At 63.0% G+C, this 57,267-nt stretch carries 47 protein-coding genes and 1 tRNA gene (1 of these 48 only partly in view); 23 read left to right on the top strand and 25 right to left on the bottom strand.

The features are described 5' to 3' along the window. A protein-coding gene (locus NKG95_RS28320; RefSeq protein ID WP_353043115.1) for a glutamate--cysteine ligase crosses the window boundary here: on the top strand, positions 1 to 933 show its 3' portion. The gene continues 441 nt to the left of window position 1, outside the view; only the last 933 of its 1,374 coding nucleotides appear in the window; its start codon lies beyond the left edge, outside the window; it ends in the stop codon at positions 931 to 933. Between the two features lie 102 nt (positions 934 to 1,035). Beyond that, positions 1,036 to 2,010 carry a DUF937 domain-containing protein gene (locus tag NKG95_RS28315; RefSeq protein ID WP_353043114.1) on the top strand — a complete coding sequence of 325 codons (975 nt, stop codon included), beginning with the start codon at positions 1,036 to 1,038 and terminating at the stop codon, positions 2,008 to 2,010. A gap of 194 nt (positions 2,011 to 2,204) precedes the next feature. Here the strand turns inward: NKG95_RS28315 and NKG95_RS28310 are convergent, their stop codons facing one another. Next, positions 2,205 to 2,495, bottom strand: a complete 291-nt coding sequence (locus tag NKG95_RS28310) for a DUF1127 domain-containing protein (protein ID WP_023716459.1) — start codon at positions 2,493 to 2,495, stop codon at positions 2,205 to 2,207. A 178-nt stretch (positions 2,496 to 2,673) separates the two neighbouring features. Here NKG95_RS28310 and NKG95_RS28305 point away from each other — a divergent pair, with 178 nt between their 5' ends. Next, positions 2,674 to 3,630 carry a LysR substrate-binding domain-containing protein gene (locus NKG95_RS28305; protein WP_353043113.1) on the top strand — a complete coding sequence of 319 codons (957 nt, stop codon included), beginning with the start codon at positions 2,674 to 2,676 and terminating at the stop codon, positions 3,628 to 3,630. Between the two features lie 61 nt (positions 3,631 to 3,691). On the opposite strand, the gene NKG95_RS28300 is transcribed toward NKG95_RS28305, so the two are convergent. After that, positions 3,692 to 5,119, bottom strand: a complete 1,428-nt coding sequence (locus NKG95_RS28300) for an MFS transporter (RefSeq protein WP_353043112.1) — start codon at positions 5,117 to 5,119, stop codon at positions 3,692 to 3,694. Positions 5,120 to 5,280: 161 nt separating this feature from the next. On the opposite strand from NKG95_RS28300, the gene NKG95_RS28295 reads away from it, so the two are divergent. The 3 genes from NKG95_RS28295 to NKG95_RS28285 all read left to right on the top strand — a co-directional run bounded on the left by NKG95_RS28295 (position 5,281) and on the right by NKG95_RS28285 (position 8,957). Continuing rightward, the gene (locus tag NKG95_RS28295) at positions 5,281 to 6,183 is read left to right on the top strand and encodes a LysR substrate-binding domain-containing protein (protein ID WP_353043111.1); all 903 of its coding nucleotides are present in this window, start codon (positions 5,281 to 5,283) and stop codon (positions 6,181 to 6,183) included. A gap of 73 nt (positions 6,184 to 6,256) precedes the next feature. Next, entirely contained in the window at positions 6,257 to 7,822 is a 1,566-nt protein-coding gene (xseA, locus tag NKG95_RS28290; RefSeq protein ID WP_353043110.1) for an exodeoxyribonuclease VII large subunit, read from the top strand. A gap of 7 nt (positions 7,823 to 7,829) precedes the next feature. Then, a complete protein-coding gene (locus NKG95_RS28285; RefSeq protein WP_353043109.1) occupies positions 7,830 to 8,957 on the top strand; it encodes a DmpA family aminopeptidase in 1,128 nt (375 codons plus the stop codon). 61 nt (positions 8,958 to 9,018) lie between these two features. On the opposite strand, the gene NKG95_RS28280 is transcribed toward NKG95_RS28285, so the two are convergent. The 4 genes from NKG95_RS28280 to NKG95_RS28265 all read right to left on the bottom strand — a co-directional run bounded on the left by NKG95_RS28280 (position 9,019) and on the right by NKG95_RS28265 (position 11,691). Further along, entirely contained in the window at positions 9,019 to 9,273 is a 255-nt protein-coding gene (locus NKG95_RS28280) for a DUF768 domain-containing protein (RefSeq protein ID WP_023719384.1), read from the bottom strand. Positions 9,274 to 9,783: 510 nt separating this feature from the next. Beyond that, positions 9,784 to 10,128 carry an Atu4866 domain-containing protein gene (locus NKG95_RS28275; RefSeq protein ID WP_502913991.1) on the bottom strand — a complete coding sequence of 115 codons (345 nt, stop codon included), beginning with the start codon at positions 10,126 to 10,128 and terminating at the stop codon, positions 9,784 to 9,786. Beyond that, positions 10,128 to 10,856: an SDR family oxidoreductase gene (locus NKG95_RS28270; RefSeq protein WP_352482372.1), complete on the bottom strand. Its 729-nt coding sequence runs from the start codon at positions 10,854 to 10,856 to the stop codon at positions 10,128 to 10,130. Before NKG95_RS28270 ends, NKG95_RS28275 begins: the two co-directional genes overlap by 1 nt. Before the next feature lie 82 nt (positions 10,857 to 10,938). Next, positions 10,939 to 11,691, bottom strand: a complete 753-nt coding sequence (locus tag NKG95_RS28265) for an SDR family NAD(P)-dependent oxidoreductase (protein WP_023719387.1) — start codon at positions 11,689 to 11,691, stop codon at positions 10,939 to 10,941. Between the two features lie 137 nt (positions 11,692 to 11,828). Here NKG95_RS28265 and NKG95_RS28260 point away from each other — a divergent pair, with 137 nt between their 5' ends. Next, positions 11,829 to 12,752 carry a LysR family transcriptional regulator gene (locus tag NKG95_RS28260; RefSeq protein WP_352547841.1) on the top strand — a complete coding sequence of 308 codons (924 nt, stop codon included), beginning with the start codon at positions 11,829 to 11,831 and terminating at the stop codon, positions 12,750 to 12,752. Positions 12,753 to 12,796: 44 nt separating this feature from the next. Here NKG95_RS28260 and NKG95_RS28255 read toward each other — a convergent pair. Beyond that, positions 12,797 to 12,873, bottom strand: a tRNA-His gene (locus NKG95_RS28255). Between the two features lie 345 nt (positions 12,874 to 13,218). Next, complete coding sequence (locus tag NKG95_RS28250) at positions 13,219 to 13,677, bottom strand: phasin (RefSeq protein WP_352482378.1); 459 nt, start codon at positions 13,675 to 13,677, stop codon at positions 13,219 to 13,221. A 253-nt stretch (positions 13,678 to 13,930) separates the two neighbouring features. On the opposite strand from NKG95_RS28250, the gene NKG95_RS28245 reads away from it, so the two are divergent. Further along, a complete protein-coding gene (locus NKG95_RS28245; protein ID WP_353043108.1) occupies positions 13,931 to 17,731 on the top strand; it encodes a PAS domain S-box protein in 3,801 nt (1,266 codons plus the stop codon). 272 nt (positions 17,732 to 18,003) lie between these two features. Here NKG95_RS28245 and NKG95_RS28240 read toward each other — a convergent pair whose 3' ends face one another. After that, complete coding sequence (locus NKG95_RS28240; RefSeq protein WP_353043107.1) at positions 18,004 to 19,962, bottom strand: acetoacetate--CoA ligase; 1,959 nt, start codon at positions 19,960 to 19,962, stop codon at positions 18,004 to 18,006. A gap of 182 nt (positions 19,963 to 20,144) precedes the next feature. Between NKG95_RS28240 and NKG95_RS28235 the strand changes: the two genes are divergently transcribed. Beyond that, positions 20,145 to 21,995 (top strand): AsmA family protein, encoded by a 1,851-nt coding sequence (locus NKG95_RS28235; protein ID WP_353043106.1) that lies wholly within the window; start codon positions 20,145 to 20,147, stop codon positions 21,993 to 21,995. A gap of 11 nt (positions 21,996 to 22,006) precedes the next feature. On the opposite strand, the gene NKG95_RS28230 is transcribed toward NKG95_RS28235, so the two are convergent. The 5 genes from NKG95_RS28230 to NKG95_RS28210 form a co-directional block, all read right to left on the bottom strand. Next, positions 22,007 to 22,825 (bottom strand): ABC transporter permease, encoded by an 819-nt coding sequence (locus NKG95_RS28230; RefSeq protein WP_353043105.1) that lies wholly within the window; start codon positions 22,823 to 22,825, stop codon positions 22,007 to 22,009. Beyond that, positions 22,822 to 23,790, bottom strand: coding sequence for an ABC transporter permease subunit (locus NKG95_RS28225; protein WP_352547847.1), 969 nt, complete (start codon positions 23,788 to 23,790; stop codon positions 22,822 to 22,824). Before NKG95_RS28225 ends, NKG95_RS28230 begins: the two co-directional genes overlap by 4 nt. Positions 23,791 to 23,799: 9 nt before the next feature. After that, complete coding sequence (locus NKG95_RS28220) at positions 23,800 to 24,939, bottom strand: ABC transporter ATP-binding protein (protein ID WP_353043104.1); 1,140 nt, start codon at positions 24,937 to 24,939, stop codon at positions 23,800 to 23,802. Positions 24,940 to 25,011: 72 nt separating this feature from the next. Beyond that, positions 25,012 to 26,112, bottom strand: coding sequence for a polyamine ABC transporter substrate-binding protein (locus NKG95_RS28215; RefSeq protein WP_353006862.1), 1,101 nt, complete (start codon positions 26,110 to 26,112; stop codon positions 25,012 to 25,014). A gap of 352 nt (positions 26,113 to 26,464) precedes the next feature. Next, on the bottom strand, positions 26,465 to 27,412 hold the full coding sequence (locus NKG95_RS28210; RefSeq protein WP_353043103.1) for a DMT family transporter: 948 nt from the start codon (positions 27,410 to 27,412) through the stop codon (positions 26,465 to 26,467). 200 nt (positions 27,413 to 27,612) lie between these two features. On the opposite strand from NKG95_RS28210, the gene NKG95_RS28205 reads away from it, so the two are divergent. Continuing rightward, a complete protein-coding gene (locus NKG95_RS28205; protein WP_353043102.1) occupies positions 27,613 to 28,404 on the top strand; it encodes a class I SAM-dependent methyltransferase in 792 nt (263 codons plus the stop codon). A 43-nt stretch (positions 28,405 to 28,447) separates the two neighbouring features. Here the strand turns inward: NKG95_RS28205 and NKG95_RS28200 are convergent, their stop codons facing one another. Continuing rightward, a complete protein-coding gene (locus tag NKG95_RS28200; RefSeq protein ID WP_352482384.1) occupies positions 28,448 to 29,899 on the bottom strand; it encodes a helix-turn-helix domain-containing protein in 1,452 nt (483 codons plus the stop codon). 238 nt (positions 29,900 to 30,137) lie between these two features. Here NKG95_RS28200 and aceA point away from each other — a divergent pair, with 238 nt between their 5' ends. Together aceA and NKG95_RS28190 are read left to right on the top strand one after the other, a co-directional pair. Beyond that, a complete protein-coding gene (aceA, locus tag NKG95_RS28195; RefSeq protein WP_023719401.1) occupies positions 30,138 to 31,427 on the top strand; it encodes an isocitrate lyase in 1,290 nt (429 codons plus the stop codon). Between the two features lie 61 nt (positions 31,428 to 31,488). After that, a complete protein-coding gene (locus NKG95_RS28190; protein ID WP_023719402.1) occupies positions 31,489 to 31,731 on the top strand; it encodes an SMc00767 family acetate metabolism repressor in 243 nt (80 codons plus the stop codon). A gap of 58 nt (positions 31,732 to 31,789) precedes the next feature. On the opposite strand, the gene NKG95_RS28185 is transcribed toward NKG95_RS28190, so the two are convergent. Next, on the bottom strand, positions 31,790 to 32,209 hold the full coding sequence (locus NKG95_RS28185; protein WP_353043101.1) for a RidA family protein: 420 nt from the start codon (positions 32,207 to 32,209) through the stop codon (positions 31,790 to 31,792). 474 nt (positions 32,210 to 32,683) lie between these two features. On the opposite strand from NKG95_RS28185, the gene NKG95_RS28180 reads away from it, so the two are divergent. Continuing rightward, positions 32,684 to 33,073, top strand: a complete 390-nt coding sequence (locus NKG95_RS28180) for an ANTAR domain-containing protein (RefSeq protein WP_156948085.1) — start codon at positions 32,684 to 32,686, stop codon at positions 33,071 to 33,073. A gap of 32 nt (positions 33,074 to 33,105) precedes the next feature. Here NKG95_RS28180 and NKG95_RS28175 read toward each other — a convergent pair whose 3' ends face one another. Further along, positions 33,106 to 33,822 carry an HAD family hydrolase gene (locus NKG95_RS28175; RefSeq protein ID WP_352493833.1) on the bottom strand — a complete coding sequence of 239 codons (717 nt, stop codon included), beginning with the start codon at positions 33,820 to 33,822 and terminating at the stop codon, positions 33,106 to 33,108. Between the two features lie 168 nt (positions 33,823 to 33,990). Here NKG95_RS28175 and NKG95_RS28170 point away from each other — a divergent pair, with 168 nt between their 5' ends. From NKG95_RS28170 to NKG95_RS28155, 4 genes are all read left to right on the top strand, one after another. Then, entirely contained in the window at positions 33,991 to 35,424 is a 1,434-nt protein-coding gene (locus NKG95_RS28170) for a glutamine synthetase family protein (RefSeq protein WP_023719406.1), read from the top strand. Positions 35,425 to 35,475: 51 nt separating this feature from the next. Next, complete coding sequence (locus tag NKG95_RS28165; protein ID WP_023719407.1) at positions 35,476 to 35,844, top strand: four helix bundle protein; 369 nt, start codon at positions 35,476 to 35,478, stop codon at positions 35,842 to 35,844. A 65-nt stretch (positions 35,845 to 35,909) separates the two neighbouring features. Beyond that, positions 35,910 to 37,196 carry an NAD(P)/FAD-dependent oxidoreductase gene (locus NKG95_RS28160; protein ID WP_353043100.1) on the top strand — a complete coding sequence of 429 codons (1,287 nt, stop codon included), beginning with the start codon at positions 35,910 to 35,912 and terminating at the stop codon, positions 37,194 to 37,196. A gap of 259 nt (positions 37,197 to 37,455) precedes the next feature. Next, a complete protein-coding gene (locus NKG95_RS28155) occupies positions 37,456 to 38,256 on the top strand; it encodes an SH3 domain-containing protein (RefSeq protein ID WP_245278604.1) in 801 nt (266 codons plus the stop codon). 67 nt (positions 38,257 to 38,323) lie between these two features. Here NKG95_RS28155 and NKG95_RS28150 read toward each other — a convergent pair whose 3' ends face one another. Further along, positions 38,324 to 39,070, bottom strand: coding sequence for an SDR family oxidoreductase (locus tag NKG95_RS28150; RefSeq protein WP_023719410.1), 747 nt, complete (start codon positions 39,068 to 39,070; stop codon positions 38,324 to 38,326). Positions 39,071 to 39,344: 274 nt separating this feature from the next. Between NKG95_RS28150 and zwf the strand changes: the two genes are divergently transcribed. The 3 genes from zwf to edd all read left to right on the top strand — a co-directional run bounded on the left by zwf (position 39,345) and on the right by edd (position 43,406). Then, positions 39,345 to 40,814: a glucose-6-phosphate dehydrogenase gene (gene zwf / locus NKG95_RS28145; RefSeq protein WP_352482393.1), complete on the top strand. Its 1,470-nt coding sequence runs from the start codon at positions 39,345 to 39,347 to the stop codon at positions 40,812 to 40,814. Then, positions 40,796 to 41,509, top strand: a complete 714-nt coding sequence (gene pgl / locus NKG95_RS28140) for a 6-phosphogluconolactonase (RefSeq protein ID WP_352482394.1) — start codon at positions 40,796 to 40,798, stop codon at positions 41,507 to 41,509. Before zwf ends, pgl begins: the two co-directional genes overlap by 19 nt. A gap of 73 nt (positions 41,510 to 41,582) precedes the next feature. Then, positions 41,583 to 43,406 (top strand): phosphogluconate dehydratase, encoded by a 1,824-nt coding sequence (gene edd / locus NKG95_RS28135; RefSeq protein WP_352482395.1) that lies wholly within the window; start codon positions 41,583 to 41,585, stop codon positions 43,404 to 43,406. Positions 43,407 to 43,454: 48 nt separating this feature from the next. Here edd and NKG95_RS28130 read toward each other — a convergent pair whose 3' ends face one another. From NKG95_RS28130 to NKG95_RS28115, 4 genes are all read right to left on the bottom strand, one after another. Beyond that, positions 43,455 to 45,122 carry a vWA domain-containing protein gene (locus NKG95_RS28130; protein ID WP_352919755.1) on the bottom strand — a complete coding sequence of 556 codons (1,668 nt, stop codon included), beginning with the start codon at positions 45,120 to 45,122 and terminating at the stop codon, positions 43,455 to 43,457. A 111-nt stretch (positions 45,123 to 45,233) separates the two neighbouring features. Then, a complete protein-coding gene (locus NKG95_RS28125; RefSeq protein ID WP_023719415.1) occupies positions 45,234 to 46,232 on the bottom strand; it encodes a GlxA family transcriptional regulator in 999 nt (332 codons plus the stop codon). Positions 46,233 to 46,248: 16 nt separating this feature from the next. Further along, on the bottom strand, positions 46,249 to 47,148 hold the full coding sequence (folD, locus tag NKG95_RS28120) for a bifunctional methylenetetrahydrofolate dehydrogenase/methenyltetrahydrofolate cyclohydrolase FolD (RefSeq protein ID WP_352493826.1): 900 nt from the start codon (positions 47,146 to 47,148) through the stop codon (positions 46,249 to 46,251). A gap of 209 nt (positions 47,149 to 47,357) precedes the next feature. Further along, positions 47,358 to 48,008, bottom strand: a complete 651-nt coding sequence (locus tag NKG95_RS28115; protein WP_353043099.1) for a hypothetical protein — start codon at positions 48,006 to 48,008, stop codon at positions 47,358 to 47,360. Positions 48,009 to 48,769: 761 nt separating this feature from the next. Here NKG95_RS28115 and proC point away from each other — a divergent pair. Continuing rightward, the gene (proC, locus tag NKG95_RS28110; RefSeq protein WP_352939309.1) at positions 48,770 to 49,585 is read left to right on the top strand and encodes a pyrroline-5-carboxylate reductase; all 816 of its coding nucleotides are present in this window, start codon (positions 48,770 to 48,772) and stop codon (positions 49,583 to 49,585) included. A gap of 261 nt (positions 49,586 to 49,846) precedes the next feature. Here the strand turns inward: proC and NKG95_RS28105 are convergent, their stop codons facing one another. Together NKG95_RS28105 and NKG95_RS28100 are read right to left on the bottom strand one after the other, a co-directional pair. After that, complete coding sequence (locus NKG95_RS28105) at positions 49,847 to 51,163, bottom strand: NAD(P)H-dependent oxidoreductase (protein WP_352791931.1); 1,317 nt, start codon at positions 51,161 to 51,163, stop codon at positions 49,847 to 49,849. 99 nt (positions 51,164 to 51,262) lie between these two features. Then, positions 51,263 to 55,108, bottom strand: a complete 3,846-nt coding sequence (locus NKG95_RS28100) for a caspase family protein (RefSeq protein ID WP_353043098.1) — start codon at positions 55,106 to 55,108, stop codon at positions 51,263 to 51,265. 222 nt (positions 55,109 to 55,330) lie between these two features. On the opposite strand from NKG95_RS28100, the gene NKG95_RS28095 reads away from it, so the two are divergent. Both NKG95_RS28095 and NKG95_RS28090 read left to right on the top strand, forming a co-directional pair. After that, a complete protein-coding gene (locus NKG95_RS28095; RefSeq protein ID WP_023719423.1) occupies positions 55,331 to 56,212 on the top strand; it encodes a YihY/virulence factor BrkB family protein in 882 nt (293 codons plus the stop codon). Continuing rightward, the gene (locus tag NKG95_RS28090; protein WP_353043097.1) at positions 56,202 to 56,378 is read left to right on the top strand and encodes a hypothetical protein; all 177 of its coding nucleotides are present in this window, start codon (positions 56,202 to 56,204) and stop codon (positions 56,376 to 56,378) included. Before NKG95_RS28095 ends, NKG95_RS28090 begins: the two co-directional genes overlap by 11 nt. Here the strand turns inward: NKG95_RS28090 and NKG95_RS28085 are convergent. Continuing rightward, positions 56,327 to 57,088: a glutamine amidotransferase gene (locus tag NKG95_RS28085; protein ID WP_353043096.1), complete on the bottom strand. Its 762-nt coding sequence runs from the start codon at positions 57,086 to 57,088 to the stop codon at positions 56,327 to 56,329. The genes NKG95_RS28090 and NKG95_RS28085 overlap by 52 nt on opposite strands. Positions 57,089 to 57,267 lie beyond the last annotated feature (179 nt).

Below are 57,267 nucleotides of genomic sequence, written 5' to 3'. Positions count from 1 at the left end.
GAGACGCCGAAAATGCCGAAATCGCGCTACGAGATCATGACCCGCTACATGCCCAAGGTCGGTACCAAGGGCCTCGACATGATGTACCGGACCTGCACCATCCAGGTGAACCTCGACTTCGAGAGCGAAGCCGACATGCGCCGCAAGATGCAGGTGTCGCTGAAATTGCAGCCACTGTCGACGGCGCTGTTTGCCAACTCGCCCTTCACCGAAAGTCGGCCGAACGGCCTGCAGAGCTGGCGCGGCGAGATCTGGCGCGACACCGACAACCAGCGCTCCGGCCTGCTCGAATTCTGCTTCTCGCCCGATTTCGGCTTTGCCGATTATGTCGAATGGGCGCTCGACGTGCCGATGTATTTCGTCATCCGCGACGGCCAGTACCATGACATGACGCACATCACCTTCCGCCAGTTCATGGCAGGTGCTGCCCATAACGAACTGCCGGACGGGCTGCCGACGATGGGCGACTGGGCGAACCATCTGTCGACGCTGTTCCCGGACGTGCGGCTGAAGCGCTTTCTCGAAATGCGCGGCGCCGATGGCGGGCCGTGGCGGCGCATCTGCGCGCTGCCGGCCTTCTGGGTCGGGCTGCTCTACGATGCGGCTGCGCTCGACGCGGCCGAGGCGCTGACTTCGAGCTGGAGTTATGACGAAGTGCTGGCAATGCGCAACGCAGTGCCGGAACAGGGCATTTCAGCGCCCTTCCGCAACACGACGTTGCGCGAGATCGCCCGCGACGTGCTCGTCATCTCGCGCATGGGACTGAAGAACCGCGGCCGCAAGAACCGCGACGGCTATGACGAGACCTCGTTCCTCAACACGCTCGACGAAGTCGTCGCGCGCGGCACGACCAGCGCCGAAGAGATGCTGTCGGCCTACCACACACGCTGGGGCGGCTCGATCGAGCCGGTGTTCATGGAATACGCGTATTAACGCTTCGCTATCCGCATGAGCCACGGTCCGGCAAATTCGCTTCAATCAGTGATGGAAACGAACTAGGCTTCTCCAAACGAGGATTTGCCGGAGGAGAAAACAATGCCTTCCTTGTTCGATATTCTGGCACAGGCCCAGAACGGCAATGGCATGCAGGCGCTGGCCCAGCAGTTCGGGCTTTCGCAGCAGCAGACGCAGGCGGCGGTCGCGGCGCTGCTGCCGGCCTTTTCGCAGGGGCTGAAGCGCAACACAGCGGACCCTTATGGACTCGGCTCCTTCATGACGGCGATGGCCAGCGGCCAGCACGCCAAATATTTCGAGGATGCAAGCCGGGCCTTCTCGCCGCAGGGCCTCGATGAAGGCAACGGAATTCTGGGGCATTTGTTCGGCTCGAAGGATCTGTCACGCGCCGTCGCCAGCCAGGCCGCGCAGGCGAGCGGTGTCAGCCAGCAGGTGTTGCAGCAGATGCTGCCGGCAATTGCCTCGATGATGATGGGCGGGCTGTTCAAGCAGACCACCAACCAGTTAGGCGGGCAGATGCATGCGGCAGGGGGTGGGCCCGGCGGCGGCAATCCGCTCGGCGAGCTCATCGAGCAGATGATGCGGCAGGCGGGCGGCGGCAGCCAGGCGCCGGCCCCTCAGCCTGCAGGCCCGGCGGACAATCCGCTTGGCAAGGTCCTGCAGGATATGTTCGGCGGCGCACAGCAGCCGCAACAGACGCAGAGCCCTTACGGCGACAACCCGCTCGGCAAGCTGTTGCAGGACATGTTCGGCGGCGGGCAGCAGCCGCAAACCCAGCCGCAGCAGACACAGAACCCTTATGGCGACAATCCACTCGGCAAGGTGCTGCAGGACATGTTCGGCGGTGGTGCGCAACAACCGCAGCCGCAGGCGCGTCAGGCGCCCCAGCAGCCCCAGGCGCCGCAGCCGCAGGCCAATCCGAGCGGCAGGCCGAGAAATCCGTTCGACGACCTGTTCGGCAAGATGTTCGAGACTGGTGCCCAGCAGCGCGACGACTACCAGAAAGGCATGGAGTCGATCTTCGACCAGTTCAAGCAGGGTATGGGCCGGCGGTAGAACCTGTTCCATCCCCGACAAAAAATCGCGATGGGACTCTGTCAGTGCCGCCCAAAAAGAAAGCCCGGTCCTGGGAGGACCGGGCAGCGCGCAGGCTGGCCGGGGGGATCCGGCAGGGAGTGGGGAGCCTGCGTAACTTGGTGGCTTCGTGCCTCAAAAAGGTTCAATGCGACCAAAATCGCGAATTTGTGCGATCAGGCCACCTTGCGGGCAATATCCTCGATCGTTTCGGCGCGCTCGACCGCGATAACGCGAAGCCTCTCGGTCGGATCGCGGCCAAAGGGCACACCGACAGCGACGTGCAGGTCGGCTCGGGTCAGGCCGATGTCGGCGAGTTCGGCATCCGACATCTCGCCGAGGCGATAAAAGGCGCGGCGGTTTTTCCAGGCGCGGTAAACATTGGCAGCGGCATTGGCCACGCGCGTCGCAACGGCCGGACGCGAGGTGATGCGCGAGGTCTCGGTAGCGAAATCAAACGTAGCCATGTCGGTCTCCTTCACATTCGAACGAGCGAAACCAGTCGATCGGGCGCTGGCGACAGCGGCCGTTCCGGCTTCGATTCACATGCTTTCATGTGGACAGTCGGAATTTGCCACGGCGCGATTGATTAATCCAACGAATGTTTCTAATCTTTAGCATCAACATCAATGATGGATTAGACCGATGAAAGCGCCGCTCGATCTCGATCAGTTGCAGACCTTCATCTCGATTGTCGACACCGGCAGCTTTACCCGCGCGGCGGAAGCGGTGCATCGCACCCAGTCTGCGGTGTCGATGCAGATGCGGCGGCTGGAAGAGCGGATCGGCAAGCCGCTGTTCGAAAAAGACGGCCGCACCAACAGGCTGACCGAGGAAGGCGACCGGCTGCTCTCTTACGCAAGGCGGCTGCTCTATCTCAACAAGGAAACACTGGCCGCCTTCGACGACCGCCGGCTCGAAGGCACCATCCGCATCGGCACGCCGGACGACTATGCCGATCGCTTCCTGCCCGAGATCATGGCGCGGTTTGCCCGTTCCAACCCGCATGTCGAACTGACCGTTATCTGCGAACCGACGCCGGGACTGGTCGAACACATCAAGCGCGGCAATCTCGACCTGGCGCTGGTGACGCACAATGACGCGCGCGGCCAATCGGAAGTGGTGCGGCGCGAACCGCTGCTGTGGGTTACCTCGGCCAATCATGCGACGCATGAGCAGCCGATCCTGCCGATGGCCTTCGGCCGGCCGAACTGCATCTGGCGGCGGGCCGCCGCCGACGTGCTCGACCAGCAGAACCGCGACTACCGCATCCTGTTCACCAGCTTCTCGGCCACCGTCATCGCCGCGGCGGTGCTTTCCGGCCTGGCGATCTCGGTGCTGCCGGAATGCGCGCTGCGGCCCGGCATGCGGGTGCTGGGCGAGGCCGACGGTTTCGGCGCCCTGCCCGATTGCCGCATCGGCATCATGCGCGGCCAGACCTCGCGGCCGGAGATCGTCGATGCGCTCGCGCGCCACATTTCGGAAAGCCTCGACAATATTTCCGTGCCGCTCGGCGAAGAGTCGGGAACCTTCGACTTTGCCGCACTCGCCTTTTCGAAGATGAAGCGGACCAAGCCGAACCAGATCTTGCCGGGCTGGTAGGGTTTCGTGTCTCATAGCGCCATGGGGGCCCCGCCACCGCGGAGCTGAAGCAAGTTCGGCCTCAATGACGACGGAAATTCAGTGCGACGAGGATCATCGCCGCAGTACCGGCAGCGGCGAGATAGACGGCCATCCGCACACCTTCCGCGGTAGCGACGCGCAGCGCTTCTCCTGTCAAACCGCCGGTGCCGGCGTTTGCAACGGCTACCAGGATAGCCAGCCCCACCGCGCTACCAACCTGCTGACCCGTGGATGCAATGCCTGAGGCGATGCCTTGCTCATGCGCGGCAACGCCCTTGGCTGCGGCTGCGAACATTGTTGGAAAGGTGATGCCGCCGCCGAGGCTGAAGACAATCAGTCCGGGGACCAGCTCGGCATAAGTGCTGTCCGCCGACATGGCCATGCCCAGGGCCGCCGTACCAATCGCGCCGATCGCAAGGCTGATGACGAGCGTGTTTCGTGTACCCAGGCGGGTCGCCATCCGACCGCTCAGCGCATTGCCCGACAAGACGGCCAACATCGGGACCATGATGGCGAAACCAGTCTGCAGAACGCCGAAGCCCTGCACTGTCTGGAAGTAGAAAGACAGGAAATAAAGCAACGAACCGAACGTGGCGGTGAACAGGAATGTGGTGACGACGCCGGTGCTGAGGTTGCGGTTGGCCAGCAGCCGCAGCGGCAGCAACGGGTCGCGGCTATGCGCCTCTATGGCCACGAAGAGCGCCAGCAACAGGATCCCAACGGCAGCGCTGACCAGAATACCCTGTGAAGCCCAGCCGTACTCTGGACCCTGGACGAGCGTGAAAACGAGCAGGGTGGTACCGACCGTCGCCGTCAATGCGCCCGGCAGATCGAACTTGCGGCCTGACTGGTACCCGTTGTCTGCTAGAATCACCGGAAAGGCCGCCACGATCGCGATGCCGGCCAAAGGCACATTGACGAAGAACACCGCCTCCCAGCCGAATGCCTGGGTCAGCACGCCGCCAAGCAACGAGCCCAGAACCATGCCCCCGGCACCAGAGCCGGCCCATACGGACAAAGCGATATTGCGTTCGCGGCCTTCGCTGAAGGTGGTGTTGACCAGCGACAGGGTGGCCGGGAAAAGAAAAGCGCCGCCCAAGCCCTGCACGGCGCGCGCGGCAATCAGGATCTGAGGCGTCGTGGCGAAACCGCCGACCAGCGAAGACACTGCGTAGAGGACAAGCCCGAAAACGAACATTCGCCGACGCCCAAGCAGGTCGGATGCCCTGCCTCCAAGCAAGAGGAAGCCGCCAAACGCAACCGCATACGCACTCACGACCCATTGCAGGGTCTGCGCCGAGAAGCCGAGGCCCAGTCCGATCTCGGGCAAAGCGACAAAAACGATATTGTAGTCGATCGAAATAATAAGCTGGGCAAAAGCCAGCAATGTCAAAACCAGACCAAACCGTGGTCGGGCCGATACGTCAGCCACGCTCGAGTGGTGGCTCATATTCAACTGGTCGGTCATGCCTATTCCTTTTTCCAAATGGAGCCCAGCACCCGCTGATTTCCAAATGGAGCCCAGCACCCGCTGATCAGCGCGGCAATTGGCAAGGTAATATCTGGACGAAACAGCCAAAATGGCGTAGAGCTGGAAGCATCGTCCTCTATTGGCAACGATGTGCGACTGTGCTGGATCTGAACGATCTTTATTATTTTGCGAAGGTGGTCGAGAAACAGAGCTTCACTGCCGCAAGCCACGCGCTTGGACGATCAAAGTCCAACATCAGCCGGCGCATCATCGAGCTCGAGAAACAGCTGGGCGTCTGTCTTATCCAGCGAACCTCCCGCAGCTTCGCCGTCACTGATATCGGCCAGGAGGTCTATCAGTTTGCTGTGGGAATGCTGGTCGAGGCGGAATCGGCCGAAGGCGCCGCGGCGCGACGACTGGCCGAGCCCAGCGGTACGGTCCGCTTCACCTGCTCGATCGGCATGGCGCAGTCGTTCCTGGCGGAATTGCTACCCCGGTTCCTTTTAAAGTTTCCCAAGGTAAACATCATCCAGCACGCGACCAACAGGTATGTGGATCTTGTCGACGAGGGGTTTGACCTTGCGCTTCGCGGCCATGTCGAGCCGCTGCCCGATTCCAGCCTGATCCAGCGTCGGTTCGCGCCGACGCCCTGGCATCTTTTCGCCGCACCCATCTATCTTGCCGGCGCAGGCACACCGACAAGCCCACAGGACCTTGCCGACCATGGCGGCCTCGCACTGAACGGGCTGACCGGCGGGGCGGTCTGGAATCTGCGCAATATCGGCGGCGAGACTGTCCTGATGCCGCTCACGGCGCGCTTGCGCAGCGACGATCTGGGAACACTGAAACAGGCTGCCATTGCGGGCCTGGGGATCGTGGCGCTGCCGGCCTATTTCTGCCAGGCCGAAACAGGCAATGGCATATTGCAACGCATCCTGCCGCAATGGACGGCGGGAGAAGCTGGGATCACTTTGCTGTCGCCTTCGGGGCGCAGCCTGTTGCCGGCAGTTCGAGCGTTCAGCGATTATCTGGCTGCCGAATTTTTGGCCGTAGCGAGATGATGGGATCGCGTTATGACACGCGGCCGGATACAGGCGCCTTGACGGCGGCCAACAACCGTCCCCCAATCGGCCGATGAGCGACACAGCATCCGAATCACGCACCAACGCCACCGAGTATACGGTGAGCGAGATTTCCGGCGCGCTGAAGCGCACGGTCGAGGACGTCTTCGGCAATGTACGGGTGCGCGGCGAGATTTCCGGCTATCGCGGGCCGCATTCCTCCGGCCATGCCTATTTCTGCCTGAAGGACGATCGCGCGCGGCTCGACGCCGTGGTGTGGAAGACCACGATGAGCCGGCTGAAATTCCGTCCAGAGGAAGGCATGGAGGTGATCGCCACCGGCAGGCTGACCACCTATCCCGGAAAGTCCAACTACCAGATCGTCATCGACAATCTTGAGCCGGCCGGTGCCGGCGCGCTGATGGCGCTGCTGGAAGAGCGCAAGCGCCGGCTGCAGGCCGAAGGCCTGTTCGACGCCGGCCGCAAGCGCCTGCTGCCCTTCATGCCGCGCGTCATCGGGGTCGTCACCTCGCCGACAGGCGCCGTCATCCGCGACATCATCCACCGCATCAAGGACCGCTTTCCGCTGCATGTGCTCGTCTGGCCGGTGCGGGTGCAGGGCGAAATGGCGGGAGCGGAGGTGACCGCTGCCGTCAACGGCTTCAACGCACTGCCATGGGACGGCGCCATCCCGCGGCCCGACCTGTTGATCGTGGCACGCGGCGGCGGCAGCCTGGAGGATCTGTGGGGCTTCAACGACGAAGCGCTCGCCCGGGCCGTCGCCGCTTCGGCCATTCCGTTGATTTCCGCGGTCGGCCACGAGACCGACTGGACGCTGGTCGATCTGGCGGCGGATGTGCGGGCGCCGACGCCGACGGGCGCCGCCGAAATCGCCGTGCCGGTCAAGGTCGACCTCGAAGCGACGCTTGCCGGTCTCAGCGCACGGTTGAAGACCGCGGTGTCGCGCAATTTCGAACGCAAGCGGCAAGCGGCGCGCGCGGCCGCCCGTGCGCTGCCCTCGCCCGACCAGTTGCTGGCGCTGCCGCGGCGGCGCTTCGACGAGGCGACGAGCCGGCTTGGCCGGGCGCTGTCGGTCAGCGTCGAGCGCAAGCGGGCCAGGCTTCTGGGGCAGCGGCTGACGCCGGCCACCTTGTCGCGGCGCATGAACGAAGCCCGCACGCTGACCCGCCGCGACCTCGCCCGTGCGCAAGCGGCGTTCCTTGCCATCGTGCGCGAGCGTCGGGCGCGGTTTTCGCGCACGGCGGCCAGACTGTCACCGGCGCCGATCGCGAGGCGGCAGAAACTGCAAGGCGATGCCCTGCTGGCCCTGACGCGACGGCAGGACCACGCGATTTCGAGACGACTGGACCGTCTGCGTGGAAAACTGACGCAGGCCGATCGGTTGCTGGCGACGCTCTCGCACAAGGCCGTGCTGGCGCGGGGCTTCGCACTGGTCAAGGATGTGGACGGCGCGGTGGTCAAGCATGCGGCGGACGTGGTGTCGGGAATGGCGCTTTCGCTGGAGTTCGCCGACGGCACCGCGGATGCAGTCGCCATCAGTGGCACGGCGCGGCCGAAGACGGTTGCCAAGCCCGCGGCCAAGCTCAAGGCGCCGGGCGGCCAAGGTTCGCTTTTCTGAGGAAGAAATGACCGACCCTCATCTTGCGACGCCCTCGGGCAAACCGCGCGCCCGCGCCTTCGCGATCCCATTCGATGGCACGCCGGGCCGCTTCAACGCCATCACCGATGTGCCTGGCGTGAGGGTCGGCTATACCACGCTGATCTCAGGGGACGGGCCGCTCGTTGTCGGCAAGGGTCCAGTACGCACCGGCGTGACCGCGATCCTGCCACGGCCCAGGGGCGAACTGGCCGTACCGGCGTTCGCCGGCGTGTTCAGCGCCAATGGCAATGGCGAACTGACCGGCTCGCATCTGATAGAGGAACTCGGAGCGTTCAATCTTCCCATCACCATCACCAACACGCATTCCTGCGGCGTCAGCCGCGACGCAACGCTGCGCTGGATGCAGAAGGTGCTGCCGCAATCGCTCGACAGCGCCTGGGCACTGCCGGTAGCGGGCGAGACTTATGACGGCTTTCTAAACGACATCAACGGCCACCATGTGAGCTTCGAGCATGTATTTTCGGCGCTCGAGACGGCTGAAAGCGGGCCGATCGAAGAGGGCAGCGTCGGCGGCGGCACCGGCATGATCACCTTTGGCTTCAAGGCGGGATCGGGCACATCCTCGCGCAGCGTCGACTGGAACGGAGAGCGTTTCACGATCGGCTGCTTCGTCCAGTCGAATTTCGGTGCGCGGCGGAACCTTGTCGTGCGTGGCGTTAGGGCCGGCGCGGAACTCGCCGAACCGGCGATCCGGGACAACACGCCGCGAGCGGAAAAGAGCTCGATCATCGCGATCGTCGCCACCGATGCACCATTCATGCCGCATCAGTTGAAAAGACTGGCGAAACGCGTGCCGCTCGGCGTCGCGCTGACCGGCGGCTATGGATACAATTCATCCGGCGATATTTTTCTGGCCTTCAGCACGGCCAATGCCGATGCGGCGCGCGGCGCGGCCGGCAAGCTGGTCAGCGCCGGCTATATACCGGATGCCGACATCAACCCGTTCTTCGACGCCGTCGTTCAGAGCGTGGAGGAAGCCATCCTCAACGCGCTGGTCGCCAATGATGACATGACCGGGCGCGACGGCAATTTCGTGCCGGCGTTGCCGAAAGCATGGCTCGAGGAGAGATTTGGCAAGGCTGCGCGGCGATAAGACCGCGCAACTGCATCAGACAGGCAATAATCGCCCGGCAGGTTTTGCCGGGGGCGATCCGTCAGCCGGCAGGCTTGTTGGAATTCTGCTCGTCCTGATCGGCCTCGGCCGCCTCTTCGAGCCTCGAAGCAATGAGCTCCTGAATGTCGCCGACCTCTTCCTGGATATCCTCCAGGGGTATGCCGGCTTCGGCAGCTTTGGCCGCACATTCCCTGGCGAGGGTCTCGGCCTGCTTCTCGATTCTGGCTGGCGAGGGCTGGCAATGGACTTTTTCGCCAATCCACCCGCGCAAGAACTCGATCGCGTGTTCACTCATACTGCTGTTTCCCTAGCGGCTATGCCGATTGGTAATCATAAACGTCGGCATCTTCGAAAAGATGCGTGCTGCCATTCGAGCCGAGTCGGCTTCGCCCGGCAAGCCGAATTTGTCCGAGGTCCACAGAGCTGAAGGGAATGGTGGGTTCAAGGAGCACGTTCTGGTTCTTGAGGACTGATTCTCTCGACGAAACTCGTTTGACCCGCGCTATTGTTTCTATTTGCTTTTTTTCGGTTTTCAAGCCGTTTTAGATCACAATAGATAACACAATAGCTAGCACATTTACCGCGCACTCGCCGGCACCACGTAAAAGGCGAGCCGTCAAAGCCGCCGCTATATAGTGACAACCATTTGCAATGTCGACTCTGCCCGCGATCCTGCTTCTTTCCGCCGCGCTTGCTGGGAGATATGTGGTGTGGCGGGCCTTGCGGTGCAAACTGCCGAGCGCCTCATGCAAGGCATGCAATAGCGTCTTGTGGAACCCTGAATTGCTTGTCTCAGGGTGGCTCTCTACCGCTGGCGATAAAGGATCATGCCGGCATGATAGAGAACGCCTTCGACGAACTCACCGTCCGCGGTGAAGCCCGTATCGTCCCAGTATTCTATGTGGTTGCCCTGCACTTCATAGCGTCCCCGATAGGCGCTCTCGCGGTCACCGCGCGCTTCGTCATAACGGCCGTTCGGCAGGAGTTCGTGCCTGATATGGCGATCCTCGGTGATCCACATTCCGACATAGGGGTGATCTTGGCGCGTCATTGATTCCTCCGCAAGGATTGGAGTTGAAGGAAGGGTCAGGCCGGTTGGGGCTACAGCAACGGCAATACCCGTAAGCATTGCGGCCAAAGTGGATCGCATCAATGCGCCGCCTTCGTCGGACGCACGACGATCTCGTTGACATCGACATCGTCGGGCTGTTCGATTGCGTAGCGCACTGCCCTGGCGATGGCATCGGGTTGCAGGGCAATAGCACGCCAGGTTTTCATGGCGGCGGCAGCGGCTTCGTCGGAGATCGTGTTCGCCAGTTCGCTTTCCACCACGCCAGGATGAATGCAGGTTACGCGGATATCGTCACTCTCCTGGCGGAGCCCATCGGAAATCGCGCGGACAGCGTATTTCGTTGCGCAATAAACGGCAGCCGTGGGCGAGACGGCCAGTGCGCCGATGGAACCGATATTGATGATATGCCCGGAGCCGCGTGCCGTCATCTCCGGCAGCACCGCCGCGACGCCGTACAGAACACCTTTGATGTTGACGTCCACCATCAGCTCCCACTCGTCGACCTTCATGGCGGCCATGGCCGAGAGCGGCATGACGCCCGCATTGTTGACGATGACGTCGACCTGGCCCCATTCGGCCCGCGCAGCATCGGCGAATGCTGCGACATCCGCCCTTTTGGTGACGTCGAGCGCTCGTACGCGAACGATTCCACCAGCTGCCTCGATTTCGGCTGCGAGGACTTCAAGGCGGTCGGTGCGCCGTGCGCCAAGCATCAGCTTTGCACCTGCCGCGCCAAGTTCGCGGGCGATGCCAGCACCGATGCCGCTGGAGGCACCGGTGATCAGAACAACTTTGTTCATGGTCATCGAGATGATCCTTTTGGTTCTTTTCACGATGTGAAGGGATGGCGTGCGGGTGAGCTCCCGCGGGACGCCAGCCTTATTTGGGTCACTGGGCGGTGTAGCCGCCATCAACCAGAAGCAGGGCCCCGGTGATGAAGCTGGACGCCGGCGAGGCTAGGAAGGCGATGGCCTCGGCAACTTCTTGCGGCTGGCCGATCCGGCCGATCGGATGCGCATCGCCAAAGCTGCGCAGCATCTCCCGGCCATTCTCCACCACACCTTCCATGATGTCGGTTTCGATCACGCCAGGGGCAACGGCGTTGCAGCGAATGCCCATGCGCCCGTATTCGATCGCGATCACCTTGGTCAGCTGTGCGACAGCCGCCTTGGAGGAGGCATAGGCCGCCTGCGTCTCGAAGGCCGCGACGGCCGAGATCGACGAGACGTTGACGATCGCGCCGCCACCGCCGGCGGCCATCAATTCCACCGCGGCACGGGCGGTGACGAAGCTGCCGCGCGCATTGATCTGCAGGATGCGGTCATAGTCGTCGACCGAGGTCTCCGTCAGACGTTTGTTGAGCGTGCGACCGGCATTGTTCACGACGATGTCCAGTCGTCCGAAGCGCTTCGCCGCGAGTTCGACCGAGCGTCTGGCCAGAGCCTCGTCAGCGACATCACCGACCAGGGTTGCCACATCCTCGGCTTCCAATTCACGTACAGTGTCGCTGAGATCGCTTGCCACGATCCGGGCACCCCTGGCACGCAGCAGCTCCGCCGTGCAGCGGCCGATGCCGCGTGCCGCGCCCGTCACGAGGGCGACTTTTCCATCCAGGTTCCAGGAGGAAGGCAGTGATGTCATGGGTTATCTCCTTGGTCATCCGGCATCGGCTTGATCGGGAGGATCAAGCCTTTCTTGCCATTGCGACAGAGATAGAGCCATGGCATTGTCGCGATAACCCGCCCGCTGGTAACCTCGATGGTAAGTTTAGCTAACCAATGGACATCGATCTCAATGCAATTGCCGTCTTCGTCACAGTGGCCGAGGAACGCAATTTCCGCGCTGCGGCAGACCGCCTGGGCGTGACGCGCTCGGCGGTCAGCCAGAGCGTCCTCAGGCTTGAACAGCGCCTGGGGATCGCATTGCTGCAGCGCACGACACGTAGCGTAAATCTGACCGAGGCGGGCGAGCGCCTGCTGGCGAGCGTCGCACCGGCGATCGCCGACGTGAACGCGGCAATCGAAGCCACCACGGAGTTTCTGGACCGCCCACGCGGCCGGCTGCGGATCGCGGTTTCGTCGATCGCGGAGACGTTTCTGTCAGGGCCGTTGCTGGCGTCCTTTGCAGAAAGATTTCCCGAGGTGCATCTGGATATCGTGGTCACCGACGAGGAATTCGACATCGTTGCCGAAGGTTATGATGCGGGCGTGAGGCTCGGCGAAGTGATCGAGCAGGACATGATTGCCGTGCCGGTATCGGGCGATCAGCGACAGATGGCCGTCTGCGCCCCGCGCTATCTCGAAAAGTTCGGAGCACCCGCCCATCCGCGCGAGCTTGTGGCTCATCGTTGTATCGGCTGGCGGCCGGCGCCGGGAGTTTCGCCCTATCGGTGGGAGTTTGGCGAGGACGGGCGCGAGTTCGACGTGGCGGTTGCGCCCGAGATCACCACTAACGACATGTGGCTGATGATCCGGCTGGCCGTTGCAGGCGCCGGAATCACGTTCGGCATGGCGGACACATTCCGCCCCTGGATCGACCGCGGCGAGCTTGTGCCAATCCTCGACGACTATTTTCCGCCGTTTGCGGGCTTCTATCTTTATTTTCCCAGCCGACGGAATATCGCGCCGAAGCTGAGAGCCCTTGTGGATCACCTGCGCGGTGCGCGTCAGGCGGGATCGCAGGTGACCGCGCCAGGGTCGTAGAGATCGCTTGGCGCTATTGGTCAGAAACCTGGCTGAAAGCTGAATGGTACCGTTGGCTGGGATCGAACCAGCGACCTCCGGATCCACAATCCGGCGCTCTAACCATCTGAGCTACAACGGCACGCTTGCCCGAGCGATATCCAGACGGAACGTTCATTCTCCGGGACCCGCTCTGTCGTTCGGCGATGCGTCCATACGGGCTATCGGAGTTTAATTCAAGGCTTTTGGCAAAGCAAAAGATCGCTCCGGCATAGCGTCATTTTTCGCCGGACAAAGAAAAGGCCGGCGGGAGGAGGTGCCGGCCTTTTCCTGTTACGAGCCAGCGGGAGGAGGTGCTGGCTGGTTATCCCGGTGAGCAGAGGGAGGAGGTTCCACCCGCCGGGTATTCGCTTAAACCACTATATCGCACATCTATTTGTCTGACGAAATGCGACCTTTTGATGCATCGTCAAACTGTGTGCAAATATTAGGCGATCTTAATTTCTTTCACGGCCTTCTCGAAGGCGGTCTTGATCGGCTTGGATACGTCCTCAGCCGCCTTGGCAGCAACCGCCTGGAAGTCCTTGGCCTGCTCAACGGTCATTTCGACGCGCTTGCGCAGGAACGCAGTCTGCAGCTCGACGACTTCCGACAGCGACTTGGCGCCAATCAGGGCTTCGAAATGCGAGAAGCCGGCCTCGGCATTGGCGCGCAGGGCGGCGATGGTCTTGAGCGACAGGTCGCTGGAAACGGTCTTGGCGGTCTCGTAGGTCGACTCCAGAGCCTTCTGGGTCTCCTCGGCGCCGGTCTTCAGCTTGGCATAGGCCTCTTTCGACTGCTCGACGCCCTTTTCGGCGAAGGCGCGGATCTGATCGGTGGCCTTGGAAGCGTCGAAGCTTGGGAATTCAACGTTTTCGATCGTGTCGGCGGTCTTGGTCCTGGACATTTTCCATCCTTTTCAGCGGCAGCGGCTTTGACAGAAAGCCGTCTCGTTCATCTATCGTGGCAATATAAAGGCAAATTTTGTGCATTGCAACATGTTTGTTGCATCGCACCATTGATTATTTGTTTCGCGACGTTAACCACGCGCCTAGAGATTCCGCTGGTTGCACGCTATGACTTGTGGACCTTCGCGCCGTCGGCTTTTATTAACAAAGCGTTAACCGCAAATTGCCCGCTCTGTGAGGGTCGCCAAGCGCATGCCGGCTGAAAACTACTCCTTCCTCGATGTTGCCGTGCTCGACGCGGTCCGCCTGCGGTTCGCCGCCGGCGACGCGATCGCCATTCTGTCGGCAGATCTCGAGCAGGTGATATGGGCCAACGGCCCCGGCGCGGCGGTATTCGGCTATCCGGACATCGGAGCCATCATCGGCGCTTCGGCAGGATTGCCGCTGATCGCCAGGCGCCAGATCATGGCAACCAGCGGTTTTCCGCGGATCGGCCGCGACCGTGCCATCACGGTCCGCCTGGCTACCGGGCTGACCAGCCGCGCGGTTGGTTTCCTGGCCAGCGCGGTGACCATGCCCGATGGCGAGGAAGCAATCATGCTGGCGTTGCCGGCGGCGCAGACCGGCTCGCGCAGCGCGGCCGAGATCGCCGATCGCGCCATCAGCGGCTTTACCGAAGACGGCCACTACATCGCCTTTGTCGATGCCAAGGGCAATATCGACGCCGCGTCGGACGGCTTTTCGTCGCTCGGCATCCGGCCTGAGACGCTGGCCGCGCTTGTCGCCGACGTGGCGAACGACAGCGACCGCATCGTCAAGCGCCTGGTTCCGGGCGGATCCAGCTCCTATCCGGCGGGCCTTGCCCGTCTGACGGACGAGCGGCACCTGCTGGTGGTGATCGACGAGGACCGGCTTGACGGCGAGGCCCCTGTTGGCGAGCGCGCCGTCGCGGAACCCGGCAGCGAGGCAGCAGCGGCGCCGAGCGGTCTTCCCCAACCAACGGACCAGGACAACGAGCAGCCAATCGCCGAGCCGCCAATCACCACCACCGGCGCGGCGGAGATCGACCTTGCGGCGATCGAAGGCAGCTCCGCATCGGCGGAGCACGAGCCTGCCGACACAGCCAAGCAGGTTTCGGGGGCCGACAATCAGCACACGGCTGGCGAAACGCCGACGCAGCATGACCATTGGTACTTCAATGCGGGCGACGACACGCAGGTCCCGCCCGGGGCAGGTGTGTTCGGCGAAGCCGAGACACCAGCCAGCCCCGCCGCTTCGCCGGCCGGTCTGGACGCCCCGCAGGAAAGCGCCACACAAGCGATCAAAGCCGCTTCCCGGGCCCAAGGCCGCGGCCCCGCGATTGATCGTACGGCCGCGCCCATGCGTTTCGTCTGGCGTACCGACGCAGAGGGCCGGTTCAGTGCCCTGTCGCCGGAATTTGCCGAACTCGTTGGCAAGCCCGCAGCCGACGTGAGCGGCCGCCGCTTCGAGGACGTTTCAGCCGCCTACGGCCTCGATCCTTCAGGCGAGATCGCCGGCCTGCTCGAACGGCGCGACACCTGGTCCGGCCGCTCCGTGCTGTGGCCGGTCGCCGGCACCGATCTGAAGATACCCGTCGATCTGGCGGCGCTCCCGGTTTACAGCCGCAGCCGCGTTTTCGAAGGTTTTCGCGGTTTCGGCGTCGCCCGCAGCAGCGATGCGGTGATCGATCCCGACGCGGCCGGCATGGCCCTTGTCGCCGAGGAGAAGCCTGCCGCGGTCGGGCCCGAAGCCGTTGAACCTGCCCCCGAGACACCGAAAGCCGCCGATCCGTTCCGGGGCGAAGTGCCGGCGTTGACCATCGTGCCAAAGCCCGAGCGGCGCTTTGCCGACAAGGTGATCCGGCTGGCCGAGCACCGGCAGCCGGCCAACGACAAGGGCCTGTCGACGCTGGAACGCAGCGCGTTTCGCGAGATTGGCGAGCGTCTCAAGAAGGACAGCACCCCGGCCGAAAAGCCGGTAGACGAACAGCCCAGCGCCGAGAAGCCAAAGCCGGCTGCGGAGACCGCGACCAAAGTTGAGGCAGCCGGCAAGGCCGACGAACCAAAGCTGAAAAAAGCCGGTCCGACGGACAAGGGTGAAATGCCGGCGCCAAGTCCGGAAAGCGAGGCGGCCGAACCGCCCGAGGCCGATGCCGAGGACCAGAACGATCTTGCCCGGCTCGACGGCGAGCAACCCGACGAGACGGCAGCAGAGGCGCAAGCCGGCGAACCCGTCACACGCCCTGTTTCCGGATCGCTGCTCGACTATGCCGACCGCGAACCCAGCGATGAAGCGCAGGAAGGCGTTGAGCCCAGCACGAACCGTCGAACGATCGTCGCCGAAGCGCCGCAGGATGGCGACGACGACAGCATGACGGCCGAAGATTTCCGTGACGCCGAGGACAGCGAGGATTGGTCCGAGGACAGCACAGCCGCAGCCGACGTTGCCGGCCAGGTGCCGCCCATCGGGCGGCCGCTGGCACCACCGCTCAAACTCGACGGCTTCGTGCCGTCGGCGTTTGCCGGAGAGGACAACAAGGGGCCGGATACCTCGATCCTCGGCAAGCTGCCAGTGCCGGTGCTTATCCATTCCGGCGACCAGCTGCACTACGCGAACGAGGAATTCCTTGGCCTGACCGGTTATGCGACGCTCGACGCGCTGGACGAGGCCGGCGGGCTCGGCGCGCTGTTTGCCGATCCTTATGCCGACAACGGCAGTTCGGACGGTAGCGACCGCGCTCTACGGCTGAAGACGCGCGACGGTCAGGAATTTCCGATCGACGCGATTTTACGCTCCGTCCCCTGGGGGAGCGGCAAGGCGCTGATGCTGGTCGTACGCCGTTCCGGCGACGACGAAGCAGCAGCCATTCCACATGGCGCCGCCGACGATCAAACGCGGCCGGATGTTTCCGAGCTCAAGGCGCGCATCGCCGAAATGCGCACCATCATCGATACCGCCACCGACGGCGTCGTGCTGATCGGCCGTAACGGAACGATCCGTTCAATTAGCCGTCCGGCGGAAGCGCTGTTCGGCTTCGACAGCGACGAGGTGACCGGCAAACCGTTCATCTCGCTGTTTGCGATCGAAAGCCAGCGCGCGGCGCGTGACTATCTCGAGGGGCTGTCGGAGCCCGGCGTTGCAAGCGTGATGAACGATGGCCGCGAGGTGATCGGACGCGAGGCGCAGGGGCGCTTCATCCCACTGTTCATGACCATCGGCAGACTGCCCAACGACAGCGGCTTCTGCGCGGTGGTGCGCGACATTACCCAGTGGAAGCGCGCCGAAGAGGACCTGACCCAGGCGCGCGCGGTCGCCGAACGCGCCTCGTCGCAGAAGACGGATTTCCTGGCCCGCATCAGCCACGAGATCCGCACGCCGCTCAACGCCATCATCGGCTTTTCCGAGCTGATGGTGGACGAGAAATTCGGGCCGGTGGCCAATGACCGCTATCGCGACTATCTGCGCGACATCAACCGTTCGGGCAACCACGTGCTCGATCTGGTCAACGACCTGCTCGACATTTCGAAAATCGAGGCCGGTCAGCAGGAGATGGCTTATGAGGCGGTGTCGCTCAACGACACGCTGGCCGAGACCGTGGCGATGATGCAGCCGCAAGCCAACCGGGAACGCGTCATCATCCGCTCCAGCTTCGCCTCGCGACTGCCGGAAGTGGTGGCCGATCTGCGCAGCGTGCGGCAGATCGCGCTCAACATCTTGTCGAACGCCGTCCGCTACACGCAGGCCGGCGGCCAGGTGATCGTGTCGACGGCCTATGAGCTCTCCGGCGACGTCGTCATGCGCGTGCGCGATACCGGCATCGGCATGAGCCAGTCCGAGATCGAGCAGGCGCTGAAGCCGTTCAAGCAGATCAACGCGCTGAAGCGCGGCCGCGGCGACGGCACCGGTCTCGGGCTGCCGCTGACGAAGGCGATGGTCGAAGCGAACCGTGCCCGGTTCACCATCAACTCGACGCCCGGCGAGGGAACCCTGGTCGAAGTCGCCTTCCCCTCGACCCGCGTGCTGGCCGGTTAGGTCTATGGCTGCGCAAAGAAAAAAGGCGTCCAATGGGACGCCTTGAATGATAGAATTGCTGTCACAACGGGGGCTTGAGCGAATCAGATCCTCTGGGGGCTAAGAGGAACGGGATTTCTCCCTCAAGTTACGCACGACTATCGATGCCGGGCCTTAACAAATCCTTACCGGCACGCCGGAAAATTTACCAATGTGTACCACTCATGAAATCTAGGTAAATTCCGCGGAGACATTTCGTTAACCATGACCCGGTTCCAGCCCGGGCTTCATGCTCAGTCGGCAAGCTGCGGCAGATTGCGGAACAGCTCGAGCGCTTCGGGATTGGCGAGCGCTTCCTTGTTCTTGATGGCGCGGCCATGCACCATGTCGCGGACCGCGAGCTCGGTGATCTTGCCCGATTTGGTGCGCGGAATATCGCTGACGGCGACGATCTTGGCCGGCACATGGCGCGGGCTCGCCCCGGTGCGGATTTTCGCGCGGATGCGTTTTTCCAGCTCGGCATCGAGCTCAACGCCGGCAGCCAGCCGCACGAACAGCACGACACGCACGTCATTGTCGAAATCCTGGCCGATGCATAGCGCTTCGAGGATTTCCGGCATCTGCTCGACCTGATTGTAGATTTCCGCCGTGCCGATCCTGACACCGCCCGGATTGAGCGTGGCGTCGGAACGGCCATGGATGATCAGCCCGCCATGGGCGGTCCATTCGGCGAAATCGCCGTGGCACCAGACATTGTCGAAGCGCTCGAAATAGGCGGCCTCGTATTTCTTGCCGTCAGGGTCGTTCCAGAAGCCGATCGGCATTGCCGGAAACGGCTTGGTGCAGACGAGCTCCCCCTTCTCCTGGCGAAGCGGACGGCCATCATCGTCCCAGACGTCGACGGCAAGGCCGAGGCCGGGTCCCTGGATCTCGCCGGGCCATACCGGTTCGATCGGCACGCCGAGCACGAAGCAGGAGACGATATCGGTGCCGCCGGAGATCGAGGCGAGATGCACGTCCTTCTTGATGCCTTCATAGACGAAACGGAAATCTTCCGGCGACAGCGGCGAGCCGGTCGAGGAGATGGTGCGCGCACTGGAAAGATCATGCGTGTGGATCGGCTTCAGGCCGGCCTTGCGCACGGAATCGATGAATTTGGCCGAGGTGCCGAAGTAGGTCATCTTCTCGGCATCGGCGAAGTCGAACAGCGCATTGCCGTCCGGGTAGAAAGGCGAGCCGTCATAGAGCAGCAAGGTGGCGCCCGACGCCAGGCCCGACACCAGCCAGTTCCACATCATCCAGCCGCAGGTGGTGAAATAGAAGAAGCGATCGCCGTCGAGCAGGCCGGCATGCAGCCGCTCTTCCTTGACGTGCTGGATCAGCGTTCCGCCGGCTGAATGGACGATGCATTTGGGGATGCCGGTCGTGCCTGACGAAAACAGGATGTAGAGCGGATGCGAAAACGGCAGCCTTTCATAACTGACAGGCCTGGCGGCAAAGGGTGACAGCGCCTCCTCCAGCGCAGCCGCCTTGCCGATGGTTGCCGCGACGTCGGTCGACGTGCCGAGATAATCGACGATCAGGACTTTGCGCACGGTGGCGAGCTTCGCCACCACAGCCGCGATCTTGTCGGCGACTTCGATCGCCTTGCCATTGTACCAGTAGCCGTCCGGCGCGATGAAGACGACAGGCTCGATCTGGCCGAACCGGTCGAGAACACCCTGCTCGCCGAAATCGGGGGAGCAGGACGACCAGACGGCGCCGATCGAGGCGGCAGCCAGCATCGCCGCAACGGTCTCCGGCATGTTCGGCATCATCGCGGCGATGCGGTCGCCCTTCTTCACCTTGAGCGACAGGAAGAGCTGTTGCAGGCGCGAGGTCAGCGCATGCAGCTCGTTCCAGGACTGCCGCCGCTCGACCTTGTCCTCGCCGCGAAAGACGACTGCGTCGCCAAGCCCGGTTTTCTTCAGAAGATTCTCGGCGAAGTTCAGCTTCGCGTCAGGGAAGAAGGTCGCGCCGGGCATCTTGTCGCCATCGACCAGCACGCGTTCGCCCTTGTCGCCGACGATGCCGCAAAAGTCCCAGACCAGGCTCCAGAAGATCTCGCGGTCATCGATCGACCAGCGATGCAGGTCGGCATAGGAGGAGAAAGCCTTGCCGGCCCTGCTCGCCGCAGCGTTCATAAAGGCGGTCATCGGCGCTGCGTCGATCTGCTCTTGCGTCGGCATCCAGAGCGGTGCGTCGTCAGCCATCATTGTTCCTCCGCAGGCTGCATCGCTTATGCATATCGCGATGCAGCAGAGCAAGATTTTGTTGGACCGCGCCGGTCAGGGTGTGCGCAAATGCCATCGCCGGGCCATAAAGACTTGAAATGCGTCAGCCGTCGGTTACACCCGTCGGGCGATTTTGTCGGAATGGAAGCATACGGGGCGATATGCCATCACCTTTGATCCGACGCGGAATATGGGCGATCGGCGCAGCCGTCATCGTCATCGCGCTGGTTGTCGCAGCCTTGCCGTTGATCGCCTCGACCCGTATCGTGCGTGACCGCATCGCGTGGGAAATGAGCGCCTGGAGCGGTTTCAGGGTCACCATCGATGGCGCGCCGCGCATCGAGGTCTGGCCGAATTTCCGGGCGATCCTGAGCGACGTGACGCTGTCGCAATGGACAGAGACGGATGCACCGCCTGTGATCGAGGCCGAGCGGGTCGAGGTCGACCTCTCGGCCATGGCGGCGCTGCGTGGCGACGTGGTGTTTTCGACTGCGCGGCTGGTGCGACCGACGATCAGGGTTCAGCGTACCGCGAGCGGGTTTTTCCTGCCTGCGATTCCGAGCGGCGGGCGCATTACGCGTTCGATCGATGCTGCCCGCGCGGTGATCAACACAAATCCCGCCAAGCCGGATCTCGGCAAGCTGCCGGCAGATCCGTTCGGCACAGTCGAGTTCAGGGACGGCCGCGTGGTCGCCGCCATCGGCGGCAAGGACCAGGAGATATTGAGCAGCCTGAGCGGCCAGGCGAATTGGGCCGCGATGAACAGCAATGCGACGCTGTCGGCAACCGGGATATGGCGCGGCGAAAGCGTTTCCGTCGACGCCGCATCGCCGAACCCGCTTGTGCTGTTTGGCGGCGGCGCAGCACCGGTCACGCTTTCCTTCAAGGCGGCGCCGGCCAGCTTTTCCTTCGACGGGCTGGCCAGCATGTCGGAGAACGGCTATTTCGACGGCCAGGCAAAATTTGCCGCACCTTCGCTGCGACGCGTGCTCGAATGGTCGCAGGCCGGCATCGCGCCCGGTGCGGCAATCGGCTCGATCTCGGTTTCAAGCAAGATCACCGCGACGGCCGGGCGCATCAAATTCGAAAATACGGCCCTGACCCTCGACAACAACCCTGGAATGGGCGCGCTGGACTTCACCTACGGCGAGGCACTGCCGGTGATCTCCGGCACACTTGCCTTCGATACGCTCGACCTCAGATCGTTTCTCTCCGCCTTTACCCCCGTACCATCCGCCGGCGCCGCCGGTCCGGGCGAGATCGACACAAGCTTCGCCGACCGGATCAATCTCGATCTCAGGCTGTCCGCCGCGCATGCCACGGCAGGTGCAATCCAGCTTGCCGACGTCGCCGCCACCGCCCAGGTCAAGAACGGCCTCGCCGTCTTCGACATCTCCGATGCATCCGCCTTTGGCGGCAACGTCCAAAGCAGCGTCCGTTTCGACCGCAAGCCCGCCGGCACGGAAGTCGAGATCCGGCTGCTTGCTTCCGACATCGACGGCGGCGCTTTCGGCACCGCGGCCGGGATGACGCGGCTGGTGCCGATCGGCACCGGAACCGTTTCGGTCATCCTCAAGGGGCCGGGCAGAACCTGGGACTCCATTTTCGAAAACGCCAATGGCTCGCTGTCCGCGACCTTCGGCGCGGGTGCGCTGAGCCGGCTTAACCTGCCGGCGTTCCTCAAGCACACCGAACAGGGCGGATTCTTCGCGCTCGACGACGTCTCGGACGGAACGCTGCCGATCGACGGGGCCGAGCTCAAGGCGAGCGTTTCGAACGGCGTGGCGCGCATCGACAAGGCCGAGGTGAATTCCGCGCAATACAAGATCTGGCTTTCCGGCATCGCATCCTATGCCGGACGCGGGCTGGCGCTGTCCGGCGGCATCGTCCAGCCGAGCCAGGCTGCCACGCAGACGAACGGCCAAGCGCCCCAGCAGTCGTCGTTCTTCGTCGGCGGCACCTGGAGCACGCCGTTCATCTCGCCGATAAGTCGCGGTGTTTCAGGCGAGTAAGCAGCAGGAACTCAACCTCGCTGCGCCGCCTGCTCGTCGCGCTGCCGCTGCACCTCGCGGCGTTTGTTTGCGAGCGAAGCGATGATCACGCCAACTGCGACGACCGCGATCAGAATGGTGCACGCCGCGTTGATTTCCGGCGTCACGCCAAGGCGGACCTGGCTGTAGATCTTCATCGGCAGCGTCGTGGCGCCAGGCCCCGAGGTGAAGCTGGCAATAACCAGGTCGTCGAGCGAGAGCGTGAAGGCCAGCATCCAGCCAGAGACGATCGCCGGCATGATGACCGGCAGCGTGATCTGGAAGAAGGTCCTTACCGGCGGCGCACCGAGATCCATCGCGGCTTCTTCCAGCGAACGATCGAACGTGATCAGGCGCGATTGGACCACCACAGCGACGAAGCACATGGTCAGCGTGGTGTGGGCAAGCGTCACCGTGATAAAGCCGCGGTCGAAGCCGACAGCGACGAAGAGCAGCAATAGCGACAGGCCGGTGATGACTTCCGGCATGACCAGCGGCGCAAACACCATGCCGGAAAACAGCAGCCGGCCGCGAAAGCGCGTGTAGCGCGTCAGGGTGAGCGCCGCCAGAGTGCCGAGCACGGTCGCCACGGTGGCCGAGATGACGCCGACGCGCGCCGTCACCCAGGTGGCGTCCATCAGACCCTGATTGTGGAACAGCGACACGTACCATTTCGTCGAGAAGCCGCCCCAGACGGTGACCAGCTTCGACTCGTTGAAAGAGAACACGACGAGCAGGACGATCGGCAGGTAGAGAAAGGCAAAGCCGAGCACGATCGAAACGATGTTGAAGCGGCTCCAGGTAGCGTTCATAGGTCCTGCTCCTGGGCACGCGCCTGGGCTCGCTGGAAGAGCATGATCGGCACGATCAGCAGCAGCAGCAAGATGACGGCAACGGCAGACGACACCGGCCAGTCGCGGTTGCCGAAGAATTCGCTCCACAGCGTCCTGCCGATCATCAGTGTCTGCGAGCCGCCGAGCAGATCGGGGATGACAAACTCGCCGACGGCGGGAATGAACACCAGCAGGCAGCCGGCGATGACGCCGGGCAGCGACAGCGGGAAGGTGATCTTCCAGAAGGCGCTGGTCGGCGGGCAGCCGAGATCCTTGGCGGCCTCGATCAGCGAATTGTCCATCTTCTCCAATGCCGAATAGAGCGGCAGGACCATGAACGGCAGATAGGAGTAGACGATGCCAATGAAGATCGCCGTGTAGGTGTTGAGGATGATCAGCCGATGGCTGATGATGCCAGTGGCGAGCAGCAGCTCGTTGAGCAGGCCCTCGGGCTTGAGAATGCCTATCCAGGCGTAGACACGGATCAGGAACGAGGTCCAGAACGGCAGGATCACCAGCATCAGCAAGGTCGGGCGGATCGTCGCCGGAGCGCGTGCCATGCCATAGGCGATGGGATAACCGATCACCAACGTCAGGACCGTCGAGATGGCGGCGACGATGACGCTCGTCACATAGGCGTTGAAGTAGAGCGCGTCCTGCGTCAGCCAGATGTAGTTGTCAAAATTGAGCGCGCCAAACCACGCGACAACCCCGGAAACGCCGTCGCGGAAATCGAGCACCGGCGTGTAGGGCGGCATGGCTATCGCGGTCTGCGACAGCGAAATCTTAAAGACGATGATGAAGGGGACGAGAAAGAAGAACAGCAGCCAAAGGTAGGGGATGATGATGACGAGACGGCTAAGCAAAGCCGCTCCCAGCCTGGCCAAGGCGGATTTGCCGGCAGCGCTTGCCGAGGAGCTTGTTGCGGCGGTGACAGCGGACATGATCAGTCCCTACCGTGTCAGCACGACGCCGGCGTCGGGTCGGAAGGAAACCCAGGCGCGGTCGTTCCAGGTCAGCGGATCCTCGGTGATGCGTGCCGCGTTCATGGTACTTGCCCGCACCACCTGACCGTCATCCAGCCTGACGTGATAGACGGTCATGTCACCGAGATAGGCGATGTCGTAGACCTCGCCCTCGATGGCGTTGACGGCACCAGCCGGTTTCGTGGAGGAAACCTTGATCTTCTCCGGCCTGATAGCAAAGGTAACGGACGTTCCGGCGGCGGCACGGCCGGCATTTTCGGTGCGGATGGTGATGCCGTTGCCGGCGTCGATGCTTGCGCTGCCGGCCTCGCCAGCCGCGATCTTGCCGTCGAACATATTCACATTGCCGACGAAGCCGGCGACGAAGCGGGAACCCGGCGCCTCGTAGACCTCGGCCGGCGTCGCCACCTGCATCACCTCGCCCTTGTCGATGATGGCGATGCGGTCGGCCATCGTCATCGCCTCTTCCTGGTCATGGGTGACGACGACGAAGGTGAGGCCAAGGTTCTGCTGCAGGTCCATCAGCTCGAACTGGGTTTCCTCGCGCAGCTTCTTGTCCAGTGCGCCAAGCGGCTCATCGAGCAGCAGGACTTTCGGCCGCTTGGCCACCGAGCGGGCCAGTGCGACACGCTGGCGCTGGCCGCCCGACAATTGGTGCGGCTTGCGTTTGGCGAACTGCTCGAGCTTGACCAGCTTCAGCATGTCGGCGACGCGCTTGTCGATATCGGCCTTGGCCATGCCTTCCTGCTTGAGGCCGAACGCGATGTTGTTCTCGACCGTCATGTGCGGAAACAAGGCGTAGGACTGGAACATCATGTTGACCGGCCGCCGATATGGCGGGATGCCGCGCAGATCCTGGCCATCGAGCAGGATACGGCCGGCGGTCGGCTCCTCGAAGCCGGCAAGCATCCTGAGCAGCGTCGATTTCCCGCAGCCTGAGGCCCCGAGCAGGGCAAAGAATTCGCGTTCGAAGATGGTCAGCGACAGATTGTTGACGGCAGTGAAGTCGCCGAACTTCTTGGTGACGTTGTCGAACTGAATGTATGGCTTGGCATTCGGATCATTCCATGGCGCGAAATCCCTGCGGATGCTGCCAAGCGATTTCATGTCCCACTCCGTGCCTGATTCTGCCCCTGAAAAACGACCCCGGCAGCCAGCCACCGGGGTCGCGTCAGATCACTATTGTCCCGTGATGACCTTGGTCCACGACCTGGTGACGAGACGTTGCGTCTTGGGATCATATGGACCGACAGTGAACAGCTTGGCCAGCGTCGAGTCATCTGGATAAATGCCCGGGTCATCAAGGATCTCCTTGCTGACGAGCGGCTGAGAGGCCTTGTTGCCATTGGCGTAGAAGACAAAGTTGGTGGATTTGGCAATAACTTCTGGTCTCATCATGTAGTTCAGAAATTCGTGTGCCTCGGCGACATGCGGTGCATCGGCCGGGATCGCCATTTCGTCGAACCACATTTCCGCACCTTCCTTTGGAATCGTGTAGGCGATGTCGACCCCCTTTTTCGCTTCCGCCGCACGGTCGCGGGCCTGGAAGAGATCCCCCGAAAATCCGACAGCCACGCAGATGTCGCCATTGGCGAGCGCGTTGATGTATTCCGACGAATGGAATTTGCGGATAGAAGGCCGGATGCTCAGCATGAGGTCTGTGGCCTTGGCAAGGTCGTCAGGAGAGGTCGAGTCAGGCTTGAGGCCAAGATAGTTCAGCACAGTCGGAAAAATGTCTGTAGGCGAATCCAGGAAGTACACGCCACAATTGGCGAGCTTGGCGATATTCTCCGGCTTCAGGACCGCATCCCAGCTGTCGATCTTGTCGACGCCGAGGGCTTCCTTCACTTTCTCGGTGTTGTAGCCAATGCCTGTGGTCCCCCACATGTAGTTAACCGAGTATTCGTTGCCGGGGTCGAACTTCGCAACTCGCTCCATCACCACGTTCCACATATTGGAAAGGTTGGGCAGCTTCGACTTGTCCAGCTTCTGATATACCCCGGCCTGGATTTGACGGGCCAGGAACGGGCTTGCCGTCGGCACCACGACATCGTAGCCGCTACCACCGGCAAGCAGCTTGGTTTCGAGAATTTCGTTGGAATCATAGGTGTCGTAGACGACCTTGATGCCGGTTTCCTTGGTGAAGTCGTCGATGATCGAACTGTCGATATAGTCCGACCAGTTGAAGACGTTGACGACACGGTCCTCGGCATGCGCGCCCAAGGTGAAAACTGCCAGAAACGCCGAAGTCGCCGAAAGCCAGAGCGCTTTGCGGGTCATGCTATTCTCCTTTGATGAGTGTTCCGTCGCCAGCTCGTCGCGGCGTGCGCCCGGCTGGGCATTTGCTTCAGGGTATTGAGCTTGCAGGCAGGCGACAAGCGCGAATTGCCGGCGCCATTATGGTTCGGCGACGAGGCGACAGTGAAGACTTGGCGTGGCGTTGGTGGTGTTGCGGCGCCGTCAGAAGCTTTCGCTACGGCGCGCGCAGGGAGACGACGATGTTGTCCGGCCTCGATGCAGCCGGCATGGAGACTTGGCAAGATACGCCTGTCTTGTTGTTGCCGTGATCGCAGCCTGCCCGCGCGGCTGCGACATTGTCAATGGTCCATCTCGCTTTGGCGCGCGCGCTGCATCAATTAGGCGAAGGCACACCGGTGACGCCCGCCCGTTGCGGCCGCGTCTGGCGCTTGAATTCGAGCCCGATATGGACGAGGAGTGCCGTGACGACAACCGCACCGCCGACGATGGTACGCGCCGACGGCACCTCGGAATGAATGAGCCAGACCCAGATCGGGCCTAGGATCGGCTCGAACGTGCCGAGCAGCGCCGCGACGGCCGCCGGAACAAGCCGGGCGCCGGTGGCGAAGAAGGCGAGGCCGAGCCCCAGATTGACCACGCCGAAGGCAAAGAGGAAGCCCATATCGTGGCTGGAAACGCCGAGTGCCGACGCCTGGGATGCCGCAAAGGCGGCCGCCAGCATCGTGCCGAGGCAGGTCGCCGGGGTCATACGCACATGGGCAAAGCGGCGCGTGATGACGGTTGCGATCGAGAACATAACGGCAATGAGCAGCGCCAGCCCATCGCCGATCGGCGATACGGCGCCATCGAGCGATTCCGAGACCATGACGGCGACACCAGCAATGACGGCGGCGATCGCCAGCCAGGTCGCCACGGCCACCCGCTCGCGAAACAGCGCCCAGGCAAACAACGCCGCCAGAAGCGGCACACCGGCCTGCATCAACAGGATGTTGGCGACGGTGGTATAGGCAAGCGCCACGACGAAGGAGGTCGACGCCGTGGCGAAGCAGAACGCCACCGCAAGGCCGGCCAGGCCCATGTCGCGAAACAGCTTCAGCGTGCCACGCCAGCCGTCGCGCCAGACCATGAAGCAGAGCAGGAAGGCGGCGGCCCAGACCGAGCGCCAGAACACCACCGTCCAGCTGTCGGCGGCATCGATGAAACGGGCGATGGTACCGCCGAGGCTCCACATCAGCGCCGACAGGAACACCAGCAGGAAACCGATACGCTCCTCATTTCGCGGAGGCGAAACGGCGATCTGCGGTGATGATATGTCGGTCATGATTACGACTGTCGGCGGTTTCGGGGCAGCACGATGCAAAGCGGACGACAGAAACGTGCCTTAATCGCGTAACGCAAAGATGGGGATCGGGCGTGATCCAGCATCGTGTTCCATTTGGCGCACCGACAGGGTCCACGGAGACGCCCTCATCGACAGGCGCCCCATGCTCGACGTAAGTTGCAGATGTATAGGGCGCCCCCATGGATGAGCCATTCTACAAAACGGCGGCGATTGGCTATGACGAGTTGGTCGCCCGTGCGACGAACTCGTTTATCCCGTCCTTGCTGAAGGCAGCACGGATTGCGCCTGGCCATCGCGTGCTCGACGTCGCAACGGGCACCGGAGCGGCAGCGCAAGCCGCTGCCATCATTGTAGGCCCTTCCGGCGCCGTGATTGGCGGCGACATCTCGCCGGCCATGCTCGAATCCGCCAAACGCAATTTGAAAGACCAGCCAATCACCCTCGCTACGTTCGACGCTCACGCGCTTCCTTATGAGGACCGTCGGTTCGACACAGTGACCTGTCAGCTTGGGCTCATGTTCTTCTCGGACCAGCTTGGAGCGCTTTCGGGATTTCGCCGGGTTCTGCGCCCCAACGGCTGGACTGCAGTTAGCGTGACAACGACGCCAGAGCGTTCGTTGTTCGCCAGAATAGGTGCGGTAATCGCCCGCCATGCCCCTGAGAAAGCTGAAAAGCTAAATCGCTTCTTCTCCGTCCCCGACGCCACATGCTTGCATGATTTGCTCTATCGCGCCGGGTTTCGAAAGATTGACGTCCAGCTCGAAACGCGGCCCATCAAGTTCTCGTCCTTCGACGACTATTTCAGCGGCATCGCCAAGGGCGCAACATTGAGCGGTCAGGAGTATGTCCAGCTTCCTCCGGATATGAAGCACATCGTGCGCGAGGAGGTCTGGCGCGGGCTAGCTTCGCCGAGCCCTGGAGAGCCGCTGACGATTGAAATAGATGTTCTGATAGGCAGCGGTAGCCGATAGAAGAATGCGCCCGCGGCACGATCCCCGGCAACTCTGTTTGCCGTCACTGAAAATCGAACGCCGACAGTCCCGTCACCATCTCGTCGAGGCCGAGCGGGCGTGTCAGCGGTGGCTCGGCGCGGGCGAGGCAGCCGATGCGTTCACACAGCCGGCAGGCAGGGCCGACCGGCGTCGCGGACACAGTGGCGTTCTGTCCGGCCTTGCCGATGGCGGCCGGCCCCGGCAACGCTGCTCCATAGACGATCTCATCGCGAAAACCGATGTCGCAGCCGAGCAGCAGCGCGGTGCGGCGCGGTCGCTCGGCAAACGAGCCCTGCGGGCCTTCGAGCGTGCGGGCGATGCAGAGGAACGCCGCACCATCTGGCATTTCCACGGCCTCGACCAGGATCTGGCCGGGCTGGGCGAAGGTGGTATGGACCGGCAGCTTCGGACAGCCGCCGCCGAAGCGGCTTTGCGGAAAGCCGTGGCTGCCCGCCTTGCGGAAGCGATTGCCGGCACTGTCGACCTCGAGCATGAAGAATGGCACGCCCGACGCACCCGGCCGCTGCAGCGTGGTCAGCCGGTTCGCCGCTTGCTCGAAGGAAACGCCGAAGCGCGACCGCAACATGTCGATGTCATAGCGGGCGCGGACCGCAGCGGCGTGAAAAGGCTGATAGGGCATCATCAGCGCGTGCGCGGCATAGCGGCCGAGCTCGAAACGGGCGAGCCGGCGGGCTTCGTCCGTGGCCAGCTTCAGCGCCTGGATCTCGACAGCGACAGCAACGCTCATGCGGATCAGGCAGGCCTCCATAGCCACCTCGCGCAGCTGATCGAATGGCGACAGGCGCTCGGACAGGAACAGGCGCTGCGAGTGACGGTCATAGCGACGGCGCCAGTTGGGCATGGTGGCGACCGGCAGTACCTTGACGACGACGCCGAATTCACGCCGCAGCCAGGCCTTCAACGCACTGAACAGATCGTCGCCGGGATCGAGCACCGACGTGAATGCCTCGGCTTCCTCTTCGAGCGCGGTAAAATGGTTCGGCCGGCGTTCGAAAATCTCATGCACCTCGTCGATCGGCAGCCGGGCACCGGAGAGTGCGGTGGCTTTGCCCTCACGCGCGAGCAGCTCGTTGAGATCGGATAGCCGCGCGGCCTGCTCGCGATAGGCGCGAAACAGCTTTATCACAGCGGCGGAAGCGTTGGGCGCCGCCTCGGCAAGCTCGATGAGTTCCTGGTCGCCTGGCAGTTCGCCGGCCAGCAACGGATCTGAAAACACTTCCTTCAAATCGGCGACCGAACCCCTCGCCTCGCCCTGCAATTCATGTGGGTCGACCTTGTAGACGGACGCCAGTCTCAGGATCAGTTGCACCGTCAACGGCCGTTGGTTGCGCTCGATGAGATTGAGATAGGACGGCGAGATGCCGAGCCCTTCGGCCATCGCCGTCTGGGTCAGGCCCTTGGCGTTGCGGATGCGACGAATGCGCGGCCCGGCAAAGATTTTATGGTCGGCCAATCGACTGTCCTTGACAAGAATTTACATCCGCTGATGGCATGGCGGCGTTTACAATCATGACAAATTTACAGCTCTCATCAGTCAAACACAACACAGGTTTTCTCTTATGTCATGGCCAATTTCGGAGTTTGTCTCGCTTGCCTAGTGCCGACATGTAAGTGATGTCACGCACACGGCGCACATATTCCTTCTGTACGGCGTTTCCGAAACCGGCATTAAAGCCAGCCTGGAGTGACCAATGACCGATTTTTACAACCTTGTCCCGTCGGCGCCCCAAGGGCGCTTCGATGGCATCGAACGGCCGTATTCGCCAGAGGACGTGAGACGGCTGCGCGGCTCGGTGCAGATTCGGCAGAGCCTCGCCGAAATGGGGGCAAACCGGCTGTGGCAGCTCATCCATGAAGAGGATTTCGTCAACGCGCTCGGTGCCATGTCGGGCAACCAGGCAATGCAGCAGGTGCGGGCCGGGCTGAAAGCGATCTATCTGTCGGGATGGCAGGTCGCCGCCGATGCCAACACCGCTTCCGCCATGTACCCGGACCAGTCGCTTTATCCCGCAAATGCGGCGCCCGAACTGGTCAAGCGCATAAACCGCACCTTGCAGCGCGCCGACCAGATCGAGACTTCCGAAGGCAAGGGGCTGTCGGTCGACACCTGGTTCGCGCCGATCGTCGCCGATGCCGAAGCCGGCTTCGGCGGGCCGCTCAACGCCTTCGAGATCATGAAGGCATTCATCGAGGCGGGTGCGGCCGGCGTCCATTACGAGGACCAGCTGGCTTCGGAGAAGAAATGCGGCCACCTCGGCGGCAAGGTGCTGATCCCGACCGCTGCACACATCCGCAACCTCAACGCTGCGCGGCTTGCCGCCGACGTCATGGGCACGCCGACGCTGGTCGTGGCCCGCACCGATGCGGAAGCGGCACAGCTCTTGACCTCCGACATCGATGAGCGCGACCAGCCCTTCGTCGATTATGGCGCCGGCCGCACCGCGGAGGGCTTCTATCGTGTCAGCAATGGCATCGAGCCCTGCATCGCCCGCGCCGTCGCCTACGCGCCCTATGCGGACCTGATCTGGTGCGAGACTTCCAAGCCCGATCTGGCGCAGGCCAGGACGTTTGCCGAGGGTGTGCGCAAGCACCATCCCGGCAAGCTGCTTGCCTATAATTGCTCGCCGTCTTTCAACTGGAAGAAGAATCTCGACGACGCGACGATTGCGAAGTTCCAGAAGGAACTCGGCGCCATGGGTTACAAGTTCCAGTTCATTACGCTGGCCGGTTTCCACCAGCTCAACTTCGGCATGTTCGAGCTCGCCCGCGGCTACAAGGAGCGGCAGATGGCGGCCTATTCGGAACTGCAGCAGGCGGAATTCGCCGCGGAAGCCAATGGCTACACCGCCACCAAGCACCAACGCGAGGTCGGCACCGGCTATTTCGACGCCGTCTCGATGGCGATCACCGGTGGCCAGTCTTCGACCACGGCCATGCATGGATCGACCGAGCACGCCCAATTCAGGCCGGCAGCGGAATAGCGGAATAGCAGACAAACAGAGGGAACGCCCAAACGGGCATGACAACACAAGGAGAAGACCAATGGCATCGATAAGCCGCGTCAAGGAACGGGCCGAAGAGCAAGCCACCAGCATGAATGTCGACCAGCAGGCGACCATTCGCATGTTGGCGAACGATCTGCACAGGCTCAATCAGTCGGTGATGAAGGCGGTCGAGGCCGGCGTCTCGGTCGAACTGGTGCGCTCGGCACGTCACCATGGCGGCGATGGCAACTGGGGCGATCTGCTGATCCCGGTCATCGTCACACAGCGGAGCCACGACTAATGAATTCTACCGCACCGCGCCAACGCATGCTATCGCACCTCGCAGGCTGCGGCTCTGCCTAGTCCGGCAGAGCTGCTAATGCAACGATTTCAATGACAAGATCAGACTGAGCAAGCGCTGCAACTCCAATAACTTCCGAGGGCGGCGGGTTGTTGTAGCTGCAGTGCTTCGGGCAGTGCACCGCAAAGAATTCGTCCAAGACGTCCAAGCGGAAATTGGGGGAGCTCAGAACGCCGCCATCGGGAAATGGCCCCTTAACAAAGAAGGTCAGCCGGATGAGATGCTCGAGCGCGCTGCCAAGCTCCTCCAGATCTGATTTGATGTTGGTGAGAACTGCGCGCCACTGTGCTGCCGCGTCGCCAATGGCGCCGCCGCCGCTTTTGCCGATCGGATCGTAGTCCTCGGCCGTCGCGGTATTTCCGGAAAGGTAGACAAACCCCTTTGCGCCGGTAACGACCGTACCCTTTCCCCATGGCATCAACCGGCCGTTTTTAAATTTTCTTATGAGTCACGAGTTCCATTGTCATCTCCCGTCGCTCAAAGAGACGTGCTTAGCCAACGAGGAAGGATAGTCCAGCGAGGCGATGCGACAAGCTCGCGACAGACTTGCCTCGCCTTCATCCAACCTGCTTCAATCCGGCTACGGCTGCGAGTTGATGCGTTCGCGCTGCACAGCCAAACTTCGCTGAAGCCTGCCCAGTTGTAATGGCGACTTCTCCTTTCGAGCGGCGGCAAAGAAAAGCACTTAATTTTAATTTTAATGTTTCTTGCGATATTCTCCTGATATGCCATTTCAGCTTGACATGAGCAGCGATCTCACGCCAATTACCTCTCAAGTTTCAACCCTGCATTGAAACACTGAACAACGGCCTGCCCCGCCATGTGCCCAGCGAATCGCGAAATCGAGACTGCAAAGCAGGCGGCGTTCGTTAGCCGGGGCGTGGAGACGCGGATGCTCCCAGATTTCTCGCGGGTGCTGGTGGTCGGAAAATCACCGATCAACCGGGTCGTGGTTTCAAAGATCGTTGAGCGGTCCGGCCTCAAACCGATCTCGGAAACTCCCGAAACCGCGGCAAAGGCCTTGCACGCGCTGATTCCCGGCACTGTCGTTCTCGACGGCGGAGCGGAGAACGGTGACTGCGACGCCTTGCTGTCGGGCATCGATGCGCTGCGAAGGGCGTCAGGCAAATCGCTTCCGTTGGTGATCCTGCTCTCAGTCAAGACCGGCACTCCGGAGACCCTGGGCCTGTCGAGCGTCATCGATGCGGTGGTCGTCAAGCCGATCACCACCGAACGGCTGCAGCCTGTGATCGACCGGCTGGTCGGGCTCGGCCGCAACTGACCTCTGCCGCGACGCGTCGACTGCAGACCTGATCAATCAATCTCGCCGATACGCTCGATCAGGCCCGGCAGTTCACCGAGATTGGCTATCTGGCGAAAGCGCGGTGCTGAGACCGGCGGCTCGACATGCTCCAGCACCCAGGTCAGTTCATGAGGCACGTGGATGCCCCAACTGCCGGCTTCGATTGCCGGCACGACGTCCGATTTGAGCGAGTTGCCGACCATCATGCCCTTTTCCGGGCCATCGCCGTAGCGGCTGAAGATCCGGCTATAGGTGGCAGCGCTCTTGTCGCTGACGATTTCGACCGCATGGAACAGCTCGCCCAGTCCGGATTGCGCGAGCTTGCGTTCCTGGTCGAAGAGGTCGCCCTTGGTGATCAGCACCAGGCGGTAGGCGCCGGCCAGCTTTTCCACGGTCTCGCGCGCATAGGGAAGCGGCTCGATCGGATGGCTGAGCATCTCGCGGCCCGCGGCGAGAATTTCGGCAATGGTTGAGGCAGGCACGTGGCCTTCGGTGACCTCGATCGCCGTCTCGATCATTGACAGCGTAAATCCCTTGATGCCGAAGCCGTAGACCGCGAGGTTGCGCTTCTCGACCTCCAGCAATCTTGCCGAAATCCAGTCCTCCTCGGCGTGGTCGGCGAGCAGCGCGGCAAAGCGCTTCTCGGTCATGCGGAAGAACTGTTCGTTCTGCCACAGCGTGTCGTCGGCGTCGAAGCCGATCGTCGTCAGTTTGCGGCTGTGTTGCATTCGGCGTCTTCAATTGCGGCGTTGCGGGACGCCGACCCTAGACCAGGATGTTTTTATCCGGAAGTCGTTGTGTTCCCCCGGTAATCGAGGCGCACGCCAGCCGGCTCCCCTTCCCTTTCGTCGCCGGCAACGGCTATACTCCACAATCTGCAACAAATCTGGTGATTGATGCCGCCTGCAAAAAAGGAAGTCCGTCCGTCGAGCCGCGGAGGACGCGCCCGCACGCCTGCCTTCGTGAAAAACCAACGTGGCGTCAAGAACTGGAAGGAAGTCAGCGCCTGGCTGGAATGGCGCGGTATCGAAGACATCGAATGCATCACGCCCGACCAGGCCGGGGTTGCGCGCGGCAAAATGATGCCGTCGAAGAAGTTCACCTCCAACACCTCGCTTGCCCTGCCTTCGGCGGTGTTCATGACGACGATCTCGGGTGGTTATCCGGAGGACGGCAACGGCTTCCACTATCCGGAGGACGATGGCGACCTCAAGCTGATGCCTGACCTCTCGACGCTGACGGTGGTGCCGTGGGAGGAGGACCCGACGGCGGCGGTCATCTGCGACCTCGTCCACCAGGACGGCCGCTCGGTCGAGTTCACACCGCGCAACGTTCTGAAGCGCGTGCTTGCCGCCTATGACAGACGCGGGCTGAGACCTGTGGTGGCGCCCGAGATCGAGTTCTACCTGGTGCGCAAGAACCCCGATCCGGACTACCCGCTGACCCCGCCAGTCGGGCGCTCCGGACGGCCGATCGGCGGCGGCGCCGGCTATTCGATCGCCGGGGTCAACGAATTCGACGAACTGATCGACGACATCTATCATTTCTCCGAAAGCCAGGGCCTGGAGATCGACACGCTGATCCACGAAGAGGGCGCCGGCCAACTCGAAATCAATCTGCGTCACGGCGATCCGATCGAGCTCGCCGACCAGGTGTTCATGTTCAAGCGAACCATCCGCGAGGCGGCGCTGAAGCACGAGATCTATGCCACGTTCATGGCCAAGCCGATCCAGGGGCAGCCCGGTTCGGCCATGCATATCCATCAGTCGATCATCGACAAGAAGACCGGCAAGAACGTCTTTTCCGCGGAGGACGGCTCGGAGACCGAGGCCTTCTTCCACTTCATCGGCGGCATGCAGAAACATGTGCCGAACGCGCTGGTGATGTTTGCGCCCTACGTCAATTCCTACCGGCGGCTGACGCAGGCGGCCTCGGCGCCGGTCAACAACAAATGGGGCTACGACAACCGCACCACGGCCTTTCGCGTGCCACGCTCCGACCCGGCAGCGCGGCGCGTCGAAAACCGCATTCCTTCCTCCGACGCCAATCCCTATCTGGCGCTGGCCGCATCGCTCGCCTGCGGGCTGATCGGCATGACCAATAAGATCAAGGCCGATCCGCCGGTACTGACGACCGCCAATGAGGATGAGATCGACCTGCCGCGCGGCCTGCTCGAAGCCGTCGACCTGTTCGAGGCCGACGAGGAACTCTGCGCCCTACTCGGCAAATCCTTCGCAGCGACTTATGCGGCGATCAAGCGGGCGGAATTCGAGACCTTCATGGAAGTGATCAGCCCATGGGAGCGGGAGTATTTGCTGCTGAATGTGTAGTAGGAGAGTAGGGCAATATGGCAGTAGGGCAGTTAGGGCAGTAGGGCAAGGATGACGGACAAGATCGCATCGTACAGGGATCTGATCGTCTGGCAGCAAGCCATGGACCTAACGGTTGCAATCTCCCAAGTCACAAGGACCTGGCCGAAGGACGAGCTCTACGGGCTGACGGGTCAGGTGCGTCGGGCAGCAACGTCTGTGCCAGCCAACATCGCCGAGGGTTACGGCCGAGAAAGCCGAGCTTCCTACCAGCAGTTTCTCAGGATCGCCCAGGGATCACTCAAGGAACTGGAGACACACCTTCTAATCGCGCAACGGGTTGGAATTACCTCTCGCGAGGCAGTCGAATCATTGATGCCTCACAGCGAGAGCGTAGGAAAGCTCTTGCGGCTTCTCATCCGCAAGCTGTCGGCTGAATAGACACCTACTGCCCTACTGCCCTACTGCCCTACTGCCCTACTGCCCTACTCCCCTAGCCGAGCATCATGACTTACCAATCCCCAATCTCCCCCGGCCGCTCCTGGTACGAGGACACGGCCGGATCAAGGCCCGAATATCCGGCGCTCGACGGCGACCGGACATGCGACGTGGTGATCGTCGGCGGCGGCTTTACCGGCCTGTCGGCTGCGGCTCATCTCGCCAAGTCAGGCGCGGATGTCGTGCTTATCGAAACGCATCGTTTCGGTGACGGCGCATCGGGCCGCAATGGCGGCCAGCTCGGCACCGGACAGCGGGCCTGGGCAGAGGAGCTGGAAGCGGAATACGGCTTTTCCTGCGCCAAGGCGCTGTTCGACCTGGCCGAAGAGGCCAAGGCGCATCTCCTCGACTTCGCCGCGGTGCACCAGATCGAGATCGACTATATGCCCGGCCAAATGTCGGTGGCGCACAAAAAGCGCTATGTCGACGACTACAAGGCGCATGCCGAGATCATGGCAAGCCGGTTCGGCTATCCGCACATCTCATTCATGGATGCCGCGGAGACAGCCGAGCGGCTCGGCTCGACGCATTATTTCGGCGGCACCCGCGACACGGGCACCGGCCACATCCATCCGCTGAAGCTGGTGATCGGCACCGCAAAAGTCGCGGCACAGGCCGGCGCAAAGCTTTTCGAGCAGACACCGTCGACCGGCATCACCTCCGGCGGCGGCAAAGTGAGGGTGACGACGCCGAAGGGCACGATCATCGCCGGGAAGTGCTTGATCGGGGTCAACGCCTATGGCGGCACGCTCGAGCCGGTGAGTGCTTCGCATATCATGCCGATCGGCTCATTCATCGGCGCAACGGTACCGCTGGGCGCCGATTCCAAAGTGTTGCCGGGTGGCGAGGCGGTCGACGATTCGCGCTTCGTCGTGCGCTATTTCCGCAAATCGAAGGATGGGCGGCTGCTGTTTGGCGGGCGCGAGATCTACGCAGTCAACGATCCCAAGGACATTCACATCCACATCCGCCGGCAGATCGCCGAGATCTATCCGGCACTGAAGGACATTGAGATCACCCATGGCTGGGGCGGCTATGTCGGCATCACCGTACCGAGAAAGCCGTTCGTGCGCGAAGTCATGCCCAATGTGATCTCGGTCGGTGGTTATTCCGGCCACGGCGTCATGCTGTCCAATTTTTTCGGCAAGCTTTATGCCGAGACGGTCGCCGGCAACCGCGACCGGCTGAAGCTGATCGAGGATCTGAAGATTCCGCCTTTCCCCGGCGGCCGGCGTTTCCGCGCGCCACTGCTCTTTCTTGCGCTCAACTGGTACGCGTTGCGGGACAGGATTTAACCAGGCGTTGCAGAATCCTTAACCAGGGCGCAGAATCCCCGCCAAGGGCGCAGTGATGCCACAATCGCGGGCGAAAGATGATGCTCGTGGGCAGCTGAACGGGGAATTTTTGCGGGCCTGCCCGCTTTTGGTTTGGGAACGATGCCGATCGAAATGCCGGCTCTCCGGCATCGGTCGTGAGAACATCGGCCCGCAAATGGAGGTGGCAAGTGTGAGAGAGCCCTTCAGTTTCGGTGCGCCGGAACGACGGCGCCTTGCGATGCAATTCGGTTACGATATGCGGCCGACGTTCTGGCACGGGGTCCGGTCGAACGCGCATCTCGTGATCGCTGCGCTTGGCACGGCAGCACTGCTCGGCGTTGCCGCAGTGGCGCTGTGGCTGGCCTTGCCGGCCAATGAACGACAGGCGGCGGCGAGCCCTGAGCAGACCGTTCCGACCATTCCGGTCAAGACGACGAAGATCATGCCTTCCAAGGTCGCTGCGGCGCCGCGGACGACGGGCAAGGCCGACGCGGTTTCCCCGGCGGTGGCCGCGGCGGAAGCCGACATACCGGCGCTGGCTCCCAACGATCCCCGCTGGACGGGACCAAAGACGGCATCGGCCGCCGCCACAGCAGCATCCGACCAACTGGCAAGCCAGACCGATCAGGCGGCCGATAAATCGTCTGCTTCGGTGGCATTCGCCGATCCGGCAGCGAAACCCGACGCTGCGGCATTGTTTGCCAAGGTGGCGGCTCCCGGCAGCTCGACGAAAAACACAGGGCCCGACGGTGCGCAGACCGCTGCCATCCCCACACCCAAGCCGCAACTGCCGACGCAGTCCGCGAGCGAAGACGACAACAGCACCAAGGCAAAATCCGGAAAAACCAATACTGCCGGTACCGGACGCATCCTGAGATCCGTCACCATGCGCACCGGCCCAAAGAAGAATGCGGCCGCCATTCTCACCGTGCCGGCCAAGACCTCGGTGCAAGTGATGAGTTGCAAGCAGTGGTGCCAGATCGTCTACAACGGCAAGCGCGGCTGGGTCTACAAGAGCTACGTCAAAACCGGGGCGTAGGACAGACAGAGCGATCGCGGCTCGGATCGCTCGCCATCAGCCGCCTGTCGCCGGATGGCCTAGGGGTTCAAATGCAACGGCCGCCGTCGACCTCCAGCGCCACGCCGGTGATGAAAGCTGCTTCATCCGATGCGAGCCAAAGCGCGGCATTGGCCACGTCAAGCGGCGTCGAAAGCCGGCCGAGCGGGATCGATGCGCGGAACTTCTCGCGGATCTCGGGTGTGTCGGCGCCCATGAATTTCTCAAGCATGCCGGTCTCGCCGGCGACCGGGCACAGGCAGTTGACACGGATGTTCTTTGGCGCGAGTTCCACCGCCATCGATTTGGTCGCGGTGATCGCCCAGCCCTTCGATGCGTTGTACCAGGTGAGACCAGGCCGCGGCCTGATACCGGCCGTGGAAGCCGTCGTCAGGATGACGCCGCCGCCTTGCCGCTCCATGGCCGGCACCACGGCAAGTGCTGCGTTGTAGATTGCCTTCATGTTGACTGACGTGATCAGGTCGAAGGTCGCTTCGTCGACTTCCAGCATGTCACCGTTGCGATGGGTGTAACCGGCATTGTTGACCATGATGTCGATGCGACCGAAGGCGCTCATTGCAGCATGGACCATGTCGTCGAATTCGGACCGCAGCGAGACGTCGGTCTGGGTCCAGATCGCCTTTTCGCCGATCTCGCCGGCGACGCGCTCTGCGTCCTTGGCGTTCAGATCGGCGACAACGACCCGCGCGCCCTCCTCGGCAAAGCGCCTGGCCATGCCCTCGCCAAAGCCCGAGGCAGCGCCGGTGATGATGGCGACCTTGTTTTGGAGGCGCATGCCTTTCTCACTCATCGTTGAAGACGATCGACGACGCGTTTGGCCATGGCCATCGAAAGATGTGTGTCCATTGCCGATTTCTCCTTTGGCTTTCGCCTTGATCCCGCTCTATGCTGCACCTGCGAACGCTCCCGGAAGCATCGCTTGCCGACAAGCCTCCGGCCAGAGCCGGTGTCAAGAGCACACGCGGATGTGACGCAATGACACTGGCAAGTTTAAATCGATTAGATTATATCAGCCGCGTTATCGCGACCGGCGTCAGAGCGGACAGACCATGACCAGCCAGATCATCCCCGTCGACCCTTTCGACTTTATTATTTTCGGCGGCACCGGCGATCTGTCGGAACGCAAGCTTCTGCCGTCACTGTACCACCGGCAGCGCGACCACCAGTTTTCCGAGCCGACGCGCATAATCGGCACATCACGTTCGAAGATGACCGATGAGGAATTCCAGTCTTTCGCCAGGCAGGCGATTGCCGATCATGTGAAACCGGAAGATATCGACGCCACGGAACTGAAAACGTTCCTCGCACGGCTCTCCTATGTCCCGGCCGACGCAACCACAGGTGCCGGCTTCGACAGGCTGAAGAAGGCGATCGGCGACAGCGAACACATCCGCGCTTTCTATCTGGCGGTGGCGCCGGCGCTATTCGGCGACATCTCGCACAAGCTGAAGGAGCACGGGCTGATCACGCCGAATTCGCGGATCGTGCTGGAAAAGCCGATCGGCCGCGATCTCGCTTCGGCGCGCGCGCTCAACGACCTGGTCGGCGACGACTTCCATGAAAGCCAGATTTTCCGCATCGACCACTATCTCGGCAAGGAGACGGTGCAGAATTTGATGGCGCTGCGCTTCGCCAACGCGCTCTACGAGCCGTTGTGGAATTCCGCCAATGTCGATCATGTGCAGATCACCGTGGCCGAGACGGTCGGCCTGGAAGACCGCGTCACCTATTACGACAAGGCTGGCGCGTTGCGCGACATGGTACAGAACCACATGCTGCAGCTGCTCTGCCTCGTCGCCATGGAGGCGCCGTCGTCGATGGACGCCGATGCCGTCCGTGACGAAAAACTGAAAGTGCTGCGGGCGCTGAAACGCATCAACGGCAACGAAGCGCCCAAGCACACGGTGCGTGGGCAATACCGTGCCGGCGCCTCGGCCGGCGGGCCGGTGAAGGGCTATGTCGAGGAACTCGGCAAGAACAGCAACACCGAGACCTTCGTTGCGCTCAAGGCCGAGATCGGCAACTGGCGCTGGGCCAGCGTGCCGTTCTACCTCCGCACCGGCAAGCGGCTGGCGACCCGCGTTTCGGAGATCGTTATCGAATTCAAGCCAATCCCGCATTCGATCTTCGGCGAGAGCGCCGGGCCGATCTCCGCCAACCAACTGGTCATCAGGCTGCAGCCCGACGAAGGCGTCAAGCAGTTCATCATGATCAAGGATCCGGGCCCGGGCGGCATGCGGCTGCGCCAGATCCCGCTCGACATGAGTTTTGCGCAATCCTTCGACGGCCGCGCGCCCGATGCCTATGAGCGGCTGATCATGGACGTCATCCGTGGCAACCAGACGCTGTTCATGCGCCGCGACGAGGTCGAGGCTGCGTGGAAATGGATCGACCCGATCCAGGACGCCTGGGAAAGCGGAAGGCAAGAGGCGCAAGGCTACACCGCAGGCACATGGGGCCCCTCGGCCTCGATTGCGCTGATCGAACGCGATGGGCGGACATGGCACGAGAGCAATTAGGCGGCGCCTACAACTGGCACGAATTTGCCGGACGCCAGGAGTTGGCGACAGCGCTTGCCGGCCACGTCGCCGGCCGCCTGTCAAAGGCGATCGCCGAGCGCGGCACGGCACTGCTTGCAGTCTCGGGCGGCACGACGCCGGCGAAATTCTTCGCGGCGCTTTCGACCGTTCCTATCGCCTGGGAAAAGGTGACGATAACATTGGTCGACGAGCGCTTCGTGCCGCCCTCGTCGCCGCGCTCCAATGCCGGTCTGGTTGCCGCCAACCTGCTGCAGAACGCGGCCGCCGCCGCGAATTTCGTGCCGCTCTACCACGCTGCGGCAACTATCGCGGGCGCAGCGGTCTCCGACAGTGAGGCGCTGCAAGTGCTGCCCTGGCCCCTCGATGTTGTTGTGCTCGGCATGGGAACTGATGGCCACACCGCCTCGTTCTTTCCGGATGCCGACAACCTGGCAAGATTGCTCGATCCGTCGTCGCAAAGGATCGTGCTTCCGGTTCACGCGGCAAGCGCCGGCGAGCCGCGGCTGACGCTGTCACTGGCGCGGATCATCAATGCCGGCTTCATCGCGCTGCATATCGAGGGCGCGGAAAAACGCACCGCATTCGAGGCCGCGCTTGGAGTTGGAACACGAAAGCCCATTCGCGCCGTGCTCGATGCAACTCAAAAGCCCGTAGAGGTTTTCTGGGCACCCTGATCTCAACTTGGCTGCAGGTCCCGGCAACAGCCGGAAGGTGTTTGCGGGACCTCGCCTGAAAGGACCGACCGCCATGACCGCAAGACGCGACATCGAAGCCATCACCCAGCGCATCCGTGAGCGCTCCAGGCCCGGTCGCGAGGCTTATCTCGGCCGCATCGCCGAAGCCTCGAACCGCACCGCCAACCGGGCCGTGCTGTCCTGCGGCAACCTGGCCCATGGCTTTGCCGTGTGCAGTCCTTCCGAAAAGGTGGCGCTTGGCGGCGACCGGGTGCCGAACCTCGGCATTATCACCTCCTATAACGACATGCTGTCGGCGCATCAGCCTTTCGAGACGTTTCCGGCACTGATCAAGGACGCGGCCCGCGAGGCCGGCGGCATCGCCCAGGTGGCCGGCGGCGTGCCCGCGATGTGCGACGGCGTAACCCAGGGCCAGCCCGGAATGGAGCTGTCGCTGTTCTCGCGCGACGTGATCGCCATGGCCGCGGCGATCGGCCTGTCGCACAACATGTTCGATGCCGCCGTCTATCTCGGCGTCTGCGACAAGATCGTGCCGGGGCTGGTGATCGCGGCGCTGACCTTCGGTCATCTGCCGGCGGTCTTCATCCCGGCCGGGCCGATGACGACCGGCATTCCGAACGACGAAAAGGCCAAGATCCGCCAGCTCTATGCCGAGGGCAAGGCGGGGCGGGCCGAACTGCTCGAAGCCGAATCCAAATCCTATCACGGGCCGGGAACCTGCACTTTCTACGGCACCGCCAATTCCAACCAGATGCTGATGGAGATCATGGGCCTGCACACGCCTGGCGCCTCGTTCGTCAATCCGGGCACGCCGCTGCGCGACGCGCTGACCAGGGAAGCGACCAAGCGGGCGCTGGCGATCACAGCGCTCGGCAACGCCTACACGCCAGCCGGGCGGATGATCGATGAGCGCTCGATCGTCAACGGTATCGTCGGCCTGCACGCCACCGGCGGTTCGACCAACCACACCATCCATTTGATCGCCATGGCGGCGGCGGCCGGCATCGCCATTACCTGGCAGGATATTTCCGACATCTCGGAAGCGGTGCCGCTGCTGGCGCGGGTCTATCCGAACGGCCTTGCCGATGTGAACCACTTCCACGCCGCCGGCGGGCTCGGCTTCCTGATCCGCGAACTGCTCGACGCAGGCATTTTACATGAGGATGTGCAGACGGTGTGGGGCGAAGGGCTGCGCCCCTACGCGGTCGAGGCCAAGCTCGGCGCCGATGGCGGCGTGGTGCGCGAGGCCTCGCCGCGCCAGAGCGGCGACGAGAAGGTGCTGGCGCCGTTCAAGAAGGCGTTCCAGCCGAGCGGCGGGCTGAAAGTGCTTTCAGGCAATCTCGGCCACGCCGTCATCAAGACATCGGCGGTCAAGCCGGAGCGGCGCATCATCGAGGCACCGGCCAAGGTGTTCGACAGCCAGCAAGGGCTGAACGAGGCGTTCAAGGCGGGGTCGCTGACCGGCGACTTCATCGCCGTCATTCGGTTCCAGGGCCCGAAGGCCAACGGCATGCCGGAATTGCACCGGCTGACCACCGTGCTCGGCATCCTGCAGGACCGCGGCCAGCATGTGGCGCTGGTTACCGACGGGCGCATGTCGGGTGCCTCCGGCAAGGTGCCGGCGGCGATCCACGTGACGCCGGAAGCGGCGGAGGACGGGCCGATCGCCAGGATTCATGACGGCGATATTATCAGGCTCGACGCCGAGGCCGGAACGCTCGAGGTGCTGGTGCCGGCCGGCGATTTCGCACTGCGCCGGCCCGCGGACAGCGACCTCATAGGCAATGAATTCGGCTTCGGCCGGGAGCTCTTCGCCGGGTTCCGGCAGATGGTGGGCCGCGCCGACCATGGCGCGAGCGCCTTCGGCGTGGCGTGACTTTTTCGGCCATGAGGAAGAGCGGCTGGTGGCCGCTCTCCCTTGGATCTATTGAACCGTCAGCTCGGCTCGCGCGCCGGCCCTGACCGTTACCGCGCCTTCCTTCGAGCTGCTGTCCGACTTCTCCGAAACCACCGCGTAGTCGCCAACCGACAAGGTGGCCTGATACTTCTGGTCATAGGCGTAGCCGACCGACTTGCGGGTTCCATCGATGTTCTTCTTGGCCTCGAATATCTCGATCTTCGAGGCCCCTGGCGCGGTGATCGCCAGCACGCCGGCGTTCATGGCGATCTTCAGATCCTGATGTTCGCCAATTTTGACACTGAACGGCTGCTCGGCCACCGCGAGATCGACGGTCGCGACCATTACATAATCGTCGGGCGGCAGATCGAACTTGCTGTCGGGGCCGTAGGCATAGGTCACCTCCTGCCTGGTCCCGCCGATGTCCTTTTTCGCCTGGAACACCTTGAAGCCGACGCCAGAACCCTCGGCCTTGTCGCCACCGGCAGCATAGTAGGCGTTGGCGACGACATGCCCGACGCCGACGATGATATCCTTGTCGATGACCCTGCCGGCGGCAAGCGGGACCGTCTCGGTAACCACGCCCTGGCCGATCGTGACGGTCACCTTCTCGTCGCCGGCCGGCAGCACGACTTTCGTGTCGCCATAGTAGGTCGGCAGGGTGTCGACGCCCGGATAGGCGATCACGACCGCCGCGCCGCCGTCAACGTCCGCCCCTTCGCTTGGCCGCGGGTGGATAACCAGCGTGCCGGCATTCAACGTGAAGAGCGGCTTGGCGACCTGGCCAGGCTCGATCTTGATCTTCTGTTCGGCCTTGGCCTCGCCGGCGCGCGCGACGACGATATAGTCGCCCGCCTCCAGATTGCCCTTGTAGGCGCCGTACTCGGTGGCGACGGGATCGCCGCGCGTGCCGTCGGAATTCGCCTTGTAGATCTCCCAGGCATTGCCGTCGGTGACGGGATCGCCACCTTCGGCAAGCACGACGGTGGGCACGAAATTGGACTCCGCCGGCTGGGCAGGCGCCGGCTGGGGAGCAGGCTGCGGGGCGGCAGCCGGTTCAGGAGCGGATGGCGGCGGCGCAACGGTCTCGACGAGGGCGTCCTGCAATGCCTTTTCATCCGATGCTTCGATATATTTGCCGCCGGTGTTATCGGCCAGGCAGGCGACCTGCTTGCCTTCGGCAGCCGTCAGGCCAAAGCCGACGACATCGACGGTGAAGTCGATGCCGGCAGCCTCAAGCTCCTTGCCGAGCGCACAGGGATCGCCGCTGCATGTCTCGATGCCATCGGTGATGAGAACGACCGTCGCCTTGTCCTCGGTGTATTTCAATGCTTCCGCCGCTTGCTTGACAGCGGCGGTCAGCGGCGTCTTGCCCTGAAATTTCAAGCTGTCGGCCGCGGCTGAGATCGCACTTGCCGAGCCTGCCTGCGGCGGCACGATGAGTTCGATGTCGTCGCAACTGGCCTTCTCGCGATGGCCATAGGCCATGAGGCCGATTTCCTCATCGGCCGGGACCGATTGCAGCACGTTCCGCAGCGATTGACGGGCGATTTCGAGCTTGGGCTTGCCGTCGATCTGCGCCCACATCGAGCCGGAGGCATCGAGAATGACGATGACGCGATCGGCGGCGAAACCGAACCCCGTCGTCCAGAGCAACAGGGCCGCCGCAGCGACGCTCCGCACAAATCCCGCCATCAAAATCTCCCCCGTCAGTCGCCGCCGCTCGGCGCCGGAACGCTATTTGACGCCGCGTCGCGACACAAGCCCGGACGGAGTACGAAGCTGCGTCGCCTCTCTGCCAAACCCTCAATAGGTCGTGCGGCGTTCCTCGGAAGGCGGCCGGCCGAATTGCAGCCGGTAGCTCTGGGCAAAATAGGAATGCGAGGTGAAGCCGGTGGCGATTGCCACGTCGAGGATCGGCATGTTGGTCTGGCGCAGCAATTCGCGCGCCCGCTCGAGCCTGAGCCGCATGTAATAGCGCCCGGGCGTCACACTGAGATGGCGCAGGAACAGGCGCTCGACCTGGCGCACCGACAGGCCCGCCGACTTGGCGAGCTGCACCGCCGACAGCGGCTCGTCGAGATGGTCGGCCATCAGCTCGACGATGCGGCGCAGCTTCTCCGACTTGCCGGTCAGGTCGCGTTCCGGGCCGACGCGCTGGCGGTCCCCGGCCGAGCGGATGCGCTCATGCTGGAACTGGTTGGCGACGCCATTGGCGAGACTCGAGCCGAAATCGCCGCGCACGATTTCCAGCATCAGGTCGATCGAGGTGGTGCCGCCGGCGCAGGTGTAGCGCTTGCGGTCGATCTCGAAGACGTTGCCGGTGCAGTTGATGTCCGGAAAGCGTTCGAGGAACCCGGCGCGGTTTTCCCAATGGATGGTGCAGCGATAGCCATCGAGCTGGCCTGCTTCGGCAAGCAAATAGGAGCCGACCGAAAGCGCGCCGAGCGCATTGCCGCGCCGGCCCCAGCTGCGCAGCGCCGCCAGCACCTTGCTCTTGCCGGGAAATTCCGTCGTCAGCCCGACCGAGACGAAAAGGATATCGACCGGCGGCAGATCGACAACGGCGTAGTCGATCTTGAGCGGCAGGCCGTTGGAAGCCATGACGGCATCGCCGTCGGCCGACACCGTCGTCCAGCCATAGAAATCGCGGCCGAGCAGCCGGTTCGCCGACCGGAACGTGTCGATTGCCGCGGCCAGCGAGAACATGGAGAACTTGTCGACCAGCAGAAACCCGAACTGCCGGCCGCCCTGAACGGGATCATTGGTGACCGGCCGTTCTAAGGGAACAGTGAGGTTCGGCAAGGACGCTGCTCTCTGGTCAGAAGGAAGGCCGTTTCAACCCGGCTGCGAGGTAGGCGGAAGCTAGCGTGTTGGCCATCAGCATGGCAATGGTCATCGGCCCGACGCCGCCAGGCACCGGCGTGATGGCGCCGGCCGCCTTCGCTGCTTCGGCAAACTCGACATCGCCGACGAGGCGGGTCTTGCCTTCACCCTTTTCAGGTGCGGCGATGCGGTTAATGCCGACGTCGATGACGGTGGCGCCAGGCTTGACCCAGTCGCCGCGGACCATTTCAGGCCGGCCGACGGCTGCGACCAGAATATCGGCGGTGCGGGCAAGCGCCGGCAGGTCCCTGGTGCGGCTGTGTGCGATGGTGACCGTGCAGTTGGCGGCAAGCAGTAGATTCGCCATCGGTTTGCCGACGATGTTCGAGCGCCCGACGACGACCGCATTGAGGCCGGACAGATCCTTGCCGCGCACCCGTTCGATCAGCAGCATCGAGCCGGCCGGCGTGCAAGGCACGAAGGCGGTCTCGAGCTCGCCGGTGCCGAGCTTGCCGACATTGATGAAGTGGAAGCCGTCGACATCCTTCTCCGGCGCGATGGTCTGGATGACTTTGCCGGCATCGATATGGCCGGGAAGCGGAAGCTGCACCAGGATGCCGTTGATGGCCGGATCGGCGTTGAGCTGGCCGATGATCTTCAACAGGTCCGGCTCGGAGGTCTCGGCCGGCAGCGTGTGCTGAACCGAATGGAAGCCGCATTCCTTGGCGGTGCGGGATTTGGAGGCGACATAGACCTGGCTCGCCGGATCCTCGCCGACGATGACCACCGCGAGGCCGGGCTGCCGTCCGCCCTTTTCCGCCAGTTCGGCGACCAGGGCCTTGACCCGCCGCACCACGTCTTCGGCGACGCTTTTTCCGTCAATCAACTCAGCCATGAACCACCCTCGACGCCGATCGCCTAAGCCTGCCGCGTTAAAGCATCCCCGCGGCGTACTCCAGATACCTTTTATGCATGTCGTTGCCCAGAACCATGCGCAGCCGGGCGGACATGCAGCGCGGCATTTTCACGAAAATCGAGCCGGGCAATCCCGTCAATGCGCCGTCCCATGCCGCTAACTCGAAACCGGCATGTTTTATTCGACGCTTAGAAATAGCGGCGCGTGCGGTTTTCGGTGAGCTCGCGAACCGCTTCGCGGAATTCACGCAGGCTGGCACGGATTTCCTCGATCTGGCTTTGCTGATCGGCGGCTTCCGAAACCTGATTTGCCTCCTTCGACCAGGCCTGAGTATAGGCCGAATGCTGCGGCGTGGGTTGCTGCGGATAAGGTGTCTGTCCGGCATAGAGCGGCTGTGGATGGAAGGCAGGCGGCATCGCTGCGCTGGAATTTGTCGCGGCGGAAGTCTCGCCGGACGCCATCTCCTCCGGCGCTCTGCCGGGCATGAGCCTGCGCAGCGCTGACAACACGGTACCGATCGGACCCCGACGCGCTGCCCGGTACGCTTTGTCCTCAGCGGGACCGGCATCGCGGCCGCCAACGGAGCCAGCGGGGTCGAACAATACATCGGCAGCTGCAGGCTCTTCCGTCAGTATGGTGGCGGCCTCCGGCCCATCAGGATGGAGCTGGCTTGTGCCGGCGGCTGCCAACAGGATCGGACTGGCACGCGCCTCGCGGCGCGACCGGGCGAGACGATGCCGTGTGGCGGCATCCTCGCGCCATGACGCGCCTGCACGGTCCTCTAGCGAAACCAGCGATGCTTCGTCCTCGTCGCGCACTGCCTCGACGAGCGACAGCAAGGACAGCTCGTTCCTCCGGTGTTGACGATTATCCCTGTAAGCCATGGTTCCTGGAGCTTTCCCCTAGGGCTGGGACGTAGCGACCGCCCACTGGTTAAGCGATGCTAAACAGGCATAGGAAATAAAAGGTTAATTTGGTCGGCTGAGAGACCTCGTTTCCCGCCTTAAGACAATGCCATCGAGTTCGTCGCCCGCGATTGGTCGATCACTCGAAAAATGGCGGGATGTCGGTTAGGGTTGGAGGCAGACGTTCCATTGTTCATGAAGTCGCCATCTTGAACACCGTCAGAATTCGGGGGAGGCTATCCGTATGATAACGCCAGACACTCCGTTTGCGCTGATGCTGGAGATGCACGCTGTGCTCCTTCGGAGTTCCGGTGCTTAGTCTGCTGGCAGGGACCGCAATCCTTGCTTTGATACGCCCATGGCGCTTTTCTTCAGGGGCCGTGGCGGCTTGCAAGATGGCTATGGAGTCGGCGTCGTTGCCGTGGCAGTTGTGCTTGGTTGGGGAGGATTTCTTGTCGGCTTTGGTGCGCTGTTGGAGAATCCAGGCTATCGCTCCCACCTCGTCTGCAATCCCTGTTTTTAGTCTGGGATGGGCCGAACCTGGCCGTCCAGAGTGATCGGGTCAGGACTGACCGAGCCCGATCAGGCGGCGAAAGCGGCGACATAACCCGGCCCCTGATCAAGGTCCGAGAGGGGCTTCCCCGTCCGCCCATGAACGTCTATGGCAAAGCCAACCTTTCGAATGGAGAGCTTCGATGACGATCAGGCTTGTTCTCGCCGGTTGCGGCAATATGGGCTACGCCATGCTCTCGGGCTGGCTGAAAGCCGGCAAGCTCGCTCCGGCTGCGGTGTTCGTGGTCGAGCCCAATGCCGAGTTGCGCAAGCGTGCCGAAGCACTGGGCTGCGCTGCTGCCGCGGATGCCGGCGTCATCCCGGCGGACGCCGTGCCGGCCCTCGTCGTCCTTGCGGTCAAGCCACAGGTGATCCGCGACGTGACGGCTGGCTACATCCGCTTCAACGATGGCCGAACCACTTTCCTCAGCATCGCCGCCGGGACGCCGGTCGCCACGTTCGAAGGCATTCTCGGCGACCGCGCGCCGATCGTGCGCTGCATGCCCAACACGCCGGCGGCTATCGGCAAGGGCATGATGGTGGTGTTTTCCAACAGGCTGGTTTCCGAGGACACCAAACGCCTTGTCGCCGACCTGCTTTCGGCAAGCGGGCAAGTGGCCGGTATCGATGACGAGGGCCTGATGGATGCGGTGACGGCAGTCTCCGGATCCGGTCCAGCCTATATATTCCATTTCATCGAAGCGCTGACCGTGGCCGCCGAGAAGGCTGGCCTGCCGACCAGGACTGCCAAGCTCTTGGCCATGCAGACGGTCTACGGCGCCGCATCGCTGGCCGCCGAAAGCGGCGAGGAGCCCGGCGTGCTCAGGCAGCAGGTGACCAGCCCCAACGGCACCACGGCTGCGGCCCTTGCAGTACTGATGGGCGAGGACCGGCTGACACGCCTGCTCACCGAGGCGGTGGAAGCGGCGCGGCTGCGGTCGGTAGAGCTGGGGAAGTAACAGCTGTCGAGGCGTGGGTCGGCCGTGCGTTTCAGGGGCAATAGCAAACGCTCTGTAGCGATCCTTCGCGCCCCCCTCTGTCCTGCCGGACATCTCCCCCACAAGGGGGGAGATTGGCAGTTTGGGCGCTCCGCTCACGAACTGCGATGTTGGAGATTGGCGAAAGCCGGCGTGACGTCCGATCTCCCCCCATGTGGGGGAGATGTCCGGCAGGACAGAGAGGGGCGCTGTCCCGCCGACGTCAAAGTTTCTGCACCGCACCTAACCCGCCCCATACAGCATCTCGTCCTGCAGCCGGCGCAAGGCGAATAGCCTGGTCGTCGGGTCGGGCGCGGCATTGTCGGCGGTGAGCAATTCGCCTTTCCTCACCGGTTTCAGCACCTTGCCGCCTTCGAGCAGGCCGACGGGCACGGCGTGGTGGGCGCGAGCCTCCTCGACGGTCATGGTCCAGGAGCGGTAGCAGGTCTCGCCGATCGCGTCGAACGTCTCGCCTGCCGCCAGATCGCGCTTGGCCACGGCGCAGACCTCGGCCACCGGCCTCGGCAGCGGCACCATGTCGGGCTTGCCGTAAAGCGCGATACGGGCGGCCGTCAGCGGCACTTCCAGCGAGGTCAGATGGTAGGGCCTGAAGAAGCTGTAATAGGGGCCGTGGCCGATATGCAGATCGTCCATGCGCTCGATGATCCGCGGATGAGTCGCCTCGACGATGACGAAGACACCGGGCGCCACGCCCTTGCCGACGGTATAGTCGACAACGCCCTTCTTCGACAGGATGCCGCCCTGCTCGCGCGGGATCAGCACCTTGACCAGCTCGTCACGGTCGGCCTTGGGGCCGTGCATGCCGGGAACGTCGGGTACCAGCCCAGTGGCGTTGGCGATGGCGCACATCTCGACCATGGTTTTCGAGCCGTCGACGAACTCGACCAGCATGCGCGGATTCATGTTGCGGCGCAGCGCTTCCGCGCGGTAGTCGTCGGGAACGGCGTCGTGGTTGAGAGGGTTGTTCTTGCCCTTGCCGGCGGAGACGATGGTGTAGCCGAGCGCCGAGGCGAACTCGATCAGCTCCATGCAGCTCGACGGCTCGTCGCCGGCGCCGACCGAATAGACGACGCCGAGCCGGTCGGCCTGCTGCTTGAGGTAGCAGCCAATAGTGACGTCGGCCTCGACATTCATCATCACCAGATGCTTGCCGTGCTGCATCGCCATCAGGTCGAAATCGGCGGCGACGCCGGGCTTGCCGGTGGCATCGATGACAACATCGATGAGCGGATTGGTGACCAGCATCTCGTTCGAGGTGATTGCGATCTTGCCGCTCTCGATCGCCTGGCTGACCTTCGAAGCGCTGTCCGCTTCGGCTGCCATTGCCTCGTCGCCATAGGCGATGCGGATGGCGTCACGCGCTGTATGCGGCCGGCGGGTCGAAATCGCGCAAACCGAAATGCCCGGCATCAACATGCCTTGTGTCACCAGATCGGTGCCCATCTCGCCCGAACCGATGACACCGATGCGCACCGGGCGGCCTTCCGCCGCGCGCTTGGCAAGATCCCGGGCAAGCCCAGTCAAGGCGACATTGGTCATGCTGGAAACGTCCACTGCTTTTTTGATTTGAAGCGGGAATAGCAGGGAACGGCAACCCTTTGCCAATCGAAACCGGCCGCGGCCACCTTTTCCTGTGCGCTATTGCAATTCGGCCAGCAAGGCTTGTGCCTCGGCAAGGTTCTTTGCGGAGCCGGCGGCAAGGTCGTCCATCTTGCCATCCCGAAAGATGACGAGCGCATGCTGGCAGGCGGCTATCGCTTCCTCGGCCATTGCCTTCTGCTTGCGAGCAGCACCCAGATCGGTAAGCACGTCGCACAGGCTGTCCTCGGTGAAAGCGATGCCCGGCACCGAACCGATCTTCTTCTGCACGGCGATGGCCTCGCGCAGGATCGGCACCGCCTCCTCGAATTTGGCGACGTTGTTTCCGGCGCGGCCGGCGAGCGTCAGCTGATAGCCGATCTCGTTTTGCATGCTCGCCCAGCGCTCGGGGTCGCGGTCGCGGTCGACCTGGTCTGCCAATGCTCGGTAGACGGCGACCGCCTCGTGGAACAAAGCCGGCGAAGGCTCTTTCGCGCCGATCATGCCAAGCACATTGGCCAGGCTTGCCTGCGTGCTGGCCCAACGTTCGGGGGCGCGGTCGCGCGAGCGCACGCTCTGGATCGAACGATAGATGCCGGCCGAACGCTTCAGCAGGGCAACGTCGTCGCGCCAGTAGCCCAGCGTCGAAAGCGCGCTGGCCAGATTGGTCTGGTTGCGCAGCCATTCGTCGGCATCCCTGTCGCGGCTTATCACCGTCAGTGCCGCCTCATAGGCCTGGACAGACTTGGCCATGGCGTCCGGGTCGGAACTGGCGTTTGCCTGCATCATGCGGGCATTGCCGAGGTCGCCTTCGACCGAAGCCCAGAGCGAGCGGTCGGGCAGCGTGGCATAGACGGCCAGTGCCTTTTCATGCGCGGCCGCCGCCTTCTGGTAGAGCGACGGGTCATTGGCGCTGCCGGCAAGGTAGTAATAGGCGCTGCCGAGTTCGTTCTGCAGCTGGGCGTGATCTTCCGGCACCGTGGCGAGGTCGTAGAAGGGCAGCGCCGCTTCAAGCGCCGTCGCCGACTGGTTGAACGCTTCGCCGTCCTGCGTGCGGTCGCCCAGAACCAGGAGCACATGGCCGAGACCCCATTGCGTTGCCGCCCAAGCGTCGGGGTCGCTGTCACGGCTCTGCACTTCGAGCGCCGCGCGATAGGCCACCGCCGAGCGCTGGAGCGCCTCGTCCGAACCGCCATCGGCCTTGCCGAGCATGGAAAGTGCTGCGCCCAGCCGGTACTGCGTCTTCGCCCAGTCCTTCGGGGCGCTCTCCTTGGTTCGCACGGTGAGCGCTGCATCATAGGCGGCGACCGCTTCTTCAAGGATCGCTTTGTCGCGAGCACGGTCGCCCCAGGTCGACAGCGTGTTGCCGAGACTGTGCTCTATTGAGGCGAATTCGAGCGGCGCGGCGGCGACGGTATAGACCTGCGAGGCCTCGCGATAGGCGGACGCCGACTTCCGGAGATAGTCGATGCCGGTGTCCCGATCGCCAAGCGTCGCATAGACCGAGCCCAGATTCTGGTTCAACGAAGCCCAGTCGAGCGGCAGCTTTTCGCGCGGATATTCAGAAAGTGCGGCCTCATAGGCAGCGACCGCCTTGAGCAGCGCGTCATTGCCGGCCTGCCTGGCGCCGAGACGCTGCAAGGCATTGCCAAGCGTCAACTGGCCGTTTGCCCAGCTGGCCGGCGCATGGTCGCGCGTCCACACCGTCAGTGCGGCCTCTGCCGCCTTCCGAGCGCGTTGCAGCGTAGCAATGTCGCCATTGATCTGGCCGATCGATTCCAGCGCCGAACTCAAATTGTTCTGGATCGTCGCCCATTGCGCCGGCGCGCGCTCGCGCGTCATTTCCTCCGTCGCCGCCTGATAGGCGGCAACGGCCTGCTCAAGCGTCGGTACGTCTTGTTCACGCTCGCCGAGGCGGAACAAGGCCGCGCCGAGATTGACCTGGCTCAACGCCCAGTCGAGCGGCACGCGCTCCCTGCGGTATTCGGTCAGCGCGGCGCGATGCGCTTCGATGGCGGCGCGAAAGCTGTCGCTGGTGGCTTGGCGCTCACCCAGTTCGGAGAGCACGATGCCGAGATTATTCTCAGTCGCCGCCCATTCGAGCGGCAGCTTTTTCGACACTTGCACCTCGAGCGCCGCGCGGAACGAGGCAACGGCATTGTCGAGCAACGTCGTGCCGTTCTCGCGCTGGCCGAGCCGCCAATAGACGGTGCCGAGATTGCCTAGCGTCGAGGCCCAGTCGTCCGGATTGGCGTCGCGCGTGTAGACGCTCAGCGCCTGATCGAAGGCGGCTGCCGCTTTGTCGAGGTCTTCGCGGCCGGCCTCGCGCTCGCCCAGCGTCGACAGTGTGGTGGCGAGATTGTTTTGCGTGGCCGCCCATTGCCGCGGGCTGTTTTCGCGCGACACATAGGTCAGCGCCTTTTCATAGGCAGCGACCGCCTGCACCAGAAAGGCGTTGTCGCCCGAGAAAGAACCATGCGCGGAGAGCGCCTGGGCCTCGGCTGCCTTGTAGAACCAGGCTTCATGGTCGTCCCATTTCTCGACCTGCTCATAGGCCTTGGCATAGTCCTGGGCTGCCGCCTGATAGCTGAAGGAGATTTCGTAGGTTTTGGCGCTGTCGCCGAAAACCTCGGCAAACTCGAAACGACGCGCCTTGAGGTCGGCTTCAGCCTGGTCGACGGTCTTCGACAGTTCGCCAACGCGGGCCTTGGCCTGTTCATGGATTTTCTGCGCTGCTTCCAGCGCGCCTTCCTGCACCGCTTGTTCGGCCAGTTTTGAAAGCCGGACGATTTCCGGATCCTGGCTCTTCAGCGTCGCCTGCTCGGCCAGTACCTGTTTCAGCCGCTCGGTCTGGCCGCGCAGCAATGTGTCGAGCTCGGCTGCATCCCTGGGTGTCTCGGTGCCCAGCGTCTTCAGCATGGCGTAGAGCGCGTCCATCGGTACGCCGCCGTCGCGGGCGATCGTCTCGATCTGGCGGCGTTGCGGGTCGGGCAGCGTCGAGATCGTCAGCAGCAGCCGGCGGCGCTCTGTGAGGATCTCGCCCTCCTCGCCTTTCGGCACCTCGGCGGGCGTGCCGAAATAGAGCAGCCGGCGCAGGCTCTCATTGACCCAGGGCCGCTGCCGGCCGCCGGTCTTGAGATAGACCTCCTCGCCGACCATGCGCAGCACAGTGCCGAATTCCTCGCCGCCCATCGTGTCGATGTGACGCAATATGGCTGCCGCGTAGGGGCTGTTGCCGTCGGCGGGACCGTCGAGCGCCACCTTGCCGGGCTCGGCGGCAAAGCCGATGACTTGGCCCAAGCTGTCGTTGCCAGAACCGCTGTCGTCGGCCGAACCCTTGGCCGGCGCGCTGTCTTTTAACGCCACGACGCTGCGGGTTTCGCCGAGGCCGCCGGCGCCGATCGGCTTGCCGGCTTCACCCGGCTTGAGTTTCAAAAGCGTGCCCGGCGGAAACGGGTCGTTGCGGCAGGCATCGAGCAGCACGATGGTGACCGGCACCTTGGCCTTCAGTTCGGCCACGATCGACGACAGCGGGACCAGCTTCTCGCCGGCATCCTCGAGCGCCGCAATGTCGGCATCGACGGGCACCAGGAAATTCTCGCCACCGGCTTCGATGCCATGGCCGGAATAGTAGATAATGGCGACGTCGGCACCCTCGGCATCGTCGACGAAGCCTTCGAGGTCGCGCCGCAATTTGCGTGCGTCGCGATTGGTCGCGACATCGGTTTCGAAGCCGAGCCTGTCGAACATCTCCTCGATGGCGCGGGCGTCGTTTTCCGCATTGGGCAGCTTGCCGACATGCTCATAGTCGGACTGCCCGATGACGAGCGCGACGCCTTTTAGCGCCTTCGGCTCCTCGCCCCGAGCAGGAACCAGCGCGCACAAAAGCAGCGCGGCAAACGCCACGCCTATGCGCCCTGTTGCACCTGGAAACAACATCGCCCACCCCAACCCAGCGTGCAATCTTCCACAGCGCCATGGCATCATGATGGCCGGCGCTTGGCAAGTGTTCGGGCAAGAGGTGTTCTTGTCGTGGCCTGTCGTGCCGCTCCGTTGCGATCTTCGCGCCCCTCCCTCGCCCAGCGCTGCGCCGCCGCTACTTGTTTGTTGACAGCATGCGAGGCCCACATGTGGAATTTGGCAGCAGAGAGCTGGAGGCTCCTCAAGCAGAGCGTCCTCGGCTTCATCGATGACAATGCGCTGAGCCATGGGGCGGCGATAGCTTTTTATGCCACGACCTCGCTTGCGCCGATCCTGCTGATCGTCGTCGCTATCGCCGGCATGGCCTTCGGGCACGAGGCGGCACAACTCGCCCTTTCGGCACAGATCGCCGGCCTGATGGGACCGCAAAGTGCCGAGCTGCTGCAGGCGACGATCGAAAACGCTTCGCAGAAGGAAGCGGGAACCCTTGCCAGCATTCTGGGGCTGGTCACGCTGTTCGTCGCCGCATCCGGCGTGTTCGGCGAAATGCAGCTGGCGCTGAACGAAATCTGGAAAGTCAAACCGAGGGCAGCAACGATCTCACGGCTGGTGCGGGCACGCATTGCAAGCCTGGGCCTGGTCGCCGCTCTCGGTTTCCTGCTCCTGGTGTCCTTGGTTGTAAGCGCCGCGATTTCGGCGCTCGGAGACGTCATCAACGCCTATCTGCCGTTCGGCACCATCATCCTGAGCGCGGTCAACGGGATTGTCTCGTTTGCCCTGATCGCGCTGCTGTTTGCCGCGATCTACAAGGTGCTGCCCGACCGCAGTCTGCAATGGCGCGATGTCGGCCTTGGCGCCGTCGTCACCGGGTTTCTGTTCACCATCGGCAAGTCGCTGATTGGCTGGTATATCGGAACCAGCGCTTTCGCATCGTCGTACGGCGCGGCCGGCGCCCTGCTCGTCGTGCTGTTGTGGGTCTATTATTCGGCCGAGATATTTCTGCTGGGCGCCGAATTCACGCGAGCCTATTCGGTTCGACACGGCAGCCGGTCCGATTTGAAGAACAAGGTGGAATTGCATGACAAATGAGTTCACGCCGAAATTCGACCTGGCCGGCAAGGTGGTGCTGGTCACCGGCGCCTCGCGCGGCATCGGAGGCAGCGGCAGGCGGACTGCAGTGGTCAAACCTGGTGTCCGGCTTTCTCATCCATTGCCGGCGAGCCAACGGACCATGTTCGCCGTCAGTTTTCCGTAGAACGGCCATGCGAGAAAATCCTGCGAGAGCCAATGCGGGCCGATATCGGTTGCCCAGGCAATCGTGCGGCCGCGGCCGTGGCTGCCGACGGCAAGGAGCGGCCAGTCGGTGCCGCGGTGGCGGCAGGTCGCCAGAAGCCGGGATGAACCGTCGCGCCTGAATTCCAGCTTGTTCATGCCGAGGATCGGCGGCAAAGGCCCCTCCACCCCGGAAAAAATCGGATGTGACGGCTGCAGGATGGAGGCCTGCAGGCCTTGCGGCACCTCCATGCCGTCGCAGTAGGGTAGGCAACGGACCGGCAGAACGTCCTCGACCGGGGTGTCGTGGAACCGCGCCGTCCCGAACATGCCCTGAAAGCCCATATAGCCGCCGGCTAGCATCAGCCCGCCGCCACCTTCGACATAGGCCTTGAGCAGATCGAGGCGGTTGACGCCGACACGCCCGGCGCGGGCATCCGGCGTCACCAGCAATGTCAGGGCGCCGACGTCGGAGATCACCACCGCGTGATATTGGGCGAGCCCATCGAGGTCATAGGGAAACTCCGCGCTGCAACGCTCACCGCCGATCTGCGTGACGGCGATGCCCTCAGTGGCCAGCGCGGCATTGAAGGCCGTCGCGCCATTTGTCGAGGTCGCACTTGTAAGCACATCGCTACCGACGGCGACCGACGTCGTCGCCGCAAAGGTTTCGCCCGCAAGCAATATCTTCATTGCCGCCCCGCACTGTTTTCATTCGAGAGATTTAGGAAGGGCGCCGGTTGGACCGGCGCCCCCCGGAGTTAGAACTACCAAGGATGAGAACTTGAACACGGCCAGATTTTAGGGGGTGAAGATATTGGATGGTACAAGGGAGTTGGATTATAGACAAAAGACGCTTGCGACGACAAGTT

The organism is Mesorhizobium sp. M1423, from assembly GCF_040317575.1.
GTDB lineage: Bacteria > Pseudomonadota > Alphaproteobacteria > Rhizobiales > Rhizobiaceae > Mesorhizobium.
The sequence above is the reverse complement of the archived record's forward strand: the minus strand, read 5'-3'. Positions and strand labels throughout refer to the sequence as shown.

What these genes read in the sequence shown, in the direction of transcription:
- pgl (WP_352482394.1), top strand. Translation starts at nt 40,796, where the DNA reads ATGGCACGAGAGCAATTAGGCGGCGCCTACAACTGGCACGAATTTGCC.
- NKG95_RS28280 (WP_023719384.1), bottom strand. Translation starts at nt 9,273, where the DNA reads ATGAGTGAACACGCGATCGAGTTCTTGCGCGGGTGGATTGGCGAAAAA.
- NKG95_RS28260 (WP_352547841.1), top strand. Translation starts at nt 11,829, where the DNA reads ATGGACATCGATCTCAATGCAATTGCCGTCTTCGTCACAGTGGCCGAG.
- NKG95_RS28275 (WP_502913991.1), bottom strand. Translation starts at nt 10,128, where the DNA reads ATGCGATCCACTTTGGCCGCAATGCTTACGGGTATTGCCGTTGCTGTA.
- NKG95_RS28165 (WP_023719407.1), top strand. Translation starts at nt 35,476, where the DNA reads ATGACGGACAAGATCGCATCGTACAGGGATCTGATCGTCTGGCAGCAA.
- NKG95_RS28285 (WP_353043109.1), top strand. Translation starts at nt 7,830, where the DNA reads ATGACCGACCCTCATCTTGCGACGCCCTCGGGCAAACCGCGCGCCCGC.
- zwf (WP_352482393.1), top strand. Translation starts at nt 39,345, where the DNA reads ATGACCAGCCAGATCATCCCCGTCGACCCTTTCGACTTTATTATTTTC.
- NKG95_RS28180 (WP_156948085.1), top strand. Translation starts at nt 32,684, where the DNA reads ATGCTCCCAGATTTCTCGCGGGTGCTGGTGGTCGGAAAATCACCGATC.
- NKG95_RS28160 (WP_353043100.1), top strand. Translation starts at nt 35,910, where the DNA reads ATGACTTACCAATCCCCAATCTCCCCCGGCCGCTCCTGGTACGAGGAC.
- NKG95_RS28130 (WP_352919755.1), bottom strand. Translation starts at nt 45,122, where the DNA reads ATGGCGGGATTTGTGCGGAGCGTCGCTGCGGCGGCCCTGTTGCTCTGG.
- NKG95_RS28105 (WP_352791931.1), bottom strand. Translation starts at nt 51,163, where the DNA reads ATGACCAATGTCGCCTTGACTGGGCTTGCCCGGGATCTTGCCAAGCGC.
- NKG95_RS28305 (WP_353043113.1), top strand. Translation starts at nt 2,674, where the DNA reads ATGAAAGCGCCGCTCGATCTCGATCAGTTGCAGACCTTCATCTCGATT.
- NKG95_RS28085 (WP_353043096.1), bottom strand. Translation starts at nt 57,088, where the DNA reads ATGAAGATATTGCTTGCGGGCGAAACCTTTGCGGCGACGACGTCGGTC.
- NKG95_RS28175 (WP_352493833.1), bottom strand. Translation starts at nt 33,822, where the DNA reads ATGCAACACAGCCGCAAACTGACGACGATCGGCTTCGACGCCGACGAC.
- NKG95_RS28190 (WP_023719402.1), top strand. Translation starts at nt 31,489, where the DNA reads ATGGCATCGATAAGCCGCGTCAAGGAACGGGCCGAAGAGCAAGCCACC.
- NKG95_RS28170 (WP_023719406.1), top strand. Translation starts at nt 33,991, where the DNA reads ATGCCGCCTGCAAAAAAGGAAGTCCGTCCGTCGAGCCGCGGAGGACGC.
- NKG95_RS28090 (WP_353043097.1), top strand. Translation starts at nt 56,202, where the DNA reads ATGACAAATGAGTTCACGCCGAAATTCGACCTGGCCGGCAAGGTGGTG.
- xseA (WP_353043110.1), top strand. Translation starts at nt 6,257, where the DNA reads ATGAGCGACACAGCATCCGAATCACGCACCAACGCCACCGAGTATACG.
- NKG95_RS28210 (WP_353043103.1), bottom strand. Translation starts at nt 27,412, where the DNA reads ATGACCGACATATCATCACCGCAGATCGCCGTTTCGCCTCCGCGAAAT.
- NKG95_RS28270 (WP_352482372.1), bottom strand. Translation starts at nt 10,856, where the DNA reads ATGACCATGAACAAAGTTGTTCTGATCACCGGTGCCTCCAGCGGCATC.
- NKG95_RS28245 (WP_353043108.1), top strand. Translation starts at nt 13,931, where the DNA reads ATGCCGGCTGAAAACTACTCCTTCCTCGATGTTGCCGTGCTCGACGCG.
- NKG95_RS28155 (WP_245278604.1), top strand. Translation starts at nt 37,456, where the DNA reads ATGCAATTCGGTTACGATATGCGGCCGACGTTCTGGCACGGGGTCCGG.
- NKG95_RS28315 (WP_353043114.1), top strand. Translation starts at nt 1,036, where the DNA reads ATGCCTTCCTTGTTCGATATTCTGGCACAGGCCCAGAACGGCAATGGC.
- NKG95_RS28150 (WP_023719410.1), bottom strand. Translation starts at nt 39,070, where the DNA reads ATGCGCCTCCAAAACAAGGTCGCCATCATCACCGGCGCTGCCTCGGGC.
- NKG95_RS28250 (WP_352482378.1), bottom strand. Translation starts at nt 13,677, where the DNA reads ATGTCCAGGACCAAGACCGCCGACACGATCGAAAACGTTGAATTCCCA.
- NKG95_RS28300 (WP_353043112.1), bottom strand. Translation starts at nt 5,119, where the DNA reads ATGACCGACCAGTTGAATATGAGCCACCACTCGAGCGTGGCTGACGTA.
- NKG95_RS28240 (WP_353043107.1), bottom strand. Translation starts at nt 19,962, where the DNA reads ATGGCTGACGACGCACCGCTCTGGATGCCGACGCAAGAGCAGATCGAC.
- NKG95_RS28095 (WP_023719423.1), top strand. Translation starts at nt 55,331, where the DNA reads ATGTGGAATTTGGCAGCAGAGAGCTGGAGGCTCCTCAAGCAGAGCGTC.
- edd (WP_352482395.1), top strand. Translation starts at nt 41,583, where the DNA reads ATGACCGCAAGACGCGACATCGAAGCCATCACCCAGCGCATCCGTGAG.
- NKG95_RS28235 (WP_353043106.1), top strand. Translation starts at nt 20,145, where the DNA reads ATGCCATCACCTTTGATCCGACGCGGAATATGGGCGATCGGCGCAGCC.
- NKG95_RS28310 (WP_023716459.1), bottom strand. Translation starts at nt 2,495, where the DNA reads ATGGCTACGTTTGATTTCGCTACCGAGACCTCGCGCATCACCTCGCGT.
- NKG95_RS28205 (WP_353043102.1), top strand. Translation starts at nt 27,613, where the DNA reads ATGGATGAGCCATTCTACAAAACGGCGGCGATTGGCTATGACGAGTTG.
- proC (WP_352939309.1), top strand. Translation starts at nt 48,770, where the DNA reads ATGACGATCAGGCTTGTTCTCGCCGGTTGCGGCAATATGGGCTACGCC.
- NKG95_RS28220 (WP_353043104.1), bottom strand. Translation starts at nt 24,939, where the DNA reads ATGAAATCGCTTGGCAGCATCCGCAGGGATTTCGCGCCATGGAATGAT.
- NKG95_RS28230 (WP_353043105.1), bottom strand. Translation starts at nt 22,825, where the DNA reads ATGAACGCTACCTGGAGCCGCTTCAACATCGTTTCGATCGTGCTCGGC.
- folD (WP_352493826.1), bottom strand. Translation starts at nt 47,148, where the DNA reads ATGGCTGAGTTGATTGACGGAAAAAGCGTCGCCGAAGACGTGGTGCGG.
- aceA (WP_023719401.1), top strand. Translation starts at nt 30,138, where the DNA reads ATGACCGATTTTTACAACCTTGTCCCGTCGGCGCCCCAAGGGCGCTTC.
- NKG95_RS28185 (WP_353043101.1), bottom strand. Translation starts at nt 32,209, where the DNA reads ATGCCATGGGGAAAGGGTACGGTCGTTACCGGCGCAAAGGGGTTTGTC.
- NKG95_RS28265 (WP_023719387.1), bottom strand. Translation starts at nt 11,691, where the DNA reads ATGACATCACTGCCTTCCTCCTGGAACCTGGATGGAAAAGTCGCCCTC.
- NKG95_RS28215 (WP_353006862.1), bottom strand. Translation starts at nt 26,112, where the DNA reads ATGACCCGCAAAGCGCTCTGGCTTTCGGCGACTTCGGCGTTTCTGGCA.
- NKG95_RS28225 (WP_352547847.1), bottom strand. Translation starts at nt 23,790, where the DNA reads ATGTCCGCTGTCACCGCCGCAACAAGCTCCTCGGCAAGCGCTGCCGGC.